This is a genomic window from Marinifilum sp., assembly GCF_965230805.1.
Classification (GTDB): domain Bacteria; phylum Bacteroidota; class Bacteroidia; order Bacteroidales; family Marinifilaceae; genus Marinifilum.
Window position 1 is genome coordinate 1211101 of sequence record NZ_OZ246019.1, and the last position, 57671, is coordinate 1268771.

Annotated in this window: 52 protein-coding genes, 4 tRNA genes and 2 other RNA genes (2 of these 58 only partly in view); 28 read left to right on the plus strand and 30 right to left on the minus strand. The window is 34.5% G+C overall.

What is annotated here, in order from left to right; genetic code table 11:
• The 3 genes in view from ACO05S_RS04675 to miaA are tightly spaced (at most 23 nt apart) and all read left to right on the plus strand, a layout consistent with a single transcriptional unit that may run on beyond the window.
• Window positions 1-97 carry the end of an acyl-CoA reductase gene (locus ACO05S_RS04675; protein WP_421920374.1) on the plus strand. Its footprint begins 986 nt before the window's first position, so the window shows 97 of its 1083 coding nt (coding positions 987-1083); its start codon lies off the left edge, out of view; the stop codon is at window positions 95-97.
• On the plus strand, window positions 87-656 hold the full coding sequence (locus ACO05S_RS04680) for an IS1096 element passenger TnpR family protein (protein ID WP_421920375.1): 570 nt from the start codon (window positions 87-89) through the stop codon (window positions 654-656). Before ACO05S_RS04675 ends, ACO05S_RS04680 begins: the two co-directional genes overlap by 11 nt.
• A 23-nt stretch (window positions 657-679) precedes the next feature.
• Window positions 680-1591: a tRNA (adenosine(37)-N6)-dimethylallyltransferase MiaA gene (gene miaA / locus ACO05S_RS04685; RefSeq protein ID WP_421920376.1), complete on the plus strand. Its 912-nt coding sequence runs from the start codon at window positions 680-682 to the stop codon at window positions 1589-1591.
• Between the two features lie 17 nt (window positions 1592-1608).
• Here miaA and ACO05S_RS04690 read toward each other — a convergent pair whose 3' ends face one another.
• The gene (locus ACO05S_RS04690; protein ID WP_421920377.1) at window positions 1609-2370 is read right to left on the minus strand and encodes a response regulator transcription factor; all 762 of its coding nucleotides are present in this window, start codon (window positions 2368-2370) and stop codon (window positions 1609-1611) included.
• Window positions 2371-2493: 123 nt separating this feature from the next.
• On the opposite strand from ACO05S_RS04690, the gene ACO05S_RS04695 reads away from it, so the two are divergent.
• From ACO05S_RS04695 to ACO05S_RS04705, 3 genes are all read left to right on the plus strand, one after another.
• A complete protein-coding gene (locus ACO05S_RS04695; RefSeq protein ID WP_421920378.1) occupies window positions 2494-3165 on the plus strand; it encodes a hypothetical protein in 672 nt (223 codons plus the stop codon).
• Between the two features lie 278 nt (window positions 3166-3443).
• Window positions 3444-4175 (plus strand): ThiF family adenylyltransferase, encoded by a 732-nt coding sequence (locus ACO05S_RS04700; RefSeq protein WP_421920379.1) that lies wholly within the window; start codon window positions 3444-3446, stop codon window positions 4173-4175.
• Window positions 4176-5157: 982 nt separating this feature from the next.
• Window positions 5158-6069: a S41 family peptidase gene (locus ACO05S_RS04705; protein ID WP_421920380.1), complete on the plus strand. Its 912-nt coding sequence runs from the start codon at window positions 5158-5160 to the stop codon at window positions 6067-6069.
• A gap of 29 nt (window positions 6070-6098) precedes the next feature.
• Here the strand turns inward: ACO05S_RS04705 and ACO05S_RS04710 are convergent, their stop codons facing one another.
• The 4 genes from ACO05S_RS04710 to ACO05S_RS04725 form a co-directional block, all read right to left on the minus strand.
• Window positions 6099-7115, minus strand: coding sequence for a glycosyltransferase (locus tag ACO05S_RS04710; RefSeq protein ID WP_421920381.1), 1017 nt, complete (start codon window positions 7113-7115; stop codon window positions 6099-6101).
• 1 nt (window position 7116) lies between these two features.
• Window positions 7117-7893 (minus strand): class I SAM-dependent methyltransferase, encoded by a 777-nt coding sequence (locus tag ACO05S_RS04715; RefSeq protein WP_421920382.1) that lies wholly within the window; start codon window positions 7891-7893, stop codon window positions 7117-7119.
• A gap of 77 nt (window positions 7894-7970) precedes the next feature.
• Window positions 7971-8918, minus strand: a complete 948-nt coding sequence (locus ACO05S_RS04720; protein ID WP_421920383.1) for a glycosyltransferase family 2 protein — start codon at window positions 8916-8918, stop codon at window positions 7971-7973.
• 9 nt (window positions 8919-8927) lie between these two features.
• The gene (locus ACO05S_RS04725; RefSeq protein WP_421920384.1) at window positions 8928-9485 is read right to left on the minus strand and encodes a DUF4199 domain-containing protein; all 558 of its coding nucleotides are present in this window, start codon (window positions 9483-9485) and stop codon (window positions 8928-8930) included.
• 274 nt (window positions 9486-9759) lie between these two features.
• Here ACO05S_RS04725 and ffs point away from each other — a divergent pair.
• The 7 genes from ffs to ACO05S_RS04760 all read left to right on the plus strand — a co-directional run bounded on the left by ffs (window position 9760) and on the right by ACO05S_RS04760 (window position 11912).
• An RNA gene (ffs, locus tag ACO05S_RS04730) (signal recognition particle sRNA small type) lies at window positions 9760-9858 on the plus strand.
• A gap of 30 nt (window positions 9859-9888) precedes the next feature.
• Window positions 9889-9962, plus strand: a tRNA-Thr gene (locus ACO05S_RS04735).
• A gap of 68 nt (window positions 9963-10030) precedes the next feature.
• Window positions 10031-10104, plus strand: a tRNA-Thr gene (locus ACO05S_RS04740).
• A 39-nt stretch (window positions 10105-10143) separates the two neighbouring features.
• Window positions 10144-10215 (plus strand) — tRNA-Thr (locus ACO05S_RS04745).
• Window positions 10216-10224: 9 nt separating this feature from the next.
• Window positions 10225-10298, plus strand: a tRNA-Thr gene (locus ACO05S_RS04750).
• A gap of 172 nt (window positions 10299-10470) precedes the next feature.
• Window positions 10471-11127, plus strand: coding sequence for a fructose-6-phosphate aldolase (fsa, locus tag ACO05S_RS04755; protein ID WP_421920385.1), 657 nt, complete (start codon window positions 10471-10473; stop codon window positions 11125-11127).
• A 173-nt stretch (window positions 11128-11300) separates the two neighbouring features.
• Window positions 11301-11912 carry an L-threonylcarbamoyladenylate synthase gene (locus tag ACO05S_RS04760; RefSeq protein ID WP_421920386.1) on the plus strand — a complete coding sequence of 204 codons (612 nt, stop codon included), beginning with the start codon at window positions 11301-11303 and terminating at the stop codon, window positions 11910-11912.
• A gap of 178 nt (window positions 11913-12090) precedes the next feature.
• On the opposite strand, the gene ACO05S_RS04765 is transcribed toward ACO05S_RS04760, so the two are convergent.
• A complete protein-coding gene (locus ACO05S_RS04765; protein ID WP_421920387.1) occupies window positions 12091-12366 on the minus strand; it encodes a hypothetical protein in 276 nt (91 codons plus the stop codon).
• A 371-nt stretch (window positions 12367-12737) separates the two neighbouring features.
• Here ACO05S_RS04765 and ACO05S_RS04770 point away from each other — a divergent pair, with 371 nt between their 5' ends.
• Window positions 12738-13451, plus strand: a complete 714-nt coding sequence (locus tag ACO05S_RS04770) for a hypothetical protein (protein WP_421920388.1) — start codon at window positions 12738-12740, stop codon at window positions 13449-13451.
• Window positions 13452-13492: 41 nt separating this feature from the next.
• Window positions 13493-13987 carry an SRPBCC family protein gene (locus tag ACO05S_RS04775; RefSeq protein WP_421920389.1) on the plus strand — a complete coding sequence of 165 codons (495 nt, stop codon included), beginning with the start codon at window positions 13493-13495 and terminating at the stop codon, window positions 13985-13987.
• On the opposite strand, the gene ACO05S_RS04780 is transcribed toward ACO05S_RS04775, so the two are convergent.
• The 4 genes from ACO05S_RS04780 to ACO05S_RS04795 form a co-directional block, all read right to left on the minus strand.
• Complete coding sequence (locus ACO05S_RS04780; RefSeq protein ID WP_421920390.1) at window positions 13944-15392, minus strand: TrkH family potassium uptake protein; 1449 nt, start codon at window positions 15390-15392, stop codon at window positions 13944-13946. The genes ACO05S_RS04775 and ACO05S_RS04780 overlap by 44 nt on opposite strands.
• 60 nt (window positions 15393-15452) lie before the next feature.
• Window positions 15453-16898 (minus strand): TrkH family potassium uptake protein, encoded by a 1446-nt coding sequence (locus ACO05S_RS04785; RefSeq protein WP_421920391.1) that lies wholly within the window; start codon window positions 16896-16898, stop codon window positions 15453-15455.
• A 77-nt stretch (window positions 16899-16975) separates the two neighbouring features.
• On the minus strand, window positions 16976-18316 hold the full coding sequence (gene trkA, locus ACO05S_RS04790; protein WP_421920392.1) for a Trk system potassium transporter TrkA: 1341 nt from the start codon (window positions 18314-18316) through the stop codon (window positions 16976-16978).
• A gap of 168 nt (window positions 18317-18484) precedes the next feature.
• Window positions 18485-20566 carry a ComEC/Rec2 family competence protein gene (locus ACO05S_RS04795; RefSeq protein ID WP_421920393.1) on the minus strand — a complete coding sequence of 694 codons (2082 nt, stop codon included), beginning with the start codon at window positions 20564-20566 and terminating at the stop codon, window positions 18485-18487.
• A gap of 353 nt (window positions 20567-20919) precedes the next feature.
• On the opposite strand from ACO05S_RS04795, the gene ACO05S_RS04800 reads away from it, so the two are divergent.
• On the plus strand, window positions 20920-21150 hold the full coding sequence (locus ACO05S_RS04800; RefSeq protein WP_421920394.1) for a hypothetical protein: 231 nt from the start codon (window positions 20920-20922) through the stop codon (window positions 21148-21150).
• Window positions 21151-21368: 218 nt separating this feature from the next.
• Here the strand turns inward: ACO05S_RS04800 and def are convergent, their stop codons facing one another.
• The 3 genes from def to ACO05S_RS04815 all read right to left on the minus strand — a co-directional run bounded on the left by def (window position 21369) and on the right by ACO05S_RS04815 (window position 23286).
• Window positions 21369-21923: a peptide deformylase gene (def, locus tag ACO05S_RS04805; protein ID WP_421920395.1), complete on the minus strand. Its 555-nt coding sequence runs from the start codon at window positions 21921-21923 to the stop codon at window positions 21369-21371.
• A 32-nt stretch (window positions 21924-21955) separates the two neighbouring features.
• Window positions 21956-22423 (minus strand): Holliday junction resolvase RuvX, encoded by a 468-nt coding sequence (ruvX, locus tag ACO05S_RS04810; RefSeq protein WP_421920396.1) that lies wholly within the window; start codon window positions 22421-22423, stop codon window positions 21956-21958.
• A gap of 92 nt (window positions 22424-22515) precedes the next feature.
• Complete coding sequence (locus ACO05S_RS04815; RefSeq protein ID WP_421920397.1) at window positions 22516-23286, minus strand: hypothetical protein; 771 nt, start codon at window positions 23284-23286, stop codon at window positions 22516-22518.
• Between the two features lie 158 nt (window positions 23287-23444).
• On the opposite strand from ACO05S_RS04815, the gene ACO05S_RS04820 reads away from it, so the two are divergent.
• Complete coding sequence (locus ACO05S_RS04820) at window positions 23445-24710, plus strand: LVIVD repeat-containing protein (RefSeq protein WP_421920398.1); 1266 nt, start codon at window positions 23445-23447, stop codon at window positions 24708-24710.
• Between the two features lie 225 nt (window positions 24711-24935).
• Here ACO05S_RS04820 and ppdK read toward each other — a convergent pair whose 3' ends face one another.
• From ppdK to rho, 7 genes are all read right to left on the minus strand, one after another.
• On the minus strand, window positions 24936-27650 hold the full coding sequence (gene ppdK, locus ACO05S_RS04825; RefSeq protein ID WP_421920399.1) for a pyruvate, phosphate dikinase: 2715 nt from the start codon (window positions 27648-27650) through the stop codon (window positions 24936-24938).
• Window positions 27651-27987: 337 nt separating this feature from the next.
• Entirely contained in the window at window positions 27988-29001 is a 1014-nt protein-coding gene (locus tag ACO05S_RS04830) for a dihydroorotate dehydrogenase-like protein (RefSeq protein ID WP_421920400.1), read from the minus strand.
• A gap of 374 nt (window positions 29002-29375) precedes the next feature.
• Complete coding sequence (locus ACO05S_RS04835; RefSeq protein ID WP_421920401.1) at window positions 29376-29699, minus strand: GNAT family N-acetyltransferase; 324 nt, start codon at window positions 29697-29699, stop codon at window positions 29376-29378.
• Window positions 29657-29791, minus strand: coding sequence for a hypothetical protein (locus ACO05S_RS04840; RefSeq protein WP_421920402.1), 135 nt, complete (start codon window positions 29789-29791; stop codon window positions 29657-29659). The genes ACO05S_RS04835 and ACO05S_RS04840 overlap by 43 nt, the downstream gene beginning before the upstream one ends.
• A gap of 271 nt (window positions 29792-30062) precedes the next feature.
• Window positions 30063-33617, minus strand: coding sequence for a pyruvate:ferredoxin (flavodoxin) oxidoreductase (gene nifJ / locus ACO05S_RS04845; protein ID WP_421920403.1), 3555 nt, complete (start codon window positions 33615-33617; stop codon window positions 30063-30065).
• A 60-nt stretch (window positions 33618-33677) separates the two neighbouring features.
• Window positions 33678-34865 (minus strand): ATP-binding protein, encoded by a 1188-nt coding sequence (locus tag ACO05S_RS04850; protein ID WP_421920404.1) that lies wholly within the window; start codon window positions 34863-34865, stop codon window positions 33678-33680.
• A 219-nt stretch (window positions 34866-35084) separates the two neighbouring features.
• The gene (gene rho, locus ACO05S_RS04855) at window positions 35085-36809 is read right to left on the minus strand and encodes a transcription termination factor Rho (RefSeq protein ID WP_421920405.1); all 1725 of its coding nucleotides are present in this window, start codon (window positions 36807-36809) and stop codon (window positions 35085-35087) included.
• Between the two features lie 307 nt (window positions 36810-37116).
• Between rho and ACO05S_RS04860 the strand changes: the two genes are divergently transcribed.
• Window positions 37117-37983: a sigma-70 family RNA polymerase sigma factor gene (locus ACO05S_RS04860; protein WP_171597202.1), complete on the plus strand. Its 867-nt coding sequence runs from the start codon at window positions 37117-37119 to the stop codon at window positions 37981-37983.
• 299 nt (window positions 37984-38282) lie between these two features.
• Window positions 38283-38933 carry a ribulose-phosphate 3-epimerase gene (rpe, locus tag ACO05S_RS04865; RefSeq protein ID WP_421920406.1) on the plus strand — a complete coding sequence of 217 codons (651 nt, stop codon included), beginning with the start codon at window positions 38283-38285 and terminating at the stop codon, window positions 38931-38933.
• A gap of 347 nt (window positions 38934-39280) precedes the next feature.
• Here rpe and ACO05S_RS04870 read toward each other — a convergent pair whose 3' ends face one another.
• Complete coding sequence (locus ACO05S_RS04870; RefSeq protein WP_421920407.1) at window positions 39281-40513, minus strand: NAD(P)-dependent oxidoreductase; 1233 nt, start codon at window positions 40511-40513, stop codon at window positions 39281-39283.
• Between the two features lie 253 nt (window positions 40514-40766).
• Here ACO05S_RS04870 and ssrA point away from each other — a divergent pair.
• From ssrA to ACO05S_RS04895, 5 genes are all read left to right on the plus strand, one after another.
• Window positions 40767-41170: a transfer-messenger RNA gene (ssrA, locus tag ACO05S_RS04875) on the plus strand.
• Between the two features lie 146 nt (window positions 41171-41316).
• Window positions 41317-42513: a tyrosine-type recombinase/integrase gene (locus ACO05S_RS04880; RefSeq protein ID WP_421920408.1), complete on the plus strand. Its 1197-nt coding sequence runs from the start codon at window positions 41317-41319 to the stop codon at window positions 42511-42513.
• Between the two features lie 171 nt (window positions 42514-42684).
• Window positions 42685-43137, plus strand: coding sequence for a 5' nucleotidase, NT5C type (locus tag ACO05S_RS04885; protein ID WP_421920409.1), 453 nt, complete (start codon window positions 42685-42687; stop codon window positions 43135-43137).
• A 50-nt stretch (window positions 43138-43187) separates the two neighbouring features.
• Entirely contained in the window at window positions 43188-43442 is a 255-nt protein-coding gene (locus ACO05S_RS04890; protein WP_421920410.1) for a hypothetical protein, read from the plus strand.
• Between the two features lie 20 nt (window positions 43443-43462).
• Complete coding sequence (locus tag ACO05S_RS04895; protein WP_421920411.1) at window positions 43463-44047, plus strand: GIY-YIG nuclease family protein; 585 nt, start codon at window positions 43463-43465, stop codon at window positions 44045-44047.
• On the opposite strand, the gene ACO05S_RS04900 is transcribed toward ACO05S_RS04895, so the two are convergent.
• The 8 genes from ACO05S_RS04900 to ACO05S_RS04935 all read right to left on the minus strand — a co-directional run bounded on the left by ACO05S_RS04900 (window position 44042) and on the right by ACO05S_RS04935 (window position 54838).
• Complete coding sequence (locus tag ACO05S_RS04900; RefSeq protein WP_421920412.1) at window positions 44042-47122, minus strand: type I restriction endonuclease subunit R; 3081 nt, start codon at window positions 47120-47122, stop codon at window positions 44042-44044. The two genes, ACO05S_RS04895 and ACO05S_RS04900, sit on opposite strands and share 6 nt — an antisense overlap.
• 7 nt (window positions 47123-47129) lie before the next feature.
• A complete protein-coding gene (locus ACO05S_RS04905; protein ID WP_421920413.1) occupies window positions 47130-47999 on the minus strand; it encodes a DUF3307 domain-containing protein in 870 nt (289 codons plus the stop codon).
• Window positions 47989-48684, minus strand: coding sequence for a hypothetical protein (locus ACO05S_RS04910; protein WP_421920414.1), 696 nt, complete (start codon window positions 48682-48684; stop codon window positions 47989-47991). The genes ACO05S_RS04905 and ACO05S_RS04910 overlap by 11 nt, the downstream gene beginning before the upstream one ends.
• Before the next feature lie 311 nt (window positions 48685-48995).
• Window positions 48996-49283 carry a hypothetical protein gene (locus tag ACO05S_RS04915; protein WP_421920415.1) on the minus strand — a complete coding sequence of 96 codons (288 nt, stop codon included), beginning with the start codon at window positions 49281-49283 and terminating at the stop codon, window positions 48996-48998.
• Between the two features lie 12 nt (window positions 49284-49295).
• A complete protein-coding gene (locus ACO05S_RS04920) occupies window positions 49296-50600 on the minus strand; it encodes a restriction endonuclease subunit S (RefSeq protein WP_421920416.1) in 1305 nt (434 codons plus the stop codon).
• Between the two features lie 3 nt (window positions 50601-50603).
• On the minus strand, window positions 50604-52346 hold the full coding sequence (locus ACO05S_RS04925; protein WP_421920417.1) for a DUF262 domain-containing protein: 1743 nt from the start codon (window positions 52344-52346) through the stop codon (window positions 50604-50606).
• 10 nt (window positions 52347-52356) lie between these two features.
• A complete protein-coding gene (locus ACO05S_RS04930) occupies window positions 52357-54555 on the minus strand; it encodes a type I restriction-modification system subunit M (RefSeq protein WP_421920418.1) in 2199 nt (732 codons plus the stop codon).
• The gene (locus ACO05S_RS04935) at window positions 54548-54838 is read right to left on the minus strand and encodes a helix-turn-helix domain-containing protein (protein ID WP_421920419.1); all 291 of its coding nucleotides are present in this window, start codon (window positions 54836-54838) and stop codon (window positions 54548-54550) included. Before ACO05S_RS04935 ends, ACO05S_RS04930 begins: the two co-directional genes overlap by 8 nt.
• Window positions 54839-55112: 274 nt before the next feature.
• Here ACO05S_RS04935 and ACO05S_RS04940 point away from each other — a divergent pair, with 274 nt between their 5' ends.
• The 4 genes from ACO05S_RS04940 to ACO05S_RS04955 all read left to right on the plus strand — a co-directional run bounded on the left by ACO05S_RS04940 (window position 55113) and on the right by ACO05S_RS04955 (window position 57384).
• Window positions 55113-55358 carry a hypothetical protein gene (locus ACO05S_RS04940; protein ID WP_421920420.1) on the plus strand — a complete coding sequence of 82 codons (246 nt, stop codon included), beginning with the start codon at window positions 55113-55115 and terminating at the stop codon, window positions 55356-55358.
• A gap of 369 nt (window positions 55359-55727) precedes the next feature.
• Entirely contained in the window at window positions 55728-56888 is a 1161-nt protein-coding gene (locus ACO05S_RS04945; protein ID WP_421920421.1) for a hypothetical protein, read from the plus strand.
• 15 nt (window positions 56889-56903) lie between these two features.
• A complete protein-coding gene (locus ACO05S_RS04950; protein WP_421920422.1) occupies window positions 56904-57065 on the plus strand; it encodes a hypothetical protein in 162 nt (53 codons plus the stop codon).
• 28 nt (window positions 57066-57093) lie between these two features.
• Entirely contained in the window at window positions 57094-57384 is a 291-nt protein-coding gene (locus ACO05S_RS04955) for a hypothetical protein (protein ID WP_421920423.1), read from the plus strand.
• A 3-nt stretch (window positions 57385-57387) separates the two neighbouring features.
• Here the strand turns inward: ACO05S_RS04955 and ACO05S_RS04960 are convergent, their stop codons facing one another.
• Window positions 57388-57671, minus strand: partial view of a hypothetical protein gene (locus ACO05S_RS04960; protein WP_421920424.1) — the 3' portion only. It continues 121 nt past the right edge of the window; the window shows 284 of its 405 coding nt (coding positions 122-405); its start codon lies beyond the right edge, outside the window; its stop codon occupies window positions 57388-57390.

Consider the following 57671-nt stretch of genomic DNA (forward strand, 5'->3'; position numbering starts at 1 on the left):
TTTTGGGAAAGCTCAGACACCTCAACTTTGGGAGTACGCGGATGATGTTGACACAATGCATTTCTTAACAAAAATAAAATTAGACCATGATATATAGATTTAAAATTACATCTTCAGAGGTAGAAGATTTTGAAAGGGAAATTGAAATTGGCGACGAACAAACCTATCTTGAATTTCATAATACACTTCAGAAATCGATAGGCTACGATAGTTCTCAAATGGCTTCATTTTATCAAATTGGAGCAGAAGGTGAAAGAGGCTTGGAAATTGCACTGTTCGAAATGAATACTGAAGAAGATGATGATATGAATGTAGTGGCAATGGATGTTGCTATGATTCGTGAATTTGTTTCTAAAGATCATCCAAATTTAATTTATGTATTTGATTTCTTTTCTGACAGATTTTTCAATATTAGTCTAGTCGAAAAAGGCATTTCCAAGTCTAATGCCAAATATCCATTGTGCATTGTAAGCAAAGGTGATGCCCCTGCCCAAATAATAATGGATGCAGAAAACTTTGAAGGATTGGATTTTTCTCAGCTTGATATTAGTCCAGAACCTCCTAAAACAAACGATGATTACCTTACTGATTTTGATGATGAATTTAAGGATGGTCCTGAATTCGAAAACCTCGACGATTACGAGGACATACTATAACATTTTCAATTAGCCTTGTTCCCATGTCCAAGACTTTGATTGTCATTCTTGGTCCAACCGGAGTTGGTAAAACCGATTTAAGCATCAGCATTGCCAAACATTACAAAACCGAAATCTCATCATCGGATAGCCGGCAGGTATATCGCGAAATGCGGATTGGTACTGCCGTGCCCGAACCCGAGCAATTAGCTGCAATAAAACATCATTTCATTCATACCCATTCAATACACGATTACTTTAGCTCCTGGGAGTGTGAGAAGCAAACTTTGCAACTTCTCGAAAAGCTATTTCTCGAAAAAGATCAAGTTCTTTTGGTTGGTGGAAGCATGATGTATATTGACGCTGTGTGCAACGGAATTGATGAAATTCCAAGCATTGATCCGGAACTAAGAAAAGTAGTTTTCGAAAAATATAAACAAGAAGGATTAGAATCGATGCGTATGCAATTAAAACAACTCGATCCGGTTTTTTACAATCAAGTTGATTTAAAGAATGCCAAAAGAGTGATTCATGCAGTAGAAATTTGCCTGATGGCAGGTAAACCATACTCCAAACTTAGAACCAACTCCCGAAAGGAAAGAAGTTTCGATATTGTGAAAATTGGTTTAAATAGAGATCGTGAGGAGTTGTACGATCGTATTAATCGTCGGGTTGATGTGATGATTAAAGAAGGATTAATTGCAGAAGCCAAATCGGTATTTGAATATCGTCAATATAACTCACTCAACACGGTTGGATACAAGGAATTATTTGAGCATTTCGAAGGAATAATCAGTTTAGAGAAAGCAATTGAACTAATAAAACGTAACTCTCGCAGGTATGCAAAAAGACAACTTTCGTGGTTTCGTAGAGATGAAGAAATCCATTGGTTTCATCCCGATCAGAAAAACGAAATTATTCAATTTCTGGAAGAAAGAATAAGCAATTCTAATTAATGTGCGAATTACTTGGTTTAAACAATCTTGTTGATGGTAGCAAAGTAAATAGCCTCCATTGTGGTTTTCACATTCAACTTTTTTACAATATTTCTTTTGTGAAATTTCACGGTATCCTCCGAAATAAAAAGCTTTGCAGCAATCTGACAGGCAGTGCATCCTTGCACCAACATTCTTAAAACATCTTTTTCTCTATCCGAAAGTAATTTTTGCTTTATCAATTCGAACTGCTTGCGCTTTTTATTGTAATTGTACCTCTCCCCTTTATCATGTAATACAATAAATATATTCCCAGGATTTTGGGAAACCGAGAGAGAAACCAGACACAAGGCAAACCAAATATTTCCTGTTTCGGTTAAAATTAAAGGAGTTAGTTTATGATTAATTAAAATCTCATTCCCGGTATCTTTTCTTTTTAATCTAAAATCGTAACATATATAACCTTTATCTCTTCTTTCCTCTGGCAAGTTGTAAAAGAAATCGAAGCCTTTCTCATTCATTTCCATTAACATCATTAAATCGTCCTGTGGAACAACCTTCGAATAAAACTGATATCCCATATTCAAAACCTCTTCCTGGTTGTAGCCAGAAAGAAACAACTGATCATCTGAAACATAGGTAAAATTCTGCCTATTATAATCGATGATATAGAATCCCAGGTTAATCAACTTTGAAACGGATTGAAGAGCCATTATGTACTGTTTTATGAGTAAGTAATTGTCCTCTCCCAAATATCCATCTCTCCTTACTGGTTCAAAAAACCTTTCTACTGTATCCATACGCTTCTTTTTGACAAAACAACATTTCCAATACACGAACCTAATCTAAAACTACACTTTTTGGTAGTTGAATCCAATTTACAGAACTCAAATCTTTGCAATTAACATTAATCTATAATTGATATGGATACATTATTATGCGACTTTGGGAACTACTCACTCTGGTTGGTTTCAGAGGAAAATTTGGTGAAAATAAGTAATTTTATAGTTAAAGTTAATCAAGAATTTCACCTCAAAACCAATACGATTAATTACTACGAACTAATCAAGACCATAACACTCGATTTAGAAAGCTATTCATCATCACACTTTTATGCCATAAAAAATAGAAACCATGAAATTATTGGCTCTATCAAAGCTCAAAAATGGGATGGAATTACAAAGCTTCCAATCGAAGAAGATTTTAAAATCGATTTAAAAGAAGTCCTTCAAAGTCTTCCTTTCACTCCTTCTGAAGTATGGCATATTGGCCGTTTTGCAATCGACCAGAAAAAAATTATCAGCGATCCTTATCTTCGAAAATTTAGAATTACCTATTTAAAAATGTTACTTGCAAATTCATTTCAACACATCAGTAAAAAACCTGATAATATTGCGATTGCAGAGTGCGATAAAAAGTTATTCGAAAAGTTAAAGTTAATGGGCATTCAATCAGCAGCACTAAAAGAATCAAAATATTATTTAGGCTCCGAAACACTTCCAATTCTAAACACCGGCATGGGGGTTAATCAATTTGTAAACGACAATAAAAATCTGTGCTTCGACCTTCACCATATGGATTTACACTCTGCTTAATTCAACACCTGTTACAGGTGTAATCATTCCAATAATTACTTTCTATTCACACTGCCAATTAAAAATCTATTTACTTACTATGAACCCAAGTTCGTTTAAAAATATCTTCTATAGCGATGACTTTTTTTAAAATGAGAATACTTTTGGTATAAATTTCCTCAAATCCAACACGAATAATCCCTTTATTCCTGTAAAGATTTGAGAACAGCCCTACTGAAAATCAGTACAAACTGCGACATTATTTTTATACGGATCCGGGTTTTTAATAAAAATTAACTATGTATCAAAGAAATCGAATTTATATAAGTAAAAGAGAACAAAGAAGTATTAAAAAGGTTAGAATTCTGATTGCTGGCGCTGGTTTAGGGAGCAATATTGCTGAATGTGCACTTCGATTAGGTTTCGAAAACATCACCATTTGCGATATGGATAAGGTTGAATTATCGAATTTAAATCGACAAAATTATACACTTGCCGATATTTATGAATCCAAAACCAAATCGATAAAATGCCGTTTGCAAAAAATAAATCCCAACGCAAATATCAATTGTTACAATGTTTATCTTACCAAAGAGAATTGCGATCAGTTTATAAAAAGCAGCGACATTGCCATCAATACAATTGATTTTAATTCTGATGCTCCCTTGGTATTCGACGAAATCTGCCTAAAATATAATGTTCCTATCTTGCATCCGTTTAACTTGGGTTGGACGGCCTGCACATTTGTTGTTACCAATAAAGAAAACACTTTAAAGAATATTGTACCCCACTATAAACATGCCGAAGTTCAAATTGTTGAGCACATTTTTAATAATGCACCTGACAACATGAATTTATCATGGCTGCAAGAAGCATTAGAAATGTATAAGGAGGAAAAAGGTAAAAGTTCACCTCCGCAATTGTCGCCTGCATCGTGGTTTATTGGTGGATTATGTACTAACATCATCTATAAAATAGCTACCAATAAGAGTCTTAAGACATTTCCTGATTTCTATTTAATCAACTCCTGATGTTATTAACAAAAATTGAAAACTACTCTTTTGTGTAGGTGTTTTGCATTCAATTCCAATCTATTTTTAAGATGTGTTCATTTCAGAATACACAAAAGGGTAAATTGTATGTAATGTATAGTGGTTCTTGAGTCGGATTTAAGAATAACTATGTTGTAATTTCGGAACGATCATTCCACGCGGAATGGTCGTTCCTAAATTCAGAATGATGACTCCTCAGCAAAGATAAAAAGGTTGCCCGCATTGCATTGAAAAAGCAAACTCAACTGCTTGAGAAATTGGGATTACTTGAAAGGTCTTAAAGAGAGAGTAATTTTAATGGTACAAAACTGCATAAACTCAAAAATACTATTACAGATGTGTTTTAAACTTTGTGCCATTGTTTACACCTAAAAACATATCATTAAATATACCGGTTGCCGAAAAGGTTTTAGAGTAGGCGAAATATTAAATTCTAATAGTAAATGATCATCCAAAAAACTTCCCAGATGGTCATTTATTATATTATCTTACCTCAATAATTTAGTATGAAACTTAAAACACTTTAATTTGCTATTTATTCTCAACTCAGATATATGCGCAAGAAATACATTCATCCTACATTTCCAGAAATGGAATAATATCTGATATAAATTTTTTAAAAAAGAAAACTGCTAACACTCACCCTAAATTATTAGATATTTCCAATTACAACTTATGGAGTAATAGATGCGATAACACTTCAAGTAATCTACCAGACAGTTTATCACGAATTGAAAGTTATATCTTAATATCCAGGTTACTTTCAGAGATAAATGACACTCACAGCAGAGTAAATTTCCCATATGATGAAAGGAAAAAATACATGTTAGACGGTGGTTTAACAATGCCTTTCAGTGTTAGTGTGAATAATAACAAATTGTATTTCAATAGGTATTTCGGCAATACAATAAGCGATAGATTAGAGGGTATTGAAATTTTGTCCATTAATTCTAAAAACTCGATGAAACTATTGAGGGATATCAGGGATATTGTTGGAGTTAAGGGAAGAGAATGTGGTGATAAATCTGTGGAAAAATTATTCGCTATGAGTTTTTGGGCATTATATAGTGAAACAATTAAATATGAAATACAGATCCCAAATTCTAGTCAACCTATTTCAATAAATGCTGTTACCAGTGATGAATATTTTAAACTAAGAAACAAAAAATATCCTCCTAAACAAGAGCAATTGTATAAACTAAAATTAACTAAGAACAATCAGGTAGCCGAAATAACAATCAGATCTTTTTATGGCGATAAAAACTATATATCTTTTCTTAAGAAATCATTTGACACAATCAAAAAAGAGAACTACAAAACATTAATAATTGATGTTAGAAATAATCCTGGCGGAAGAAGTCGTGCCGTAGATAGTTTAATGAATTACCTTACTAGTAAACCTTATTCTCAATATTCAGCAATTCGCACAAGAATTAACATCCACACAAAAGAAATTTTCAAAAATCGTCAACCTAATTTTTTTGAACAAATAGAATACCTAAAAAAAGACACTTTACATGTTACCAATTCTGATCAATTAATTCATTATCCCGATATGAATAAACAAAAATATACTGGAAAGCTATTTGTAAGAATCAATGGACGAACCAATAGCGCTGCTGCAACATTCTCAGGTATTATAAAAGATTCTAAATTAGGAATAGTTGTTGGAAGCACATCAGGAGAACACATTAAATACTTTGGTGATTTTTTTACATTCAAACTTCCCAAAACAGATTTCACATTTTACGTATCATCTAAAGAGCTTACTCAATTTGGTGGTTCTTTTCAAAATCAAGGTGTTACTCCAGATATTTTTCTTGATGAAAATGTAAACACAATAGATTATATATCTGGAAATCAGATTTGGTAATAAAAAATAGATTGACTCTTATTTAGACTTTATTTTTCTTCATAAAACCCTTTCCCAAACACCCCGAACTCATCTTTACCCAAAATTTTGTGTTTCCAAACAGCATCTAAAAATCCTATTCCATATGCAAAAAGCTGAATAAAACTAGCTACCAAGGCTTTAATGCTAATTTTAAAAGATTTGGTTTTGGTTAATGCATCGGCAAGTACAAGAAATGCATACAGTAATATTGGAAAGGCGAATACTCTGTGGGCAACAATTCCCAATAGCAAAGAACCAATTGATCCTAAAACAAAAAGTGACGGAAATAAAAAGAATATCTTAAATGTTTCAGGATAATGTTTTGATATGATATAACGAGTTTTGCCAAATCCGAACACCTGTTTGTAGAACTTCTTAAACGAAATTCTTCTTTTATGGAATACGTATGCATCTCTAACCAATCGGGTTTCGAAGCCTCTTTTAATTACTTCTATTGCAAAAACCATATCTTCTCCAGGATGCATTGTCGTTACCGGAAATCCACCTGTATTTTTATAAACAGCTTTGGAGAATCCAAGATTAAAACTTCTGGGATGAAATTTATGCACCTGTTTCTTCCCTCCTCTAATTCCTCCGGTGGTAAAAAAGGAAGTCATTGCATACGAAATTGCTTTCTGAAAATCAGAGAAATCATCCATTGCACCATCCGGACCACCATAACAATCAACAAAATTCTCAGTTAATTCCTTATGGATTGTTTGCATGTAATGAGGTGGTAGAATACAATCCGAATCAAAAAACAAGAAGTAATTCCCTTTTGCTTTGGCCAAACCATAATTTCGTCCAATACTCGGGCCTAGATTTTCTTTGTAATAATATGATATCTTTATTCTATCGTGGTATGACTCACAAAGCTCTTCTGATTTTATAGAAGAACCATCTTCTACTACAACCAACTCAAATTCTTTATAAGTCTGATTAGCCAGACTGTCCAGCAATTCTTTCATTTCATCCGGGCGATTATAAACCGGAACTATTATGGAAAATTGAATATCAGAGTTCATTCTATAGTTTTTGATTGAAGTAGAAAATCTCATTCATCGGTAAGCGATATTTTTCTGCCAACTCTTTAGGAAACTGATTGGAATACTTGGATTGGGAAACTTTAAATCCGGCAATGCACAAACGATCAGCATAATCCAAACCATACAATCGAACATGATCTTTCTGGCGATACAGTCGTTCTCGCTCGTTAGGATCTGTAACATTCGGATCCTCTTCTGTCTTGGGATTGTTGGTGTCCATTGGCACTTGCAAAATTGCAAAACCGCCCGGCTTTAGAATGCGATTAAACTCTTTCAGCGCCTTGGCATCATCATCAACATGTTCGAGCACATGATTGCAAATCACAACATCAAATTTTTTATCCGCAAAAGGGATATTTTGCACATCAAAATGCACATCGGCAATAGGAGATTCGAGATCACCAGTTGTATAATCCAAGTTCGGCAATGCTTTAAACCGTTTATAAAAACACTGCTCTGGTGCAATATGTAATACCTTAATATTTTTATTGAAGAAATCGGTCTCATTTTTAAGATAAAGCCACATTAGCCTATGTCGTTCCAATGATAAACATTTTGGACACAAACAATTGTCTCTACCCGTTGACTTGGTGTATCCGTAAGGTAGAAATCTGCGAAACTTTCCTCCGCAAACCGGACATTCTACCTTATTGCCTATCAAAAATACTGCAACTACTCTATTAATCAGCAAACTTAAGCGTATTAAAAACGGTCGCGGAAGTATTTGCAGTAAAAATCTTATAACTCCTTTTATCATGAGTTGCTCGCTATTTTTATCGACAGTATTGAATGAGAATTAATTCATAATTCAATATTCATAACTTATAATTGTATTTAGATTTCTTTTTCGATTTGATAAGTATTTCTTTCCGAAGAACTGCGACTAACCAATTCTGCAATAAAGCCTGTAAGGAAAAGTTGAGTACCAATAACCATGGTAGCCAAGGCAATATAAAAATACGGACTATCGGTTACCAAAGGAGGCATTTCTCCTTTGCTCATGCTGTATATTTTTTGAAAGCCTATCCATGTCGAAGCAAAAAAACCTAGTAAAAACATTAATGTTCCCAGCAAACCAAAAAAGTGCATGGGTTTTTTACCGAATTTACTAATGAAGCTTATAGAAAGCAGATCTAAAAATCCATTAATGAATCGGCTTAATCCAAACTTGGTTATCCCATATTTTCTTTCCTGATGCTGCACTACTTTTTCGGTAATCTTAACAAAGCCAGCTTCTTTGGCAAGTATTGGAATATATCTGTGCATTTCACCATACACCTCGATGCTCTTGATTACCTTTCCTTTGTAGGCTTTTAGTCCACAATTAAAATCGTGTAATTTTATGCCCGACATGGCACGAGCGGTTCTATTGAAAAACTTACTGGGGATGGTTTTGGAAATTGGATCGTATCTTTTTCGTTTCCATCCCGACACCAAGTCGAAACCATCCTCTTTAATCATTCGGTACAATTCGGGTATTTCATCAGGTGAATCCTGTAAGTCGGCATCCATGGTAATTACAACGTCTCCATTAGTTACTTCGAATCCACTATACAAAGCAGCAGATTTTCCATAATTGCGTCGGAACTTTATTCCTTTAATTGCGGAATACTCTTTTTGCAGTTTTTTGATTACCTCCCAAGAAGTATCATTACTTCCGTCATCAACCAAAATAATTTCGTGAGTAAAATTATTTTGAGTCATTACCTTATCAATCCATGCCACCAATTCAGGAAGCGATTCTTCCTCGTTAAATAATGGAACTACAACTGAAATATCCATACCCTATATTTATTGATTTTTTGAATCGTTAAATTTATCAACTGGTCTGTTATTAAACAAATTTCTCTTTTGCCTGAAAAAGAAAGCCACAATTAATGAAAAGAACACACCTGCCAATACCTTACCAAACCACTGGCTCATGGCAAAAATCTCCGGAGTTATTTTGCTGTACAACGACATTAATAATTCCACCTGATCGTCGTCATAACCAATCTCAACCAATCCTTTTTCGGTAAAAGTTATTGCCTCCTGCAATATCTCACCATCAAAATAACTAGTAAGTATATAGATATAAAATGCATAAAATGACGAGGCAACTGCAATCATCAAACCCCCCGCAACAAATGCCCGTCCGTAAGAAATAACACCAAACAACACTTCATCGCGATACTTTCTTACTCCAATGTAAATTCCCAAAATAATAAGAGCTCTGTTAATAAATAAAAGGGTAGGGTTGTAATTGATGGAAACTCCTTTCCAGTAAAATGTTAATGATGCCAAAATCAATACAGCACCTACTAAGGCTCCGAACAGAAAAGAATGTTTAAATAAAGTTCTATAGTACATCTTAATTCAATTGTGATTTATCGAACACAAAGATATCCGTTTTTACGTTAATGCATCTCTTAAAAAAGCTTAATTAAAGTGAGTGCGACATTAAATTAATACAATCGGAAATTGCTTTTTTTACTGTAAAAAAAGAAAACTGAAAAGAAAATGACTTTTTTTTGAAAAATTATTACTCTGAAAATAAAACGCTTGCCGCATTCCAAGGAGAGATTAAAGGAAGAAGTTTAATATTTTATTTGTGGGGAAACAAGTTTTTTCTACTTTTGTCGTCGGGTAAGCACTATGCGACCAGCTCCTACTGAATCCCCCCAGGGTCGGAAGGCAGCAAGGGTAGGTGGTTGTAGCGGTGCGACATAGTTGTTTACCCACTTTTTTTATGCCTTTTAGGTTTAAAAAAAATGCCGATGTAGCTCAGCTGGCTAGAGCAGCTGATTTGTAATCAGCAGGTCGTGGGTTCGAGTCCCTCCACCGGCTCATCAACTCACTAAAAGAAAGTTTAACAGCTTTCTTTCGTTCTTTAAAATATTTTGCAAGTAACAATTGCCGATGTAGCTCAGCTGGCTAGAGCAGCTGATTTGTAATCAGCAGGTCGTGGGTTCGAGTCCCTCCACCGGCTCTAATAACTTATGCAATGCTAAGTTTAAATTGTTACTTTGCCGTTGTAGCTCAGGGGTAGAGCGCTTCCTTGGTAAGGAAGAGGTCACGAGTTCAAATCTCGTCAATGGCTCTAAAATTTGCCGATGTAGCTCAGCTGGCTAGAGCAGCTGATTTGTAATCAGCAGGTCGTGGGTTCGAGTCCCTCCATCGGCTCTTTTTTTATTTTATCCCACCAACTTTATTTTCGAATCTCTCTGATGCGAATTTATTTTAGCGTCTTATTATTTTATCATTAGTATTGGTTTAAAACGAGATTCCACTTTGCTCTTCAATAGAATTTAGTGTATTTTCGTTTTCAACTTAAAAACAAACAAAAAATCGTAAAATGAAGTTTTTTATTGACACAGCTAATCTTGATCAGATTAAGGAAGCACAGAATTTAGGAGTTCTTGACGGTGTAACTACCAACCCATCTCTTATGGCTAAAGAGGGAATTAAAGGGGACGAAAACATCAAACAACACTATGTTGACATTTGCGATATAGTTGATGGTGATGTTAGTGCAGAGGTTATTGCTACCGATTATGAAGGTATGATTTTGGAAGGTGAAGCATTGGCTGCATTACACCCACAAATTGTTGTTAAAGTTCCTTGCACCAAGGATGGTATCAAAGCGGTGAAGTACTTAAGCACAAAAGGCATTAGAACCAACTGTACTTTAATTTTCTCGGTAGGCCAAGCTTTATTAGCAGCAAAAGCAGGCGCAACTTATGTTTCTCCTTTTGTTGGCAGACTCGATGACATTTCGACTGATGGAATAGAACTGATTCGCCAGATTGCAGATATGAATAGCTATTACGGATTCGAGACTCAGGTTCTTGCAGCCTCAATTCGCCATACCATGCATATTATACAGTGTGTTGAAGCCGGTGCTGATGTTGCAACTTGTCCTTTAAATGCAATTACAGGTTTATTAAAACACCCTCTTACCGATAAAGGTTTAGAACAATTTTTAGCTGATTATAACAAATTAAACGGCTAGCCCAAATTAAATAAGATCTTAAGAAAGGAATGTGAAAGCATTCCTTTTTTTATTAATCAGTAACATATGAATATGATGTATTATGGACTGAAAATAAATAAGCCAGTATCTAATCATCAATTAAGTAGAAACTTCTATCTTTAGCTCCCGAGATAACTCATAACCACTACATAATGCTTATAAAATTGTACCCTGATAATCCCAACCATAGGGAATTTCGGAAAATTGCTGATGTTCTTCAAAATGGTGGAATAATTATTTATCCCACCGATACTGTTTATGCTATTGGATGTGATATCACAAATAATAAGGCCATACAGCGGATTGCTAAATTAAAAGGAATCAATGCTGAAAAAGGAAATTTCTCACTTATTTGCAATAGTCTAAGTAATTTATCGGAGTATGCCAGAGTTGATAATTCTGCTTTTAAAGTAATGAAAAAGAATCTGCCAGGAGCTTTTACTTTTATTCTTCCGGCCAGCAACAATGTACCAAAACTATTTAAGAGCAAGAAAAAAACGGTTGGCATAAGAGTACCTGATCATTATATACCATTGCGAATAGTTGAGGAGTTAGGTAATCCTATCATGACTACTTCGATTCATGATCCCGATGAAGTGATAGAATACACAACTGATCCTGAATTAATCGAAGAAAAATACAAAAAGGATGTTGATTTAATTATTGATGGTGGCTATGGAAACAATACGGCTTCTACAATAATTGATTGCACAAACGGAGAGTTTGAAATAATTAGGCCTGGAATAGGTAAATTAATTTTTTAAAAGAGGCTAACCAAAAAGTAATTTTCTGCATTTCATTTGAAATTAAAATTTACCCCAACTCTAAATTGAGCCTGGATTTCACCAAGCTTCCCGTAGTAAATTTATGGGTGTAAAGTTGTTGAATACATTGAAAACTTAGTTTGTGGACAACCTCTTTTTGTTCTAAATCAATGGAAACTTAAGCTACGTATCCGGCTGATTTTAGCAAACTTACCCTCAATACAATATGACCTTCCGGTCTATTTCCTGTAAATTCCGGCACAAATCCGGCCTTCTCAAGTTCCTTTTTTACCAAACGTATCATATCAGGATTTGCATTGGTGAAATGATGCGTTGCTACCATATTCCCCTTATTAAATATGGCTTCAAATTTCTTTAGAATTCTAGCAGATTCCTTCTTAAATTTCTCCATCTCCTTTTCGATAAGATGGTTGTATTCCGAAATGTTCTTCATAAGTTCAATTAAAGTTATTTAAAAGCATATATAATTTAACTATTAAGTACAACAAAAGCATTTACGACAAGTGTTGTAAAATGTTCTATTTTGACGATTAATAATTTCATTTCTTAGATTAAAAAACAAAATGTATTTTTTTATACAACTGTTATAATTAAACCTGCACATCTTATTACTGCTCTATCCTTCTGTATAATCTAAGTTCTTCGTAAAATTAGTGTTCTCCGAATCGTTTATCTCTAAACCGCACCACAACAATCAATTGCCATTTTGAACCTTTCTGGCATTTAAATGTTATCAATTTATGAAACTAAAAATAATTGCATCAGCTGAATAAAGATGCATGGCAATATGAAAAGTAAGAAAGAATGAAAAATCTGTTATTAATAATTCTGACTTTAAGTCTTTCCAGTTTTACCAGCAACACCAATGAAAGAACTTATGAAGGTGTTGCAAAGGATAAAAAGTCAAAACAAATTATCTACAAAGAAGTTCATGAAGAACTATTTAAAGAGGGTAAACATATTGGTACAATAACCTGGTTTGTTTGCAAAAACAATATTGAGTTTGCAAAAAGAGAACTGGATTTTAGTAAATCTTTTCAAAAGCCATCTTACAAGTTAATCGATAATAGAAACGGATTGATTGAAGAGGTGACGCACAAAGGAGGTAATCATTTTGATATCCGTTATCGAAAAAACACCAATAGTAAATTAAAAAAGAAAAACATTTACGTTCCCGAACCAGCCGTTGTTGATGGAGGTTTTAATTATTTCATAAAGAACAATTGGGATCGAATAATATCTGAAGAACATATTAATTTTAATTTTCTTTCGGCTGCGTTTCAAAATTATTTTAACTTTATAATACACAGAGCAAAAGAAAAAGAAAAAGCGGACAACATTATTGTACTTAAAATGGAAAGTAAAAGAACGCTACTTAAACTTATAATGAACCCTATTTATATAGCCTATGATGCAAACACCAAACGAATTTGTCATTACGAAGGGATATCTAACATAAGAGATGCCAATGGAAGCAGTTACAAAGCAATACTCCAATATCCCAAGCTAGGACCTTAACTTTTACCTTATTTATTCGCAACCTTAAAACAATTTATATCATGTCATATTATCAGTTTTACAAAGAGCAATTATTGCAAGCAAGTATCGATGAAATCTGGAATTTTATTTCCAGACCAGCAAACCTGAAAGAAATTACACCAGATTATATGGGATTTAATATCCTATCAGAGAATTTACCTGATCAAATGTATGCCGGTATGATTATCAGTTATCAAGTGAATCCATTCCCATGGTATTCAACGAAATGGGTAACCGAAATCACTCAAGTTAAAGAGTTGGAATTTTTTATTGACGAGCAGAGAATTGGACCTTACAATTTATGGCATCATCAACACATTTTAGAACAATCAGAAGAAGGTGTGCTTATGAAGGATATTATCACTTATCAACCTCCAATGGCTTTTCTTGGATCAATTGCCAACGAGTTAATCATCAAGAAAACTATAAATCAAATATTTAATTACCGACAAAAAGTACTGGATTTAAAGTTTAATGCTTCCAAAAAGATGGAGAAAACAGAACTAGAACTGTAAATAGCTCCAATCTTCCAAGCATCATTAAAAATGCCAAGAACCACTTTGCCAATTTGGGAAGGTGGTGGAAGTTTTCCATTGGCCCCACTTCACCAAAACCTGGCCCTATATTTCCTAATGTAGTTGCTACAGCACTAAAGGCTGAATAAATATCCGAAGTCCAAAAAGACATCAAGACTGCCGACATCATAAAAATCAATATATAAAACACAAAGAAGGCAAGAATATTGGTAACCGTTTTCTGGTCGACAACCTTTTTATTGTATCTAATTGGAATTACTGCATTTGGATGCACCAGCCTTTTTAGTTCGTAGAAACTGTTTTTAAACAAGAGTAAAATACGAACTACTTTTACCCCTCCACCTGTTGAACCTGCTGATCCTCCAACAAAAAACAATACAAAAATTAACATGCCTAAAAATGGTGACCACAATAAGTAATCAGCTGTAGCATAGCCCGTTGTTGTAATAATTGATACAACGCTAAACAATGCTTCACGAAATGCCTGCTCACCAGTTATATTTCCTGCTGCAATTAAGCCCATAGTGATTACAAATGTAAAACACAGAACAACCAAAGTATAGAACCTAAATTCCTCATCTTTGAATACTCTTGTAAATCGCCCTGTTATCATTGCGTAGGATAGTGTAAAATTGGTTCCTGCCACAAACATGAAGAAGATAATCGTATACTGAATGTACGGAGAAGTATAAAAGCCTACACTAGCCTGTTTGGTGGAGTATCCACCCGTAGCCATAGTGGTTAAGGAATGATTTATGGCATCAAAGAAACTCATTCCACCAGCATATAACATGATTGTTTCAACAGCCGTAAATAGTATATACAAACCCCATAAATTTCGTGCAGTTTCTTTAATTCTTGGTGTCAATTTATCAGGGGCAGGTCCAGGAACTTCAGCAACAAATAATTCGCGCCCTCCAATTCCTAATGTAGGTAAAATGGCAAGGAACATCACAATAATTCCCATACCTCCCATCCACTGGGTTAGCGAACGCCAGAAAAGGATACCATGCGGCAAGTCTTCAATATTATTTAAAATGGATGATCCGGTGGTTGTAAATCCCGACATGGTTTCGAAAAAAGCATCGGTCACCGATGGGATTGTCCCACTAAACAAATAAGGCAAACAGCCAAATATCGAAAAAACCACCCATACCAAACTTACAATTATATAACCTTCCCTTTTTCCCAAGTCTTTCTTTACTCCTTTAGAGATGAGATAACTGAAGACACCTACAACAAATGTTATGAGTCCAGCATTCATAAAAGCTGCCGAGTCATCTTCCTGGTAGATTAACGAAACCAAAAGTGAAAGAAAAAGAAAGAAACTTTCGCCAACCAAAAGCTTCCCCAATATATTGAAGATTATTTTAAATTTAACCACAGATTTAAGCTTGAAGTCTTGCCCAAAGATAAGCGACTATTACTTGTTTAAAAAATTTACTTATTGATTCTTCCAAAAAGCAGGTACAAATATAATCAATAAGGTAAATAACTCTAAACGTCCTAGCAACATTAGGAACGACAGTACCCATTTTGCCATATCCGGAAGCATAAGAAAATTGTCGACAGGACCAACTTTTCCCAAACCAGGACCAATACCTCCCATGGTAGTAGCTACTGCTCCCATTGCTGTTATAAAATCCAAACCTAAAAATGCCAGAATGATGGTACCGATAAAGAAGATAACAAAATACAATACTACAAAAGCTTGAATTTTAAATATTACATCTTTACCAATAACCTCATGACTATAGCGAACTGGTATTACTGCCGCAGGATGAATCAACCTCTTGAATTCCAAAAAGCTATTTTTAAACAATAGCAAATGACGAAGAATTTTAACCCCTCCCGATGTAGAACCCACACATGCACCGGTAAACATCAAACCAAAAATTAGCATCCATAAATATGAAGGCCATTCAGAATAATTTGCGCTGACAAAACCAGTACTTGTAATAATGGATACTACCTGAAAAAGTGCCTCGCGAAATGAATGTTCAAAAGGAGCATGATTATTTAGGATTAAGCAGAATGTAATAATTGCAGTTACAATCAGAATTAATATCAAATAAAACTTGAATTCCTGATTTTGTACAATTTTTTTATAATTGCCCTTTATTGCAAAGTAATGAAGTGTAAAATTCACTCCTGCCAAAAACATGAAAACAATAATCACATACTGAATGTAAGGCGAGTAGCTCATAATACTGTCATTTCTTGTAGAAAAACCTCCAGAAGCCAAAGTTCCAAATGAATGACAAATTGCATCAAATAAACCCATACCTCCTAACAGTAGGAATACAATCTCCAAAGCAATTAAAAGCATATATATGCCCCACAGTCTTTTTGCTGTCTCCTTAATTCTTGGATGAAGTTTATCCACCGTTACTCCGGCTGCTTCAGCATTAAACATTGCCATTCCTCCAAATCCAAAAACAGGCAGAATAGCAAGCGATAATACCAAAATTCCCATTCCTCCAAGCAGGTGCGTAAGTGATCTCCAAAATAAAATACCATGAGGCAGTGCTTCGATATCAGTAATTACTGAGGCTCCGGTAGTAGTAAAGCCTGATATTGTTTCAAAAAAGGCATTGGTATAAGAAGGCACATATGAGCCAATGTAATAGGGCAAAGCACCAAATATCGAAAAAAACACCCATACCAAACTTACAACTAAAAACGCCTCTCGCCGGTGTATTTCCTTTTTATGATTTTTGGTCATCAGAAAAAGGAGGCCTCCAACCAATAGTGTGATTAAGCCAGAAGATAGGAAGCTCATTACATCTCCTTCTCCATAAAAAAAAGCCAATAATGCACATAGAACCATAAAACCTGATTCTATGACAGCCAAAACCGACATTAAATAAAAAACATACTTAAAATTCATAACATCAAGAAAAACCCATCCTTAAAGAAGATGAGTTGTTAACTAAAAAAGAGCTTAATACAAGCTCTTTTAATATTTTATTTAAATAGTTTCTCTACTTTTTTAATTGCTGATGGTAGTGTAAACACAACAACTTTATCATTTGCCTGGATCTGGGTGTCTCCTGTAGCAATAATGCTAACATCATCTCGAATTACACCTCCAATGTTGGCATCTTCGGGAAAGTCAAGATCTTTCAACAACCCCTTTGTTATTTTTGATCCTTCTTTCGCAGTCAGTTCCATAACCTCTGCTTCCGATACAGTAAGCCATTTACAGTGTTGAACATCAGCATCCATGGTAAAACGATAAATATAGCTTGCTGCCAGTAACTTTTTATTAATCATTGTACCAACCCCAATATTATCCGCCAAATCAATATAATCGATATTCTCAACTTCGGCAATGGTTCTTCGTACTCCCATTTTTTTAGCCAACAAACATGCAAGAATATTGGTTTCCGAATTACCTGTTACTGCAACAAATGCATCCATTTTATGGATTCCTTCTTCTTTTAGCAACTCCTTATCCCGGCCATCACCATTAATCACAAGAGTATCTTGTAAACTATCAGCCAGCTTTAAGCTCTTCTCTTTATCAATTTCAAGAAGTTTAAGGTTCATTTTTCGGCCAAGTTCGGCAGCTGTTTTTTGTCCAATTCTACTCCCCCCAAGAATCATTGCATTTTTCATTTCATACTTTGGCTTTCCTGCTAAAAGCATTACTTTCTCGATACTTTCAGGCTTGCTAACAACAAATACCAGATCACCCCTGGAAAACCGGTTGTGACCTCTTGGAATAATCGTTGTATCCTCGCGCTTTATTGCCACAGCACGAAAGTCTAAATCGCCGGTTATTTGATCAACCTCGGCCATGGTTTTATCCATAATAATAGACTTACTGCTGATTTTTATTCCATATAATAATAGCTTACCACCCGAGAATTCGTACATCTGTCTTGTACCTGAACGAGACAGGTAACTAATTACCTCTTTGGCCGCTAGTTTTTCAGGATAAATCAGTTCATCAATACCTAAACTCTGAAGGTATTCTTTGTTTTCGGGAATTAAATATTCTTGATTATCAATACGTGCGATTGTTTTTATCGCTCCTAATTTTTTAGCAAGAATTGTGGAGGTAATGTTGGTGGTTTCAGATTGTGTAACTGCTATAAACAAATCAGCCTTTTTAACACTTGCCTCCCTTAAATCTTTTAAAGAAGAACAAGAACCTACAATGGTTAATAAGTCAAGATGAGAGTCAACCTCTTTTAATTTATCCTCATCCTGATCAAGCAAGATAATATCGTGATCCTGATGGCTCAACATCTTCGCCAAATGAGTTCCAACAGCTCCGGCTCCGGCTATAACAATCTTCATATCTTTATTCCGTTATCTATATCGTTTGGAAAATTCGTCGGCAAATTAACACATTATCAATCAAATTTGATAGCAAATCATTAAAAAATATTAAAAAGCCAAGCTCTCTAAATTACCAAATCGGAATATAATATCAAAGACATTAATTAAACACTATTTTTTTGTAGATCAACGGTATCTTTGCGAAGATAAATCCAGAACAAAAGCTCCGGTATCCTTCACTACAAAGAAATTAGCAATTTTATTAAGCCTTGCCTCATGCAATCGTTGCAGATCTTTCCGGTAGGTTGATCCATCAATAACTACAATTGAATTTGTATGACATTTTGTTAATATATTATTTATTTTCAAGCCTGATTTCCTTACCAAAAGAATATCTGGTTCGAGTTCTTCCAATAGTTCTTCACTATGATTTTCTTTTCCATCCAATATTAAGATTGATTTTCCTGCGAATAATCTAAAATCGATTTCAGGAATCGTATCGCTTTGTATTTTCTGAATTCGATTTCTTAATTGATAATTTCCAGTTAAATAATTTCGCTTGTTTTCATTCATGCCATCATCCTGAAGATACAAGACACTATTTCCCGACCTAAATGCAATTAATGAATTTTGCCCTGCATTAAAAACAACAATTTCTTGCGATGGCGTTTTTATTAATGAATAAACCCTTGGCAACTGAAAAGCAATCATTAAAAACAGAAATACAAATACAGCAGACTTTCTTTTCACAAGCGTTACAAAAATTAGAGCAATAATAATGGAATATAAAATAAGTACTTCGTAAGTACTAAAACTACAATTCTGAATTACTGCCCCCGGTATTTTTTGAATGCCAATAATGATTTGATTTAATACTTCTACCAATTTTTGAAGTATCCACCCCAAAAGGTTCGACAACAGCTCAATTTGCGACAGAATAAGCAGAAGGGCTGAAAGGTAAATTAAAATCCCTGCCAAGGTAATAACTACATATCCTGACAACAAAAAATAAGTTGGAAACTGGTTGAAATAATAAATGGTTAACGGAAAAGTTGCAATTTGAGCTGATAAAGCAACAGTTGTTAATTGCCAAAATTTATCGAGTATTGGATTTTTGATATATAATAGCTTATCGAATCGAGCTTGAAAAAATACAATTCCTGCAACCGCCACATAAGAAAACTGAAAGCCGAGTGTAAACAGCAAATACGGATCGTAAAGTAAAAGGCAGAAGGCTGATGCTGCCAATGAGTTAAACACTCCCCCTTTTCGCCTGATTGCTACTCCGATAATTATGAAACTGAACATGCAAGCTGCCCTCATAACCGATGGCGATAAACCTGTAAGCAATGCATAAAACCACAGTGCCGATAACAACAACAAACTCCGAATTAAAATACCATATCTTACTCTTGACAAAAAACCTAAAATAAAATTCATGATCAAATAAATGATCCCTACATGAAGCCCCGAAACTGCTAACACGTGCATAGCTCCCGCATCGGCCCAGGCACTTCGAACTTCCGGATCGAGACTGGCTTTGTAGCCCAATGTAAGTGCGGCCAAAATATCGAAGCTCTCTTCCCTAATTCCATTGTCGCGATAAATTTGCAACAAATCGTCCCGCCAATGCAAAGCCATAACTCTTAAATTTCTTTTGCTCTCTTCTGATAGTTTGATCCAATCGCTTTTCTTTACATATGAAGAATATAAAACGTGTTTTGTTTTTAAGTATCCTGCAAAATCAAACTCATAAGGATTGCCTGCATTTTTAACTTTAGCCAGTTTTGATTTCAACAACAAATAGTCTCCAGCTCTTAATTGTTTAACCAAACTATCCTTTTGAAAATATAAAATTGCTTTGGCAGTTTGATCTTTATGCTCTTTTTCGGATACAGAAGCCCGGATTTTAGCAAGACATGAAAAAGTATTGCTTTTCTCAACAGGATCTTCAAGAAGCTCCAACTTATAAATTTGGCCTGAATCCTGATTCCTTAATCTCATTTCTTCTTGAATGGTATTCAATCGATAGGCGCCTGCACAAATCAATAAAACAGAAATTATCAACCCAAATACAGATCGCAACTCGTATGACTTTCTTAATTTGGAAATTGAAACAAACAATAGCATTAAAAGAAAGGATACAACAAGCAACATCTGAATCAAAGCCTGTGGTACATCAAAAGACTCTGCCAATAAAATTCCTATAATTAAAGGAAGTAGTAAACGCAAAAAAGGATGCTGTCGCAGTAACTCTTTATAATCCATCAAAACAAATTTTACAGACCAAGGAATTTAACAAATTATTTCATACAAAAAAATCCTTACCAACAAAGCAATGACTAATCCTATATCTAAATCAAAAGCCTCTGTTTGTAACTGTAATATCAGTATTAGCATTTAATTTGTATTTCCCGTTAATCTGGCACTTCAATCTGCCATTGGGAAGTTCAAAGTTATCATCGGCGAACTTAATTCTGCTATTGGCACTGTTCGAGTGAGCAAATGCACACTACTACCTACCATTGAGCGCCTATTTCCTGCTAAATGTGTGCTTCGACCTAAGGATAGTGTCGAGAGACTAGCCAAATGCATTGCACTTGTTAACAATGATCGTGCAGATGGCAGGTAGAACGATGCAGATGGCGGGTAGAACGGCTCCAACAGCAGGTAGAAAGATGCAGTTAACAGAACGAACGGCTCCAACGGCAGGTAGAACGGCGCAGTTGACAGAACGAAGAACTACAATGGCAAATAGAACAGCGCAGATGATAGAACGAACGATAACATTGGCAGGTAGAACAATGCAGAAGGTAACCCGAACGATTACATTGGTGGGTAGAACAAGATAAAGACTCTCTATAACAAACTGAGTCTTCTAAGGTTTCTGAATTGTTATATACAAGGCAATGCTTCTGCAAACTTTAAATTCACAGGTTTGGAGAATAAGTTTAAAACCTCTTATTCCATTTCTAAAACAAGAATTTATATTTGTACCCTATCATACCATTAGCTTGAGTTAAGCTTTACACTGCATCATTTAAACTTAAGTTTTAAATAATCAAGAACCTTATTTGGGAAGTGTAAATTTATACTTTGCTTTAAATTTGCCTTTCGATATTCCGGCAAGTTTTCCTCGTAAAAGTCTTTTCTTAATTGGGGCACAATGATCGGTAAACATGATTCCTTCCAAATGATCGTACTCGTGCTGAATTACTCTTGCCGCATAACCCGAATATTCTTCTTCATGAAACTCCCAGTTCTCGTCGTAATATTCAATTTTAATCGACTCCGGCCTTTCAACATCCTCATTCAGTCCCGGAATGCTTAAGCACCCTTCCGACATCATCCATTCTTCACCGGTACGTTCAGTAATTTTTGCATTAATAAACATTTTCTTGAATCCCTCCAGCTCAGGCTCTTCTTCGGCAAACGAGGAGCAATCAATAACAAACATACGAATCGATCGCCCTACTTGTGGAGCAGCAAGACCAACTCCATCAGCAAAATACATGGTTTGCCACATATCAGCTTTAAATTTCTCAAGTTCAGGATAATCTTTATCTATATCTTTGGCAACCTTTCTTAATACAGGGTGACCATAAATTGTAATCGGTAATATCATGTTTTTATAATCTTATTTGCTTTTATAACAATCTAAAACATGTTTCGTTTGGTTTCCATGTAAGATTGCAGAATTATTGTAGCACTCACTTTGTCAATCATGGCTTTGTCCTGTCGCTGTTTCTTTTTTAAACCACCATCAATCATGGTCTGAAAAGCTATTTTTGATGTAAAGCGCTCATCCACCATTTCTATGGGAATATTTGGAAATTTCTTCTTCAGTTTTCCTAAAAACGGCTTCAGATATTTCATCGATTCACTATCCTCGTTGTTCAACTGCTTGGGATATCCTACTACAAAAAGTTCAACCTCTTCATTGCCAATGTATTTTTCCAGATAATCCAGTACATCTTTAGCAGCAACAGTATCCAATCCGTTTGCAATTATTTGCATAGGATCGGTAACAGCCAAGCCAACTCGTTTTCTTCCGTAATCAATTGCTAAAATTCGTGCCAATTCTTCTATTTGTAATGATTTTGCTTGCAAAGATATAAAATACATTCAGACTTTACATTCGCTCAGGGCTTTAAGGAAAGCAAAAAAAAAGAATCTGAGAAAATCAGATTCTTTAAATCAAAAAATACATTATCATTTTAAAAAATGATTCCCAAATGAATGCTTAATCGGTTAAACTCCTCCGATAAAGTTTCATCATCCATTGTGTAATTGTTATACCATTCCAATTTATTTTTCTGATATCTGTAACCAATTCCCAAACTATATTTCAGATTGCTTCTTCCATTTATAACCATCCCAATTCCAGGATTTATTAACCAGCCTCCTTTATGATCCATTTCTTCTTCAATGTCATAAAGGAAGGTATTATCCACTCGCTTATCCACGGCAAAAGAGTATCCCGATTGACAAAACAAAAATGTGTTCAGCCCATTAATTTTATGATGATACCTAAAATCGGCAACCAATGGCACTTGCGTTTCTTCGAAAGCTTCGAATCCCACTCCAACACCAAATGAAAATCCATTTTTAAACAAATAATTTACTGATGTAAGTAAACTAAACGGAGCCTCGTGTTTATTTCCCTTACTACCTATCAACACCCCCAATCGAGTATCCAGGAATATTCCTCCATCCTTAATTTTAATACTATCTTTTTTGAATATTTGCCGTTTATACTCATAACTGATCTCTGCAATATCTTCCATATCAAATTTCCAGAAATTTTTATCCAGAGTTTTTAATTCTAAAAATTTTCCTGGTACTTGCCTTACTATAGTGCCTTTCAGAACATTCCCATTGGTAAGATGAACTACATCAATTCTTTTTTGAGCATGAACTGTTAAAGCAAACGTAACACAGACAAACAGCAGTAAGATTGGCTTTAATAAAAGTGCTAAAATCCTCATAATTCTTCGTATTGTTTTTCTTTTGATGTTTTCATATTTAATTGGTTGCGTTGAAGGCTGATTTTTAATTCTAATCTCCCTACACGCAACCTCAGCTGCACATCTGCATCTAAAGGATAGTTTTTAGAATTTAAAATAATTAGCTAAACACAATTACCATGAAAACAAATATCAGAACATCATTTGTACTTTTTTTAAGTCTTCTCCTGTTCTCTTGCGATGATGATATAAAACATGAATACACCATTAACGAACCCATATACATGAGCACAGCAGAATTTAAAAGTGCTGTTAAATCCGAGGTTTCCAGAAATATGGAAGAAACCGGAAAAATCTATTTTTATGGAGACTACATTTTGGTGAACGAGAAATTTAAGGGAATCCACATTATAAATAATACAGATCCTTCAAATCCGGTTTCCGAAAAGTTTATTACCATCCCAGGTAATATCGATATGGCTGTAAAAGACAATATGCTTTACGCTGATTCCTATACCGATTTGGTAGTAATCGATATCAGCGATATGAATAATATATCGGAAACAAAACGTTTTGATGATGTTTTTTACTATAGCCTACCTCCTACAAATAACAATTATCGGTATAGCGATATTGATCCTGATAAAGGAATTGTAGTTGGATGGGAAGTAAAACGAACTAGCGAGAAATACCAAGAACCACGATTTTATCCTATATATAAATACATGGCAAACTCCTTTGCTGATTCTTCATCTAAAAACAGTGGCAGCAATATCGGAAAAGCAGGTTCAATGGCTCGATTTATGATTATAGCCAATACACTTTATACATTAAAATCATCCAACGCATTAAATATTTATGACATTTCAAATCCTAACGAAGCGACTTTAAATGGGAATCTGCATCTTGGCTGGGGAATTGAAACCATCTTTGCTCACAACAATCATCTTTTCTTTGGAGCCCAACAAGGCATGTACATTTATGATATCAGCAATCCATTTGCCCCTAAATATGTTTCGGAATATTCGCATTTTATGAGTTGCGATCCGGTGGTAGTTGATGATGAATACGCATACATTACGCTTCGCTCAGGTAATTGGTGTGGTCAAAATAACAGTCAGCTGGATGTTGTAGATATTACAAATCTTAATGCTCCAAGTTTGTTAAAGTCTTACAATATGGAAAATCCTTATGGATTAGGCATTGATGGCGATTTGCTTTTTGTTTGCGATGGTAGTGCAGGATTAAAAATTTACGATAAATCAGATCCTTTATCAATTGCAACAAATCACTTAACTACATTTACCGAAATCACACCATACGATGTTATTCCTCTTGGCGAGATTTTGGTGGTAATATCACCGGAAGGATTACATCAATACGATTACTCGGATATCAACAATATTCAATTGCTAAGCTCCATTGTGATACAAAGCAAAGATTAACAACTTATATACCTGGGTTCGTCTAAAAATATTGTCACAGTTTACACTGATTTTGAGTAGAAATTATCTTAACGTGAGTTTGCTCGTTGGAATAATGGATTCCGATACAGCCTCACAGGTTATTTTTTATTGAGCATTCTGATTCCTAAGCATAAATGAAAATAAACAAAAAAGGCTACCTGAATCAGGTAGCCTTCTGTATTTAAACGATATCAAGATATCGGATTATCTCAAGTTAGCTTGAGCAGCTGCTAAGCGTGCAATAGGCACACGGAATGGAGAACATGAAACGTAATCCAATCCTGTTCTGTGACAGAACTCAACTGATGATGGTTCACCACCGTGCTCACCACAGATACCTAATTTAAGTTCAGGACGAGCAGCGCGACCTTTTTGAGAACCCATTTCAACCAACTGACCAACACCAGTTTGATCAAGAGCCTGGAATGGATCTTGTTTCAAGATACCTTTCTCGATATAGATTGGTAAGAATTTACCAGCATCATCACGTGAGTACCCGAAAGTCATCTGAGTTAAGTCGTTAGTACCGAATGAGAAGAATTCTGCAACTTCAGCCACTTCGTTAGCAGTTAAAGCAGCACGAGGAATTTCGATCATGGTACCTACCATGTAATCAACTTTCATTCCTTTTTCTTCGAATACTACTTCAGCAGTTGAACGGATAATTTCTTCCTGCATTTTCAACTCTTTGATGGTACCGATCAATGGAACCATGATTTCCGGTTTTGGATCAAGACCTTCTTTCTTCAAGTCACAAGCAGCTTCGATAATAGCGCGAGCTTGCATTTCAGTGATCTCTGGATAAGTGTTACCCAAACGACAACCTCTGTGACCTAACATTGGGTTGAATTCGTGAAGAGACTCAACTTTTTCAGTTACTTCTTTTACATCAATACCTAATTTTTCAGCCATTTCTTTCTGAGAAGCAGCGTCATTTGGCGTGAACTCGTGCAATGGTGGATCCAGCAAACGAATAGTTACTCCGAATCCGTCCATAGCTTTCAAAATTCCGTAGAAGTCTTCACGCTGGATAGGCAATAATTTTTTCAATGCTTCTTTACGACCTTCAACATCTTCAGCAAGGATCATTTCACGCATCTTCCAGATACGATCACCTTCGAAGAACATGTGCTCAGTACGACAAAGACCAATACCTTTAGCACCAAAGTTACGAGCAGTTTCAGCATCAGCCGGAGTATCAGCGTTGGTTCTAACATACATACGAGTGTTAGCTTCAGCCAAATCCATTACTTTACCAAAATCACCATCTAAAGAAGGGTTGATCGTAGCCACTTCACCTTCGTAAACAACACCGGTAGAACCATTCAATGAGATGAAATCACCTTCTTTGTAATCAACACCGTTAATGGTCATTGTTTTACCAGAAACCACTAAACCAGAAGCAGAAGAAATACAACATTTACCCATACCACGAGCAACTACAGCTGCATGAGAAGTCATACCACCACGCTCAGTTAAGATACCAACAGCAGCGTTCATACCTTTCAAGTCTTCAGGAGAAGTCTCACGACGTACCAAGATTACTTTCTTACCATCTTCAGCCCAAGCTTCAGCATCCTCAGCCGAGAATACGATCTGACCTGTAGCAGCACCTGGAGAAGCTGGCAAACCTTTAGAAAGTTCTTTTGCAGACGCAAGAGCAGCAGTATCAAATACCGGGTGCAATAACTCATCTAATTTGTTTGGCTCCTGACGCAATAAAGCAGTCTTCGCATCGAAGTAACCTTGCTCCATCATATCAACAGCAATCTTAACCATAGCAGCAGCAGTACGCTTACCGTTACGAGTTTGCAACATCCAAAGTTTACCATCCTGAATGGTGAACTCCATATCTTGCATATCTTTATAGTGATCTTCTAATTTTTGCTGTACTTCGTCAAGTTCTTTGTAGATCTCTGGCATAGATTCTTCCAAAGATGGAAAGTTAGCTTTACGATCTTCTTCAGAAGTACCGTTACGCTCAGCCCATCTTTGAGAACCGATCAAAGTAATTTCCTGTGGAGTACGAACACCTGCAACAACGTCTTCACCCTGTGCGTTGATCAAGTACTCACCATTGAACAAGTCTTCACCTGTTGCAGCATCACGAGAAAAACATACACCTGTAGCAGAAGTTTCACCCATGTTACCATATACCATAGCCTGAACGTTTACAGCTGTACCCCACTCTTCAGGAATTTGCTCCATACGACGGTATAGGATAGCACGCTCAGTGTTCCATGAATCAAATACAGCACAAACAGCACCCCAAAGCTGATCCCAAGGATTGGTTGGGAAATCTTTTCCTGCTTTTTCTCTAACAACAGCTTTAAAATCTTCTACAACACCTTTAAGGTCTTCTACCGACATTTCGTTATCAGCGCTATAACCTTTAGCATCTTTTACTTTGTCAAGAACTTGTTCGAAAGGACAATGCTCACCAGCTTCAGCTTCAACGCCCATTACTACATCACCATACATCTGGATGAAACGACGATATGAATCGTAAGCAAAGTGCTCATTACCTGATTTCTCAGCGATTAACTTCACAGTTTCGTCGTTCATACCTAAGTTCAATACGGTATTCATCATACCTGGCATCGATACACGAGCACCTGAACGAACAGATAACAACAACGGGAACGCTTCACCTTTTGAGTCAAACTTAGCGTTCATTGCTTTTTCAGTTTCAGCAACAGCTGCCTCAACATGATCTTTAATCATTTCTACAACAGCGTCTTTTCCTTGCTTGTTGTATTCAGTACAAACTTCGGTAGTGATCGTGAAACCTGCTGGCACAGGAACACCGATAAGGTTCATTTCTGCAAGGTTAGCACCTTTACCTCCAAGCAGGTTTTTCATGTCTGCTTTACCTTCGGCTTTACCGTCACCAAAAGTATAAACGTACTTAGTACTCATAATTATCGCTTTTTAGTTTTAAACGTTAAAGTCCCAAACAACAGGATCTTTAACCACAATTATATTATTAGCTTTATATTAATTTAAAACAACAAAATTACAGGGATTATGCATGATATTTATCATACAAAATACGAACACAAAAGTAGCTTTCTTTTTTTAATTTTAAAAATATAAAACATTCATTTAAGATGCTTTTCGCTAGATTTTTTTATAGCCCGTACAGTTTTCTTTTTCAAACGTTTGCAGAGTGATAAACTTTAATTTCGTCTACTATTAATCCCGTAAAAAAGCCCTTCTTCCGAAAGGCTTTATGTTCATTTGTATTTTCTTATATTTATCTCATGGGATTCTTATTAACTACCTCCTCCGGATGCAAAAGAAAATCAAGATATTGAGCTCTGTAATACACATCCGAAGCTTTTAGTTCCTTATCTGATAATGTACCTCTAAAGTCTTGAATGGATTTGTATCCTTTTTTCTTCATCCAATCTTCGATCTCATAAAGAACCTTTCCGATAATACTTGGTGTATTTTTGTACAGTGAACTAACCATCTGAATAACATTTGCTCCACTTAATAGCATTTGCAAAACATCTTCATATCCATAAATGCCATTTGCTCCACACAAATCACCTTTAACTTTACCATGAGTTAGTCCAATATATCTTAATCCAAGTTTATAATCACCTGGATTACTCAGGTTAAAGTTTGTGACATGTGCCTCAGATTGGACATCAATTTCAGGTTGAAAAAGACGATTAAAAAGAATAAATCCCGAAGCTCCTGCTTTATCTAACCTCTTAACAAAATTTAAGATATTTGTGTAGTACGGGCTTAATTTTATCGAAAAAGGAATCGTTAATCTCTCTTTTAATGTTTTTACGATCTGAATTTTTTCATTCTCCATTTGCTCGGCCGTTTTGTCATCATCAATTGGCATTTGATAAAAATTTAGCTCTAAAGCATCAACTCCTACATTTTCCAATTCTTTTGCATATTCAAACCAAGTTACATCGTACAAACAATTCAAGCTAGCGATAACAGGAATATCAACATTTTCTTTAACCGCTTTTAGTTTGAGAAGGTGAGCTTTTGGCCCCGCATGTTCCAATGCAGGAAACAGTGAGGTCATTTCAGCATTACGATGTGCATACTCGTCTAATTCATCAGAAAGCTGAGCACGTTCTATAATGATTTGCTCTTCGAACAAAGATTTGTAAACAATTGCAGCGGCTCCTGCTTCTTCAAGATCTTTTGCTCCTTCTACAGTAGCTGAAAGAGTGCAAGCTCCAACTATAATGGGATTTTTAAGGTTTAATCCCATGAATTCAACATTTAAATTTGCCATATGATTTTGGATTAAAATTTTATTGGGTATGACTAAATTTAAGAAATGAACTTCATAATTTCAACTCTATTTTAACTTTCTAAGAACAAAGCATCACAAAAAACATCATATACTCCTTTAAATCCCAGACTTGCAGGTCTGATATTTATTTTCAAATAAGGAAAGGCAGAATCGTAAGATCCACTAACTTACGATTCTGCCTTTCTGATCCTGAGTTATGATTAAGGATCACTACGCATATAACAATTATCACATACATTTGTTTTACGAGTAAATAACTCGATGTGGAAATAAGTTAGAAGAATAATCTGTTTAAACTGTCCATTTTCCGACACTATAATCGTTTTTCAATTCTGTTAGAATTATTATCATAACTATATTAACGGAAGGATCATTTCATATTGACTACCGCATGCTTCCAGTCCAAAACTGTTTAAAAATTGTTTCGTTGCTTCATCTTTCCTGATCGTATTAATCACTTTTACCGAAGTACAAGGGATGAGCTCTAATAGTGCCTTAAATAATTCTGTTGCAACACCTTTCCTTCTTTCTTTTGCGTATACTGCCAACTGGGTGATATCGCCTGAGTTAAGCTCAGAAATACCATATCCTATTAACTTCCCATTCTTATAGACACCAATTGCGTTAAAATGGCTTATCCCACGATAAATTGAATCGAAAGAGTTTTGCCATTCCACATTTTCGGAGCATTATAATCTGCAAATGCCTCAGCAAATGATTGATATCTAATTTTAAAGTCGATATTTTCAAGGATTTTAACTACTTCCATGCTGATTCTTTTAGTGCGTTTATACAAGTTTTAACAAGATTCTTTTTGATTAGTGTATCATTGTTACTAATAGATTTGTAACCTGTACTAGCGTACTCAATATATTTCACCGGAATTGTGAAAATGGTTAAAGCTGCTTTATGTAATAGGGTTAGAAAAAAGGAAATTATTTTTTTGAAAGAATACCAGTTTTATTATGAAATACTTGTATTTAGAAACAAAGAAAGGGGCTCAATTTGAGCCCCTCATGATAATATTAGATCAAAAAACCTTATACCAGTTCTTTTTCTTCTTCAGAATAATCTAATGAAGCCTGACGCTTGTAAGCTTTATATCTCCACTTCGCATTCTCTTCAGCAGCTACGAATAACTCCTTAGCTTCTTCCGGGAATGATTTCTGTAGAGAAGTATAACGTACCTCTCCTAATAAGAAATCCTGGAAGTTTTCCCACTTAGGCTCTTTTGAATCAAGAACAAATGGGTTCTTACCTTCAGCTTCTAACATAGGATTATTGCGATACAAATGCCAGTATCCAGCTTCAACAGCTTTTTTCTCCTCCGCTTGAGATTTACCCATAGATGCTTTCAATCCATGAGAAATACATGGTGAGTAAGCAATGATCAATGATGGCCCCGGATAAGCTTCAGCTTCTTTCAATGCTTTGTAGTATTGAGCTTGATTTGCACCCATTGCTACTTGAGCTACATAAACATATCCGTAAGACATTGCAATCATACCAAGGTCTTTCTTTCTGATTCGTTTACCAGCAGCAGCAAATTTAGCTACAGCACCAACTGGAGTAGATTTAGATGCTTGTCCGCCAGTGTTAGAGTATATCTCGGTATCCATAACCAAAACATTTACATCTTCACCAGAAGCCAATACATGATCCAAACCTCCAAATCCTATATCATATGCCCAACCGTCACCTCCGAAGATCCAGATAGACTTCTTAACCAGGTATTGTTTTAAATTTAAGATTTCTTTAGCAACCTCATGAGTTTCGTTAGTCAAAGCAGCCTCAACTTTTGGAGAAGCTAGTTCTGAAGCATCAGCATTGTCTTTCCCTTCTAACCACTCAGCAAATGCAGCTTTTGTTGCATCATTAACAGCATCCATGTTCTCTTCCATGCGCTGAGCTATACGAGCACGCATTTTGTTAACACCTTCTGCCATACCATAACCATACTCTGCATTATCTTCGAATAGAGAGTTCGCCCAAGCCGGACCTTTACCGCTCTTGTCGTTCTTACAGTATGGAGTAGATGGAGCAGAACCACCGTAGATAGAAGAACAACCAGTAGCATTAGCTACAATCATTCTCTCACCGTACAATTGAGTAATCAATTTGATGTATGGAGTTTCACCACAACCTGCACAAGCTCCAGAAAATTCGAATAATGGCTGAGCGAACTGTGAGTTCTTCACATTGTTTTTTGGAAGGATTTCTTTGTATCCAACCTTTTCATCCATGTAGTGCCATCTCTCTTTTTCAGCATCCTGAGTTTCAAGATGCTTCATTTCAAGAGCCTTAGCCTTAGGAGCTGGACAAACGTCAACACAGTTACCACAACCTGTACAATCTAGAGGAGCAACCTGAATGCGGAAACTTAATCCTTTAAGATCTTTACCTGTTGCAGGCTTAACAGCTGTGCCAGCTGGGGCTGCAGCCAATTCTTCTTCTGTCAACAAAAATGGACGGATAGCAGCGTGAGGACAAACATAAGCACACTGGTTACACTGAATACAAGTTTCTTCTTTCCACTCAGGCACGCTTACTGCGATACCACGCTTTTCATATTTAGTAGTACCAGCAGGGAAAGTTCCATCTTCTCTACCTTGGAATGCAGAAACCGGAAGATCATCCCCAGTTTGAGCGTTCATTGGATCACAAACATTAGCTACGAACTCAGGACGACCAGTTGAATCAGTCTTGAATCCTTCAACATCGATGTTTTTCCATTCAGCAGGAACCTCAACTTCAATTACATTTTCGCCACCAGCATCAACAGCTGAGAAGTTCATATTAACAACTTTTTCCCCTTTGTTACCATATGATTTCACAATTGCTTTCTTCATTTCTTCCACTGCCAATTCGAATGGAATTACACCAGTAATTTTGAAGAATGCAGCCTGCATTATCGTGTTGGTTCGTGTTCCAAGACCTAAATCTTCACCTAATTTTGTACCATTGATAATGTAAAATTTAATGTCATTCTCTGCAAGATACTTCTTCATATGATCAGGCAAGTGCTTCTTCGTTTCTTCTACATCATAAATAGAATTCAACAAGAATGAACCACCTTTTTTCAATCCTTTCAGTACATCATATAAGTATACGTATGCAGGTACGTGACATGCTACAAAGTCCGGAGTAGTTACTAAGTAAGTAGAACGAATTGGATCATCACCAAAACGAAGGTGAGAAGCAGTAAAACCTCCTGATTTTTTAGAATCGTAAGCAAAATAAGCTTGACAATATTTATCAGTTGATCCTCCAATAATCTTGATTGAGTTCTTGTTAGCACCAACTGTACCATCAGAACCTAATCCGTAAAATTTAGCTTCAAACAATGATTCAGAGTTTACTTTTAATTCATCTTCCAAAGGAAGAGACTTAAATGTAACATCATCAACAATACCTAAAGTGAATTGATTTTTTGGTTCATTCATTGCTAAGTTTTTATAAATAGCAATAATTTGAGATGGAGTAACATCTTTTGAACCTAATCCGTAACGGCCACCAACTACAACCGGAGCATTTTCTTTTCCGTAGAATACTTCTCTTACATCAAGATACATTGGATCTCCGTTAGCACCTGGCTCTTTGGTTCTATCAAGAACACAAATCCTCTTAACAGATTCCGGAACTACACTTAAGAAATGTTTCGCTGAAAATGGACGATATAGGTGTACACCAACCATACCTACTTTCTCTCCATTTGCAATCTTGTAATCGATAACCTCTTTAATCGTTTCTGTTACAGATCCCATAGCGATAACGATATTTTCTGCATCATCAGCACCATAGTATACAAATGGCTTGTATTCTCTTCCAGTTAACTTGGTAATTTCGTTCATATAACCTTCTACAATTTCAGGTACTTTTTCGTAGAATGGGTTTGCAGCCTCCCGTGACTGGAAGTAGATATCTGGATTTTGAGCAGTACCTCTGGTTACTGGAGATTCTGGATTCAAAGCACGGTTACGGAAATCCTGAAGAGCTTCCATATCTACCAATTCTCTCATATCATCGGCGTCAACAGCCTCAACTTTTTGAATTTCGTGCGAAGTACGGAATCCATCGAAGAAGTTGATGAAAGGAACGCGAGACTTAATTGCAGTAAGATGAGCCACTGCAGAAAGATCCATAACTTCCTGTACAGAACCTGATGCCAACATAGCAAAACCAGTTTGTCTTGCAGAATAAACATCTGAGTGATCACCAAAAATAGAAAGTGCCTGAGCAGCCAATGCACGAGCACTTACGTGGAATACACATGGTAATAACTCACCAGAGATCTTGTACATGTTTGGAATCATCAATAACAATCCCTGAGATGCAGTATAAGTAGTTGTTAATGCACCAGCTTGCAAAGAACCATGAACTGCACCTGCAGCACCAGCTTCTGATTGCATTTCAACTAGACGAACAGTTTCGCCAAAAATGTTTTTACGTCCTTGAGCAGCCCACTCATCAACATTCTCAGCCATAGGCGAAGAAGGTGTGATTGGGTAAATACAAGACACCTCACTAAACATGTATGCTACGTGAGCGGCAGCAGCATTACCGTCGCAGGTAATGAATTTTTTTTCTCTTGCCATTTTACTCCTCCAATTAATTTTAATTAATGGTAGTTTAATTTATTTCTGTTATTTAATTCTCTAATATAAAAAACCGAATAACCATAAAGGAATTATATTTCCTTTACCGCGTTCGATCATGTCAGCAGCTTCAAGTAAATTTTCTGTTCTAATGTTAGTATCAGATTCATTCGAATTACCAGTAATTTTAAAATTGTATTTGTCATTCACTAAAAAGTGACCCATATCCGTACTTGTAAAAAGTCTTGTTGGTGCAACCTGATTGTAGAAAAAAGTTTCCCGCAAATTGTCCTGATCCACATTCTCAGGAGAAATAGCATATAGCAAATTGGTATTGTGTAAATATACCTTGTTAGGCTTTTTAGATGAATCTTTATAGCTATCCTTCGAGTTAAGCAAACAAATTAATCTTGCATTTTTCAAATATCGCAGGTAGTTCATAATGGTCGCTCTTGAAGTTTCAACATCATTTGCCAATTTGCTAACATTTGGCTGAAATGGAACATTACTCGAAATGATATAAAGAAGCTTTTTTAGCTTTGGTAAATATTTTAACTCTATCTGGTTCAAATACGTTATATCAAACTCCAACATCAGGTTGATAATTTTTAATAAATTATCAATGAAACTTTTCTCTTCCTGATAACATGGATAATATCCACAACGTAAATAATCATTAAAAAAAGCCAGAGGTCTTACTTTCTCTAGAATTTCGTCTACAATCTCCTCATGATTCTCTATAATATCTTCTAAAGAATAGCTCTTAAATCTGTTTCCTGTTTCATGATTTAAAAATTCTCGGAATGATAATCCATTAAGGTAATACACATTCACCAAACCTTTAAGCTCTTCATTAGTTTTGACTCTTAAAATGGAAGAAGCTGTAAAAATAATTTTTAAATCATCATATTGTTCGTAACAAGTTCTTAAGTCTTTTGCCCAATCAGGATATTTATGAATCTGATCTAACAACAACAACTTACCACCTTTTTTATAAAATTCATCAACAAAAGAAACCAGCCCCCTTTCTGTAAAGAAGAGGTTGTTCATGTTAATATAAAGGCATGATTTATCATTTGCACAATTTTCTCGAACATAGTCTAGCAAGAAGGTAGTTTTACCTACACCTCTGGCACCTTTCACTGCAATTAATCGCTGCGACCAATCAATTTGATCAGCTAATTCGCGACGAATGTTGCTCTTTTTGTTTTTCAACAAACTATTATGAGTCTGCAATAAGGTGTTCATACTTTTTTTGAAATTTACAAAGCAAATTTATAGAATAAAACCTATTTTTTTGCTATCTCGAGATTACAAAAGCATCTATTTTTTGCAATTTATACTTGTTTAAAATAACATCCCTTACAACAGTCTTATGTGACTCAAAATACTTTAAATCATAAAAGTAATGACACAAAAAAGAGGTAGTAATTATTACCACCTCTTCATATAAATTAAATTCTCTGATTACTTATCATTCATCGAAATCAAGAACTCTTCGTTTGAACGTGTTTTTCTCATTCGGTCACTAATAAACTGCATGGCTTCCACCGAGTTCATATCGGTTAAGAAGTTTCGAAGTACCCAGATTCGGTTTAACTGACCTTCTTCCAACAGCAAATCTTCACGACGGGTACTAGACGCAGTAATGTCAACAGCAGGGTAAATACGCTTATTCGATAACTTACGATCTAATTGAAGTTCCATATTTCCAGTCCCTTTAAATTCTTCAAAGATCACTTCGTCCATTTTAGAACCAGTTTCTGTCAGTGCTGTTGCTAATATGGTAAGCGATCCACCATTTTCAATATTACGAGCTGCACCAAAGAAACGCTTGGGTTTGTGAAGAGCATTTGCATCAACACCACCTGAAAGAACTTTTCCTGATGCTGGAGATACAGTATTATAAGCACGAGCTAAACGTGTAATCGAGTCAAGAAGGATTACCACATCGTGACCGCACTCCACCATACGTTTTGCTTTTTCCAAAACAATGTTTGCCACTCGTACATGACGTTCTGCTGGTTCATCAAATGTAGATGAAATCACCTCAGCATTTACGCTTCTAGCCATATCTGTAACCTCTTCCGGACGCTCATCAATCAACAAAATAATCATATAAGCTTCAGGATTGTTTGCAGCTATTGCATTGGCAACTTCTTTTAACAAGACGGTTTTACCCGTTTTTGGCTGTGCCACAATCAAGCCCCTTTGTCCTTTACCAATCGGGGCAAACATATCAACCACCCTTGTGGATAATGAATTTGACGATCCACCTGTCAAGTTAAATTTTTCATCAGGGAATAGTGGTGTCAAATGATCAAATGGTACACGATCACGAATCACCTCAGGCAAACGACCATTTATCTTTTCAACCTTAATTAAAGGAAAGTACTTTTCACCTTCTTTTGGAGGGCGGATAGATCCATTAACAGTATCACCAGTTTTTAAGCCAAACAGCTTAATTTGAGACTGAGATACATAAATATCATCAGGAGAATTTAAATAATTATAGTCCGAAGAACGTAAGAATCCATAACCATCAGGCATAATTTCTAATACCCCGGAACTATTAATAATTCCATCAAACTCGAAAAGCTTTTCTTTTTCTCTCTTTTCAAATCTCTTTCTATTCTGACTTTTATCTTGGCGATCCTGACGTTCCGATCTTTCCTGACGTTCAGTTTTTTCAGTGTTATCAGCTCTCTCGCCTCTATCCTGCATATCCGGCTTTGCTTTCTCTTCAGCAACAGGAGCTTTTGTTTGAATAGCTTTTACTTCCTCTTTTTTTTCACCCTGCTCTTTCACAGATTCACTTGCCTTTACAGCAGTTTTTCTAGGACGTCTCGGTTTTGGAGCAGTTTCCTCAGCCTTCTTTTCTTCTGAATCAATTTGCGAGGCAGCTTCCTTCACCACCTCTTTCACTGGTTGTTCAGTTTTTCTTCTTCTACGCAAATTAATTTTAGGCTGATCTTCATCTTTATTTACTTCAGTTTCAGCTTTCTTAATTCTCTTGCGAGGTGTTTTCTTTTCTATTGATTTCATTTCAGAAGCTACAATTGCCTGCTGATCAAGAATCTTATAAATTAAATCTTGCTTTTTAAAGGATTCAACTTTCTTAATTTTAAGTTCTTTAGCGATTTCTCGCAACTCAGGCACAAGCTTCTTGTTTAATTCAAGAATATCGTACATATAAATTTTGTTAATATTTTTTGGGTAATGTTTCTAGATAGAATTGTATTTGATCAATACAGAACCTGATCTTTCGACCTCTAAATGAGAAGAATCAATCGTAATTCAAGTGCAATATTAAACAAATACTTATAATTCACAAAAAAATAATTGAGTAATTGTTTAGAATAATGAAAATACATATGATTTTATCTGGCTTATTCCCGTTTTAAATAAGCCTTTATCGATTTCATTTTTTAAATCATTTTGCTATATTTAAATATTAATGGAAGAGGAAACTCTCTCATTTAATACCATAAAATCCACTATGAGACAGCTAAAAATTACCAAACAAGTAACAAACAGAGAAACTCCGTCCCTTGACAAGTATCTTCATGAAATTGGAAAAGTCGATCTAATTTCGGCCGAGGAAGAAGTACAACTTGCAAGGAAAATAAAAAAAGGAGATAAAAAGGCTCTGGATCGGCTTATTAAGTGTAATCTGCGTTTTGTTGTATCGGTTTCGAAGCAATATCAAAACCAAGGTCTTAGTTTACCAGATTTAATTAATGAAGGAAACTTAGGACTTATTAAGGCTGCCCAAAGGTTTGATGAAACCAGAGGGTTTAAATTTATTTCTTACGCAGTTTGGTGGATACGGCAATCTATTTTGCAAGCCTTGGCTGAGCAAGCAAGAATTGTTCGTTTACCATTAAACAAAATTGGTTCGATAAATAAAATTAACAAAACATTCTCTCAATTAGAACAAGAATATCAGCGTGAACCTTCGGCTGAAGAAATTGCCAACATTTTGGAAATGAGCCCAAAAGATGTAAAAGAAGCTCTCAAAGCTTCCGGAAGGCATGTTTCTATGGATGCTCCCATAAATCCAGATGAAGAAAACACCTTATATGACATCCTATTAAGTAATGATGAAATTAGTCCTGATAAAGCATTAATAAGAGACTCTTTAAGAAAGGAAATCGAAAGATCTTTATCAACACTCTCGAAACGAGAGGCGGCTATCATTCGTTTGTATTTTGGATTAAATGGAAAACCTCCCTATTCGTTGGAAGAAATTGGAAAAGAATTTGGCTTAACCAGAGAGCGAGTGAGACAAATTAAAGAAAAGGCTATCAAAAGAATGAAGTCAACTTTCAGAAGTAAAATCTTAAAAACTTATTTAGGAGAGTAAATCCATTTCTTGTATTTAAAACACTGAAAGGGTAAGGGAAAATTTTCGGCATTTTTCTCTTATCCTTTTTTGTTAACTCGCTTTCGGTTAAAAATAGAGCCATCTTTCTTCAAGAGTTCCATTAAAACCCTTTGAAATGGCCTTCCATATCAAAGCCTTATTCTTCAAAACTCTTTGGTATTCTTTCACCACTTTTAAAACAAATATTGAACAAATTGGACTTTAGGTGGCGGATATTTTTAATCAAACTCGGGTTATTATATCTTTGCGCTAAATAAAATTAAATCTTAAACAAACAAATGCAAACAATTATTTCACCATCCTTATTAGCAGCGGATTTTACGAACTTGAAAGCCGATATTGAAATGATTAATAGAAGTGAAGCTGATTGGTTTCACCTGGATATCATGGACGGCGTTTTCGTTCCTAATATCTCTTATGGATTACCTGTAGTTCAACAAATTAACAGAATTGCTGAAAAACCATTAGATGTTCATTTAATGATTATTGAACCTGACAAATATGTTGAGGCTTTTCAGAAGGCTGGTGCTGATTATTTGACCGTTCATTATGAAGCTTGTACACACTTACACCGAACAGTTCAGAACATTAAACAACATGATATGAAAGCAGGTGTTTCTTTAAATCCACACACTCCTGTTTCTGTGCTTGAAGACATTATTAATGATCTTGATTTGGTATTATTAATGAGTGTAAATCCTGGATTTGGAGGACAAAGTTTTATTGAGAACACCTACAAAAAAGTAACTCAGCTTAAAAAACTGATTGAAGAGCAAAATACCAATACCATAATTGAAATTGACGGAGGTGTTAACCTAAACACAGGAAAAAAATTACTAGATGCAGGAGCCAATGCTTTGGTAGCAGGCAGTTTTGTATTTGGAGCCGATAATCCAACAAAAACCATTTCGAATTTAAAGAATTTATAAAATACAATAAGTTAGTTTTTAGTATCTTCAAAGACATTCTTCCATAGGTTCACTAATAACCTGAGTTCGACTAAAAATATTGTCACAGTTTGCACTGATTTTGAGTAGAAATTTTCTCAAATTACCGAAGGAATATCGGGATGTTGCGAGCAGATTTGAGGAAATTTATGCCAACAGCAGTTAAATTCTTTGAAAAGTCATCTTCACCCAATCTTACTTTCTGTGCGAATAGTTTTAGTCGAATTCTGGCTTATAGATAGAGTTTGATATATAGGCTCCCAATAGAACCCGAAAAAACGATATCTCAAATTAGATGCAGAAAAAATTGCTTTTGGCTTACCTTATTTTTATAAAGTTACCGCATTTTTGCCTTCTAAATAATCTTGCAAGTAGGCAAAGTGTCTCGTTAGTTTTCCGTCCTTGGCTATGGTAGCCCTTTCCAATATTCCATTAGGATCATCCCCAAATAAAGCTTCATAAACATTTTCAGTCAAAGCTTCTCCGAAATCAACGGAAGAGTCACGAGGTAATTCTCCTGGTAAATTATCAACGGCCATTACCGTTACATTTCTTCTGTCGACAAAAGGAATGGTTTCTTCTTCATTAAATCGATCGTAACCATAAAATGATGATGCAATGGTAGATGATCTTAAAGTTGATGGAAGTGGACCATCAATATCACAGCTCACATCAGCTATTACTGATATTCTAAAATCATCTTCCTTATAATCTTGTGGAGTTAAAAATTTGGGTGCTTTTGGATCCCAATAATGACAGGCTATATACAAATCACTTACCTTCGAAAACTTTTTAAAGATGGAACGATACATTTCCGGTTTTTTAATAAAGTGTTGCATATCAAATTCCGACCCGTCAATTCTCTCCGCATACTGATTGGGATCAATTCTGCACACAACAGGTTCATCAAACTCCTTACTTAAAAACTCATCTGCATTTACTTCCCTTAGGTTTAAAACTCGTATGGTCTGCATTGCTCCCATAGCAACCCTTCCTCCACCTGTAATCAAAATTTTAATCGGCTTAAGAGTAATCTTTTTTAAATGATTGTACATATCATTCATATCCAGGCAGGTTCTTGCCGGTGGCAAATCAAAGAAATCGGTTCTCATACCTCTCGCTCTAAGTGCTTTATAAGCACCAACAACACCAGCCCAATGACCAAAAGCCACCAGACGGTTTCCAGCTATATCAGTAAGATATTCATAATCAATCAGAGTAATATTTCTTTCGATAACCTGTTGCAACAGCTTTCTGTTATGTGCTTGTTTTTTTGCTGTGTGAGAGAAAAACAAATAGGTTTTATGCGGAATTAAAGTTGGAATATTTACTTCTTTCACACCAATCAAAATATCACATCCCCGAAGGTCCTCGGTAAGAAAATAACCGTGTTCACGATATTCGGCATCGGTAAAACATCTAATATCACTTGGCTGAATAAAAATGCTAACATTAGAAAATCTGTCCAAAATTTTTAAACCAGTATCAGGAGGAATGGCCACTCTTCTGTCTGGTGGATTTTTTGTCTCTCGAAGTACCCCTACTCGAATTTGATTTTTCATAAGCTAATTTTTATATGTGATCAATCTTAAGGTTCTTAATTTGTAATAGCCAAACAAAAACGATGCACGCATATTAAATTTAGTAAACATTTAGCAGATTTCAGAATATTCCTTCATTTTCAAACAAACTTACCAACTACTGATTTTTAAGCGCATATGTTCATTATGTAACAATAACTTGATGTATTAATTGTATTTCTTTAGCAATATATTTAGTAGCTAAAGGTTTTTTGCTAATTTTGCATGAATTCTAGGGGCTGACGTGGTTTTGACAGCATGTAGAATTGATATGTAAGCATGTCGAGCGTTGTGACTCCAGCTCGTAAATATCGGATCTCACACTTTTTAATTGGCGAAAACAATTACGCTCTTGCTGCTTAATCGAATCATAGTAGATTGAAGCTTAATTGCGGCACAAGGATGCTGCGACGAGACATCCCGCTTATGGTTCCACCTTGTTCCGGTAAGTATATGGGATGCTGGCAATTCGAGGTTAGCAAACTTCATACTTCGAGTAGTTTGCGAAATTTAGAAGATAAGCTAAGGTGTCGGGTGTGCTTTCCCTATCCTTGGTCGAAAACTAATAAATCACTAAGCATGTAGAAATCCTATTGGTCGCATGTTTGGACCAGGGTTCGATTCCCTGCAGCTCCACTCACAAATGAAACAAGTTGAAACCTTCTATTTCAATTTGTTTCATTTTCAGTTATTTAGAGAAATTCTTTTATATTTCCTTCCCCTCTATAATTCCATTGTTTTTCATTTTTGTTTCACAATTGTTTTACACACAAAAATTGAAAAATATGAATGCTACTCTTAAATTAATCCTTCGTAAAGATTTCAAAAGAAAAGATGGTTCAAATTCTATCTTCCTACGCCTGACAATAAATCGAAAATCCAGATACTACCCAATTGGTATTAGTGCACAAGAAGGAGATCTACTAAAAGACAAATTCCAATTTAAAACATCAATTAAAGATTCTGCCATAAATAACATGAAGCTAAACCAAACCATGGTAAAAGCTCAACAAATACTTAACGACTTTATAAGATTCGAAAAAACACCGACCTTCACAGAGTTTAGTCTCAAATTTAAATCAAATTACAACTCAAAAGATTTTTACGACTTTGCACTAAACTATATCAATACGAATAAAAACCTATCGAAAGAAGCTGTGCGAACTTATAAATCTCAAATAACGAAACTGAAAAAATATCATATTGGTAAAATTTCATTAAGTGAGATTAACAACCTTGATTTCATTAGGGATTACGAAAACTATATGATTGATGAACTCAAAAATAAAACCAACACCATTTATAAATCGCTGGCTTTTATCAGAACAATATTAAATGAGGCCATAAAACACTCAATAGTTCAAGATTCTGTTTTTGCAAAAATTAAATTAAAGAAGGTTTCTGGTAACAGAGAATTTTTAAGTTTTACTGAAATAAATAGCTTAGAAAAACTATTACACTCAAAGAAACTGAGCCCTGCAAGAAAAGAAGTGCTAAAATATTTCTTATTCAGTTGTTATACCGGATTAAGATACACTGACATTAAAAATCTAACTCATGGAGATATTTTTGAATATCCCTTCTACAATATTGAAACCAAGAAATCTATTAATAGAAAAATGATCACCCTGGAAATGCACAAAACTAAACGTTTGGTCAATATTCCACTTATTCCACAAGCTCAAGCTCTTATAAAAAACAAAGATAAGTATCCTTACTGTAAGGTATTTAAAGTCTTATCTAATCAAAAAACAAATCAAAATCTGAAAGAGATTATGAAATTAGCTGAAATAAGAAAAAAAGGAGGAATTTCATTTCATTGTGCGAGACACTCCTTTGCAACTAATGCAATAGCAGCCAACATGTCTCTCCCATATGTCAGTCAACTATTAGGCCACTCCGAAACCAAAACAACTGGAATCTATGTGAAAATTTTAAAAGATGTACTCTTTGATGAGACTGATAAGTTAGCTAATATGTAATATTAAAACTTTTTTACATCAAAAATTACTGAACTTTCAGCCTGATATAAGCTACTCACCTGTATACCTGCTCTTTAATTCAGGCTAAAGGTAGTACAAATGAAGTCTAAACTTTTTTCCTAAGAAGAAATAAAATAGCTAGATTCAATTAGTAATTTAATTATTTCACCTATGAAAAACACAATCATTTATATTGACATGGACGATGTCCTTTGTGACTTTATGGGAGCTTACCATGAGCATATTCAAAATTGTCCCGAAATGAAATTCCCACAAGCCCAGGTTGATTTTTTTCGGAACCTTAAGCCTATAAAAGGAGCTATAGAAGCATTTGACAAACTTTCGGAACTACAAAACTACACTGTTTACATTTTGAGTGCTCCATCAGAAATGAATCCTCTATCATATATGGAGAAAAGAATTTGGGTAGAGAATCACCTTGGTTATAACGCTGTAGAAAAATTAATACTTTCTCCCAACAAGGCTCTATTAAAAGGAGATTATTTGATTGACGATTATACTGAAGGAAAAGGTCAAGATCAGTTCGAAGGAAAGTTACTAAATTTTGGATCCAATAAATTCCCTAACTGGAATTCGATTCTGAATTACTTTAGCATAGAATAAATTAAGGGGAAACAAATATTTCTTTCTAATCACATTTAAATAAAGCTTATATGACATCAACAGAATTATTAAATACAGGTATTTTCTATAATTTTGCTAAAAAACACACTGAAGAAGATTATAGTTTTGAAAAAGATATTCTGCAACTTATAGGTTCTTATCAAGCTTTTTTATCTGAAGCTGCAATCATCGGATCTAACTTTTACTGCAATAGTATTCAATTAGGACAAAATCATATTCTCGCGAAAGAATTGTCATTTAACGAAATTAAAAGCTTCATAAACCATAACATTGAATTGTACTAACTCTTTAGTGAATAAAACGAATGGTAACTACTGGAAAAACAATTGATAGGGTCAGTGAAACTAATTGGCTTATTTACGTTTTAGAATTAGAAGGTTCCAGATATTATATTGGCATAAGTATAGACGTTGAATCCAGATTCCAACAGCATAAAACACAAGGAAAAAACAGTGCAGGATGGTGTAAAAAACACAAACCTATTCAAATTATTGAAATCGTTAATACACATACAAAAAGAATGAAAGAGGCTACTCTTTTAGAAGATATTATAACTTTAAGATATATCGAAAAATATGGAGCTTCTTCAGTTAGAGGAGGACGATATACTGGTGGTGAAAATGCCATTGTTCGCTCGTCACGAAGACACATTTCAAATGGATCCATATCTATACTTCATACACTTGTTTTAGATTATAAAATCAAAATAAATGAACTTGAAGAACTTATGATATACGACTTCGTAAACCAATTCTCCAATAAAGATGAAATCGAAACTTTGCTTAAAATTGCCAAGACGAATCACAAAAGCAAATTTCAAATTCTAAAAGAAATACATTCACTAGCCAAAACTAAAACAAGCCGCTTTCAGCCAATATGTACATTATAACTTATCTTGCAAGCGTTGATTGCTTTTAACCTCACTCCAAAGCATTTCAAAAATAAACTCCTGATAACGATTTCTAAAATCTTCATCTCCCATAAACTTCTTATATAAACCGGTATTGGTAAACATCAGTTTTTGAATAAGTGCTTTAATCTGATAATCTGCTTCATCCTTTGCGTTAGTTTTATCAGAATTGGCAATAGTTTTTAATGCTTCAGCATTCTCTTTTAATTTATTGGGAATATTTTGCGATAAGATTTCAGAAGCTTCATCTCTGTTATCCCCAAAGTCTTCTAAATCTCTGGCAAAACGCTCATTAAATTGTCTTACAATATTTTCAAGGGTATCATATTCTGTTACCGCCGATCCTCCACCAATGGTAACTGGAATTGGATTAACCTCACCTGGCTCATTCACCAGTGGAATTGCTACATTTCGTTGATGACAAGTATTGCTATAACTTGCCATGTCAATTACTTCTAAAATGTTTTCGTCGGGAGCATCATCTTCAATTTTTAGAAATGGAATAAGGTGCTTTAAAACTAGCCACAGCATTTCCCAATAACCTTTATTAAAATCCAAAAGTTTCGCTAAATAACTGTATGTCCGGACAAAAGATTTCGCCATACTTTTAAAATCAATTTGCTCATCTTTTACCAAATCTTCATAGAAATTAGATACTATTTCATCTATAATCCCATCTAACCTTTCTCTATGAACATTCTTATCATTATTGGTATGATATAGATTAAAAAATAACTTAAGCTGTTCTTCTTCATAAATTTGAAAGTCATCCAGATCATCCTGAAGGTCATTTAGCTTATGTGAATCTGTCTCCTGACTTAAAATAGTTGTGGTATAGTATGGTTCAAAAGCTAATTTAACATCCTCTATCTCATTGAAAAAATCTAAAACAAAGGTATCCTTTTTAGATGGTTTATAGGCCCGATTTAACCTTGACAAAGTTTGTACTGCCTGTACATCAGCTAACTGTTTGTCTACATACATAGTATGCAATAGCGGTTGATCAAATCCAGTTTGATATTTATTAGCAACAATCAAAAATCGATAGTCTTGCTTATCAAATTGCTCTGGAATATCATTAACCCCATCTGGGAATGCATTCATTTTTTCTTCTGTCAGCTCTTCCCCTGTTTTATAATGTTTTTTCTTACCCGAAAAAGCAACAATCGACTTATATGGGCTATTCAATTCTTTCAAATACACATCAAAAGCATCTTTATACTTCATAGCTGATTCAATGGATTTACATACGACCATTGCTTTGGCTTTATTAGATATTTGAAAATACACATGCTTATTAAAATGATCGATCATTGTACGAGCTTTTTCCTGAATTGCGAGCTCATGTCCCTCTACATAAGAACGGATTAATTTATTAGCCCTCTTTGTATCAAACTCTTCATCTCCTGATGCATTCTCATTTTCCTTTATCTTGTAATAAGATTTATAAGTGGTATAATTACCAAGAACATCTATAATAAATTCCTCCTCAATCGCCTGTTTCATAGAATATGTATGAAATGGCAGAAACTTATCATGATGATCCCCATATTCGTCAACATACGGTGTTTTTTCTCCAAAAGTCTCCAATGTTTTATTTTTCGGTGTTGCTGTAAAAGCAAAATAACTTGCATTTTTAAGCATCTTTCGACTTTCAACAAGAAAATTTAATAGATCTTCAGTATCAATTTTTCCCTCTTCATCGGTTGGGAGATCTTGAAATTTTTCATTGGCAAATACAGCATTCATACTTGCTGCAGCCTGACCACTTTGACTTGAGTGTGCTTCATCAATAATAATTGCGACTTTCTTTGCGGCCATATCCTGAATTGCTTTTAATACAAATGGAAAGGTTTGGACAGTACAGGTTATTATTTTCTTGTTATTAGCAAGAGCAAGTCGCATATGCGTTGTTTTACTATACGAATCTTCACTCGGATCAAGAGCCTTAATATCTTTTGCTTTTCCAGTAATTGCCTCCACAATTCTTTTTACTTGTGCAAAAGCTTTTATATTAGTCCTAATTTGATCATCAAGAACTGTTCTATCAGTAACTACTAAAACACTATCAAATAACGGTGTGACATTATCCTTATCAAAAAGTCCTATTAATTGATGAGCCAACCAAGTTATTGAGTTTGACTTACCAGAACCAGCTGAATGCTGAACAAGATAACGCTGACCAACACCTTTGCTTTTAGCGTCAGCCAAAACCTTTCGAACAACTTTTAATTGATGATACCTAGGGAAGATCTGCACTTTTTCTTTTGAAAGATAAATAGAAAATTTCTCAACAATATTTGACAAACTATTCTTTGTTAAGATATCTTCCCACATATATGCAGTCTTAATTCCATTTGGATTATTAGGATTTCCAGCACCAAAAGGAGGATATGGGCTTCCATCATTGAGACCTTTATTGAAAGGAAAGAAAATTGTTTTAGATCCATTTAGGGTACCAGTCATATAAACTTGAGTAGTATCCATTGCAAAATGAACCATACACCTACCAGGATTAAAAATCTTATCTTTTGGACTTCGAGTATTCATATATTGCTTAATCGCATCTTTTACAGCCTGATGCGTAAAAGCATTTTTCAACTCCATAGTCAGCAATGGTAATCCATTCAAAAAAATTGTAAGGTCTATTCTATTTGAATGGTCCTTGGTATAAATCAATTCTTGAGTTACCGAAAATATATTCGTATCAAATTTTTCTTTATCCTTTGCATTATAGTTTGAATTAGGTAAAGGATAAGACAGAGCAATTGTTTTATCTTTGAAGGAAACACCTTTTCTCAAAACCTCAATGATACCCTTTTTCTTAACTCTAGCATCCAATTGAGAAAGAAACTTACGTTCTCCTCGTTCTCGAATATAGGCCATGTATTCACTTTGAGTCTTCTCTATAAAAGCAAACAATTGCTCCCTGTTCAAAGCAAATTCGGAATCGAAATCGGAAGAATAACTCTCTACAAACCCATGATCTTTTACAAGATGATTCACTATAAGTTTTTGAAAGCCTTTTTCTGAGGTATCTGTATGACTGTGCATGCCAAGTTTATTTTATCAAATACTTAATTACTATTCCTGTAAAAATGGAAAGCATGAAACTTAGAAATGTTCCTATGATGATATATTCTGTTTTTTTCTGGTCATTGCCATCTTTTAAATCACCAAAGCGAAGCACTGATTTTGCAGCTAGCATAAATCCTATTGCCGCAAATTGATTTATGAGAACAAAGGTTAGAATCATTATACGTTCAACTATGCCAATCCATTTTCCAGCATTTTCCAGTCCTTGGGTCCCATTTGTAGTTTGTGCTTGACCTTGAGAAGGATTGTTTGGTCCATTTGCGGACTGTGTTTGAGTTCCAGATGAATTATTTTGGCCATTGGTCGGTTGAGTTCGATTCCCTCCAACACTATTATTCGGTCCATTTAATTCTTGGTTCCACTTCTGTGTCATTTTACCAATCACAACAGAAGTCGGTATGGATATCGCAGTATAACCTAAAAGAATATACCATAATTTCTCCCCTTTTATCAAGTCACAAATCTCTTCACATAAGGGTATAGCTTGCCCTGAAACAATTAACCAAGCAATAATAATTGTCGAAAAATGAATAAGCTGATCTATAACAAATAGATAACCTGGTCCAGGATAGGATCCTCCGTTAACTATTTTATTAACTTCTCCCTTTATTCCATCAGTTACTAAATGAATTGCAGTTATAATTAGAATAGGAATCAACCAACTTTGGTCCCAAATTAGGCACCAGGCAAAAATTCCAGTAATTAAAGTGTGTAAATACAAATATTTAGACTTAAACCCTTTATTTTCTTTCTCTTCAGCCCAAGATGTTGGTTGAAAAACAAAATCAGAAAGCAGATGGGCCAGGACTAGGCGGACGAGAATGCTATAATCCATTTTGTGTATTTTTAAATTGTTGCTGAATAATTTTTTGTGAACGTTGAATAAAAGCGTCCATTGCTTTCATGTTACCCTGGACCATTAATCGTTTACGAACAGCCGGTTGGGTGATATTAAAGTATCCTGCTTGTTGGTCCTGTGTTTCATCATATAGAAGGTACCTAAAAACACTCTCAGCAGTTTTTGCACTCCAATTATTAATCGTATTGTCTGCAAATAAACAATTAACTCTTAATTCATTATTAATTTCATCCCAAGGAGTTTTAATACTAAGTTCCTGTGATTCCTTTCCCATTTTATCAAGTTCCATTCCTGATAATTCAAATGCTTCGCCTTGTGATTCTACAACACGGCTATTTTGCATTCGCATGGTGCCAATACCAATTGATATACGTGCATCGCTTTTAACGTCGATGGTACCTTTCATTGAAACCTTTGCGGCAAATAAGCTCCTTAGACGAGCTCGTAATATCAATGCCACCTTAAGTGCAAGTTCAGGCTCATGTATTAAAATCTGGAAACTATCACCACGATAGAATTCAAAATACCCTCCTTTAGTTAAATATCTATTCTTAATTTCTTCAAAACAACGAGGTAACTCCTCCAAGACCAGTTCAAGATCACCATTTTGAAGTTTACGTGACCGAATTAAATCACCAGTAAGTACAGCAACTGTTTTCATCTTATCAAGATTAATAATTTAAGTAATCTTATGAAATATAACCTCTATGGGTTATAATACACGAATATAACCTTTATGGGTTATAATTCCAACAATAGAAGGGTTATAATTAAATTGTAAAGTAAGAAGAGTAATATTTGAAGGATTACAAGTACGTAGATTTCTAGCAAACAATCTTTACTAATGGTAAACTGTACTTATATAACCCATATGGGTTATAATACATCAATATAACCTCTATGGGTTATATTATTAGGAACAGAAGTATCAGGTCAAGGATTAAAACCATTAAATACAAAAAGATCGAAGACTTACTCCTTAAGATACTCACAAACACCTGCCGCAATTAAAATTGCACAAGCAGGAGAATATTTTCTCCCACTAATGTAATCTCTTGCAATAATTGTATTTATTGCACTTTCTTTCTTTGCAAACTCAAACAGTTCACTTAATAGTAAAAACTCCTTGTTTCCTGTTTTCTCCCTTACGTATTCAACTCTATCATTAGAAATACAGATAGAATCATATTTAGCTTTACCAGTTATACTAAATGCTTCATTGAGTTTGCTCAACTGTTCAACAAATAAGTCGTAAGTCATAATAACATTGTGTTAATTCACCTTTTGCATTCTTTCTTCAACCAATAAATCACAATCTAAATATTTCATTTTTGAAATATCTCTTAAATCTATTTTACCGGTAACAGCCTCACTAATTAAATTCTGTTGGTATTCCCTAATCAAATTGATTTCTTTTTCAGCTTGAGAAATAACGTGATCAATTTTTGAAACTTCAGCCTCTATAAAACTTACAATCTCTATTTGTTCTATTTCATCCGGAATGATTACAGGAAAGTTTAAAAACATTGGTAAACGCAATGAATCAACTGTTGTACTAACTGAAGTCTTAAAAACCTCCTTTTTTAAATTTTCTGAAATATAAAAAAACAAAAAACGTCCTAACACTTCCTTAAAATTACTGATACGATATACACGTTGATGGTAGTCAAATTTTCCTGTAGCATAATGAAATACCCTTGCTACACCAACACCATCTCCTGCAGTTAAAATTGCCTCTCCATCAAAACTATAAGAGTTAATTTTTTCAACATTATCCGAACGAACATAGAAGGGGTAAATCCCATCATCTACTTTATCGACCGTATCCTTTCCTCCTGTTTTTATTTTTGCTAAATACTTCAATTTCTTTATTTTCCAATGCTTAGGAATATCTCCCAACCATTCTATACCAGATTCAGTCATTTCAACATTAGGATCGAGTCCTTTTATGACAGCCTGATTAATGATAGTTGTTTTTCTCTCCTTTAATAAAGAAATTGTTCTTTTCTTTAATGCAATAAAATTTGATATTTCATTTGTCTTTTGATCAAGAAAAGAAGCTATTATACTCTGCTCTTTAATTGGTGGGTTAGGCAATTTAATCTGTCCTAGCTCATCAAAATAAAGCCTTAGCCGCATATCCATAATGCCTTTAGAGTGTCTTTTTAACTCATACCTAATTACAGTACTTCTAAAAATATAATTATAATAATCTGGATTTAAATCAAATCTCTTCCTAAGAACATCATATGCAGGACTTGTAACACCATCATATTTGGATATTCCAATTGCCCCCATCCATGCCAATAACTTATTTACAATTATATCATTCTTCTTTACTATCCAGTAATTATCAGTTGTACTTGCTTTATTTCCTTTTTGCTCAAGCTCTCTCCTTGGTCTAACTCCAATATCTGTATAAACTGATAATAGTTCTTCATTATTATTTTTTGGGGCAGGATTACAAATCAACTTAAAAAGATTTTTTGTTCTTTGAACATTCCAATGAGAAGGAATATTCCCCAACCATAAAATTTCCGAATCCTTATAATTGTTATATGCTTTATACTTTGTCATATTCTAAAAAGTAAGTTCCTTTTTCAATTTTTTTGTCAACATGTCCCAACGCTCATCCACAAACTCTGGAAAATCATTGAAATCCAATTTTTCAGGAATCAACTGTTTTTTTAAATCTGCACCATTTTTTGCCCATTCTGTTAAAGATTTATCACTTTTAGAGATGTTTTGACTACTATCAAGCATCTGTAGATTAACAATCCCATTATACATATCTGAATCAGCAAAATATTCCTTATTTTCTTCTGTGACCTCAATTCCATGCTTTTTAAGATCTCTTTTCCTAAACCAACTCTTCGGATGAATATGATCTTTATGGAAATCTCCATTCCTATAATCTAAGTTTGGATATAACAACGCAAGAATTGGGAATGCATACCTATCTTCATATTGTGTCCAAAGCAATCCTTCTATAAATTCGTCATCAACCGTAATACTCTTTCTAGTTTTTGATAATTTTTTTGCAATCTCTTTAATGGGAAATAAGTCCGTTTCTTTTTTTATTGCCTTTAGGATTACATCTCTTATGGTTTTCAATACACTATCGGCCTGACCTCCAAAAATTCTATGTAACAAAACAGCATGAAACCATTTCCGGACAACCTTTCGATCTTCTTCATAAGCCACTTTTTTACTAAACTTCTTAACCTTACCAGATTTATACAAATAATAAATTATCGGCAGAACTGCATTCTTTGAGGTTAATGTTCTTTCAACATAGCCAAAATCACTAATTAATTGAAAAGCCTCTACAATGGTTTTCCTTATGGATTTCCAGTTTTGTTCAAACTCAATAGCATTCTTAACAGAAAAATTGGTAACTCTAAATTTAATATCCTCGCTAAAAAGTAATAGGTAGGTTCTAAGGACGAGATCTTTATCAATATCAAACTCATAAGAATTCCAAATTTCATTAATAAGATTATTGATTTCTAGCCTTGCATCAATTTCTTTACAACCAGCAATTAGAGTTGACATTATTAAATCCGAATAATTTAACACTTCACCTCCACTATTAATTCGGACAAAAATATTTAGGGCTTTTTCGTAATCCTGCTCCGATTCCAAATAGTAATTTATCAAGGGATTTACATGCACCACATCATGCAACTTAGATAAAGTCTCACTTATGAATTCATTATCATCCCAACCTTTTTCTTTTAAAAACTTATTTAATTTAAATGTACCTTGTAAGGAAAGAATTTTTTCTACTGGGAACCAATTACCATTGTCTAATATGTTTGTATCTTCTTGCGATAAGAATCTAAAATTATATAACCGACCATCATCCGATTGATCATCATCTCCATTAGAGTATAGCTCATCTATGTTTAAAAATAACTTACGTGTTGGTACAGCATACTCATTATCTCTCCAAACAACGCGAGGTTTTTTATATGCATAGGTTCCCTTTAAACCAATGTAAATCGCTGTTAATCGCTGCTGTCCATCAAGTATTGCTTCAAAATCAGGAAGAATATCTGTATTTATCTCTTCACAATGCGTTTTATACCTTTCACGATAATTTTTAAGAACTGTATAGTATCTATGATTAATTTTGTTCTCACCTTCCACTTTCCATAACAGTAGAGAGCCAATAGGATAGTCTCTCATTAAAGAGTCAAATAACATTTCTATCTTATTGTGACTCCATACAAATTCACGTTGAATCGCAGGTAATAATAATTTATTAGAATCAATTTTTTGAATTGCTGAAAAAATTGTTGTTGGGGGTTGAAATGCCATGTTACACAGGTTAGTTAATTATTTTCTTTAATAAGCCTTCACTTTCCTTCTCTACTTCTTTCAATTCTTTTGTTATAATATCTAATCCTCTTAATGGTTGATATTTATAAAAGTACTTAGTAAACGAAATTTCGTAGCCTATTACAGTTTTTGAATGATCAATCCAAGCATCTGTTACATGAGGAAAAACTTCTCGCTCAAAATAATCTTCTATATCTTCTAATAGTGGAACATTTTCACTATCCCTAAGGTCAGTATCTGGTTCAAAAATAAGATTTCCACTCTTTTCTTTCCTTTTTATTACTTTAGCTGCATCTTCATTTTTCCAGGAAATAGCATTAATAATCTGTTTTTTTGCTGCATTATCTAATTTAAGAGCCAACTTCTTTATAGCCTTGTCTATAATCCCTTTAAATAAATTAAAGTCATCACTTTGCTCACTTCCTATTTCATTCATTAGTAATCTAGCAGACTCCATTATAGAACGTTGCATTTTCCATAACTTAACATCAAACAGTTTCTTCTTTTGAGCTGGTTTAATTTTGATTTCTTCCTTTTCAAAATATTTCTCAATTGCTTTTCTATGTTGATTTAAATTAGAATATACATCATCTCCATAGTTCTTATAAATGTATTCCATTTCATCTCTAATTGCATCAGCGAACCTTAAACTTGTAACAGATTCTTCAGTAAATTTTGCAGATAAGCGCAAAGGCCTATCAACAGTTATCTTCTGATATCCAAAATCTGAATTTTGAAAAATCTTGGATTGTTCCGTTTCCTTAAAATCCAGATAAATTTTTGTTATCTCTGCAATATGATCTTTCGTCAATTCATTTGATTTAGCTCCCAGAGATTTTTTCATTTTCTGATAGATTTCACCAGCATCAATCAATTGTACTTTTCCTTTCCTATAGTCTTCCTTTCGATTATTTAAAAAGAAAATATATGTAGTAATACCTGTATTATAGAACATATTTTTAGGTAATCCCACAATACAATCAAGATAATCGTTTTCAATTATCCATTTACGAATATTACTTTCTCCACCACCTGCATCACCTGTAAATAGCGCTGATCCATTATGTACCGTAGCAATCCGAGATCCAAGCTTACTATGCTTTTTCATTTTATAAACCATATTGGCCAAGAATAACAATTGCCCATCACTACTTCGTGGAACACCATGACTAAAGCGTGGATCAATAATTTTCTTCTTTTCACCTACAATCGAATCCATATCATTTACCCAGGATTTCCCATACGGAGGATTTGAAAGCATAAAATCAAACTCTAGTCCTCTAAATCCATCATTCGAAAGAGTAGATCCATAAGCAATATTATTTGTTTCCTCACCTTTAATCAACATATCGGAAGTACAAATTGCAAATGTTTCTGGATTAACTTCCTGACCATGTAGTTTAAACTTACATTTGTTATCTGTAATACGAAGAGCAAAATTTTCTGATTCTGTTAGCATACCACCGCTACCACAAGCAGGATCGTAAATCGAATAACGAGCACCTTCCGGTAATTTACCTTTTAATGGCTCAAACACAATATGCGTCATTAGTCTAATAATTTCACGTGGTGTAAAGTGCTCTCCAGCTTCTTCGTTGTTTTCTTCATTAAATTTTCGAATTAATTCTTCGAACACATAGCCCATACCCAAATTGGAAAGTCCAGGTAATTTTTCACCTTTAGAATTAACATTATCATTAGGGCTAAGATTGATTTCTTTTGATACTAATTTCTCTATTAAGCTAAAGGTAATACCAGCTTCATGCATTGTTTCCAGCTGATTTCTTATTTTAAATTTGCTGATAATTTCCTGTACATTATCACTGAAACCATCCAGGTATTCCAACAAGTTAGAATCTATTCGATCCGGATCGGACATCAATGAAACATATTTAAATTTTGCATTCTCTTCACAATTTTTTCCCATTGTAAAACGAGAAGTATTATAAAAAGGATAATTCGAATAATCAGTTAATGATGATTTATTATCAATACCTTCCTTCTCAAGAAATTCATTGGTTTCAAGCACCTTATCTTTTGTTTCTTCCAAAAGCACATCTAATCTTCTCAATACTGTGAAAGGAAGAATTATATCTCTATACTTTCCACGTACAAATACATCTCTTAATACATCATCTGCAATTCCCCAGATGAAACTTACTAACTTATTATGGGATTTGTTATTCATCTAATATTTTTTTAGTCTTCTCAATAGCTTCGAACAAATATGGTTGACTTCTGAAATCATGTAATATTTTTTCAGAAATATATTTGATTTGTAATTGTTTAAAATCAACTCCTAGTGCGTTAGCCCAAGGTTTTATCATTGATATTGCAATAGGCCGTTCTCCCAACTCCATCTTCGATAAAGTGCTAGTGTCTACATCAACAGCATGTGCTACTTTTCGTTGAGGAATACCTTTCCCCTCTCGCTGTGCTTTTAAATAAGCTCCAAATCCTACATTCTTCATTGGTTAAATATTTCTAGACAGTTTTGTCAAAAGTAGAGAAAAACTAATCAAGTCTAACTGAATTAAACAACTATTTTTCCCTATTCTCAACTTTAATTCATAATGAATTATTACTCATATTATCGAGTAATATTTACTGAATAAATAATATCAGTAATATTATGAATTTACATTCAACATTGATTAGCTTTATACTATGATGTGCTCATTGAACACTCCATGTAATTAAAAAAACCATTCTTTTGGATTAGACTTACTCCTAAATTTTACATTCATGAAATCCAACCAAATCCTACGACGCGACAACACTCTAACCGAAGAGGTAAAAGCAATTAAAACAACCAACTTTAATGGCATTGAATTCTCGTATGAAGAAGTTTATTACCTGGATTACGATGTTGATGAAAATACCGGGATGATTAACAAGGAGAAATTGGCAAAATTCTATAAAAGCTCACAAGTACAACAAAACACAAAAGCCATGAAATCGGCTTATGAAGTAGCTAAAAGAAAAGCTTAACATTTCTTGTATTACAAATTCATCAAATATTACTCGATAATATAAGTAATACCGACAATAACATTAATATCGAAAACATCAGTAATTTCAGGCATTGTAAATATATCCATATTGGAAATAATTCAATTTTAAATATCTTTACATTAGAAAATAGATAAGAAATAATATTGCGTTACTGAAGTTTCTCTGTAGATAAAACGACCAATTTTAAAGAACAAGAGAGATGGACGGGTGAACGCACCAGGATATGGTGTGTTCTCTTGTTTCGTTGTACTTGTTCAAGGTGCTTGGTCGTACCTATCTACGGTATAATGGAATAGAGGACATGCCTCTTTTTATTTTTGGTGGCGTACGTAAAGGCCACCACCTATGAAATTAAACCCTGCAAGAAGCCACGAAAAGCTATCTCACTTATCAGAAGAACAAATAGAAGAACTCTGTCTACGATATGAAACTGGTGAAACAAACAAAAGCTTAATCAAAGAGTATAATATTGACATTTATGTTTCTGGATTAAATAAGCTTTTACCTTTAAAAATTACAAAAGAAAAATGCATTTACTGTAAGAAACCATTATGGGCACAAAGATGCAAACCTAATTCTTATGCCAACGTTGCCTTTTGTTACGAATGTGGTCATAATAACACAAGGTATTGTACTTGCGACAATTGCACCGAAACCAAGAGATTACAACAAGAAAAAAGAGTTCAAAATATCTTTAATTTAATTAAAAACAGGTTTGGAAGTGGTGAAAACAAGCGTTCTATTACCGAATTAAGCGATACAGAATTAATTTATTTATCATGTTTTGTAAGGTCTGCAGATACTGAAAGTAGCTATAATAATATCAGCTTTCACAACAGCTCATTTAAGTTATCTCCAAATCGTTTTTTCGATAATGAAATTATTCATTTTCTTATTGATGCTTCATTAATATTTATGGTATCCCTACCACAGCATTATAACGAAATAATTAAAACAGATTCAGATCTGGATAAATTGGAATTATTTGCTTGTCATTATTCACTAAATATCAACGACCAACAACTAAATAAAGATGAAATTTTCAAATCATTTTACTATCCAAAACAGAATAATGTTTCAGAAGAAACTCTGAGGAAAATATGGATAAATATTGCAAAACATGAATGCCTGGAGTACGTAATTACCATGGTTGAAGATATCAATATTAATTATTGGTTCACAGTAAAACATCTTGAGCACATTGAAGAAATTCTGTGTAATTTTTCAGTAAGTCAATTTTACTGCATGTATTATAGTTGTTTAAAATCAGCAACCTATAATCAAATTAAGAACCACTGGAGTAACCGAGAAACGTTACACAAAAGTGTAGTTTTTGCATTAAACCAGGCTGAAAGTGCAATTAATAACGGTTGGGAAATCCGGAAATACAATAGAAATACAGAACGCTCCACATTTAGTGATATTTTCTTTAACTTATTCTTGAAAATTGACAAATCCGGATTTTACGAATGCCCTACAACTTATCAAATTACAGACCAGTATTAGATTAATATGACCATCATGATAACCAAACAGGAATACGAAAATGCATTGGAAAGAATTGAAGAATTACTTCCATTAATAAATGAAGAAATGCCACTTTCACATCCTTTAGTAGTAGAAATGGATAAGGCCTGTGACATTGTTGTTGAATATGAAGAAATTCATTTTCCGATTGAATAGAATTGTACAATAAAACAAACAACTGAAAATGAAAAAAGGAAAAGATTATATTTTGATTCCTGAAATTCCCAATGAGGATCAGGAACCATTTCAGAAATGGCTTTGGGGAAAGACCAGACCTATAATTGAAGAAGAGGGGATTAACTCTATGAATTGCTGTTATAAATTAGACTATGAGAGGTGGAAATCATTTCACAAAACTCAAGAATATGGTTCTAAGAATATTCTCTGTGATGGTGCAAATACCTCCTCTCATGTAAAAGGGGATAATACTGACAAGGAAATTAATAACGGAGATTCAATTGAAGAAGTAAAGTAGTATTTAAAGCTGCGAGAGCTCTCTTGTATCAACAAAATCAACCATCTCTAACATGCTCTGCAAAGACTCAAATGATGTAATATTTAATGTTTTTCTGTATAATACTCCATCATCGATAAAACCTGCAGCCGATTCTGAAAGTAAAAAACTATTATTTTCCCTCTTTTGATAAAGATCTACTTCAATAATTTGAAGATAAGATCCTTTGTAAAAGAAGGAATCATCAGACCTTTCAAAGAATATTACCAACTCGTAATCGCTATCTGGATTTAAATCTTTTAATATTC

Excerpts from the sequence above, each read along its gene's own strand:
- ACO05S_RS04680 (WP_421920375.1), top strand. The coding sequence starts at position 87 with ATGATATATAGATTTAAAATTACATCTTCAGAGGTAGAAGATTTTGAA.
- miaA (WP_421920376.1), top strand. The coding sequence starts at position 680 with ATGTCCAAGACTTTGATTGTCATTCTTGGTCCAACCGGAGTTGGTAAA.
- ACO05S_RS04690 (WP_421920377.1), bottom strand. The coding sequence starts at position 2,370 with ATGGATACAGTAGAAAGGTTTTTTGAACCAGTAAGGAGAGATGGATAT.
- ACO05S_RS04695 (WP_421920378.1), top strand. The coding sequence starts at position 2,494 with ATGGATACATTATTATGCGACTTTGGGAACTACTCACTCTGGTTGGTT.
- ACO05S_RS04700 (WP_421920379.1), top strand. The coding sequence starts at position 3,444 with ATGTATCAAAGAAATCGAATTTATATAAGTAAAAGAGAACAAAGAAGT.
- ACO05S_RS04705 (WP_421920380.1), top strand. The coding sequence starts at position 5,158 with ATGAAACTATTGAGGGATATCAGGGATATTGTTGGAGTTAAGGGAAGA.
- ACO05S_RS04710 (WP_421920381.1), bottom strand. The coding sequence starts at position 7,115 with ATGAACTCTGATATTCAATTTTCCATAATAGTTCCGGTTTATAATCGC.
- ACO05S_RS04715 (WP_421920382.1), bottom strand. The coding sequence starts at position 7,893 with ATGATAAAAGGAGTTATAAGATTTTTACTGCAAATACTTCCGCGACCG.
- ACO05S_RS04720 (WP_421920383.1), bottom strand. The coding sequence starts at position 8,918 with ATGGATATTTCAGTTGTAGTTCCATTATTTAACGAGGAAGAATCGCTT.
- ACO05S_RS04725 (WP_421920384.1), bottom strand. The coding sequence starts at position 9,485 with ATGTACTATAGAACTTTATTTAAACATTCTTTTCTGTTCGGAGCCTTA.
- fsa (WP_421920385.1), top strand. The coding sequence starts at position 10,471 with ATGAAGTTTTTTATTGACACAGCTAATCTTGATCAGATTAAGGAAGCA.
- ACO05S_RS04760 (WP_421920386.1), top strand. The coding sequence starts at position 11,301 with ATGCTTATAAAATTGTACCCTGATAATCCCAACCATAGGGAATTTCGG.
- ACO05S_RS04765 (WP_421920387.1), bottom strand. The coding sequence starts at position 12,366 with ATGAAGAACATTTCGGAATACAACCATCTTATCGAAAAGGAGATGGAG.
- ACO05S_RS04770 (WP_421920388.1), top strand. The coding sequence starts at position 12,738 with ATGAAAAATCTGTTATTAATAATTCTGACTTTAAGTCTTTCCAGTTTT.
- ACO05S_RS04775 (WP_421920389.1), top strand. The coding sequence starts at position 13,493 with ATGTCATATTATCAGTTTTACAAAGAGCAATTATTGCAAGCAAGTATC.
- ACO05S_RS04785 (WP_421920391.1), bottom strand. The coding sequence starts at position 16,898 with ATGAATTTTAAGTATGTTTTTTATTTAATGTCGGTTTTGGCTGTCATA.
- trkA (WP_421920392.1), bottom strand. The coding sequence starts at position 18,316 with ATGAAGATTGTTATAGCCGGAGCCGGAGCTGTTGGAACTCATTTGGCG.
- ACO05S_RS04795 (WP_421920393.1), bottom strand. The coding sequence starts at position 20,566 with ATGGATTATAAAGAGTTACTGCGACAGCATCCTTTTTTGCGTTTACTA.
- ACO05S_RS04800 (WP_421920394.1), top strand. The coding sequence starts at position 20,920 with ATGGCAGGTAGAACGATGCAGATGGCGGGTAGAACGGCTCCAACAGCA.
- def (WP_421920395.1), bottom strand. The coding sequence starts at position 21,923 with ATGATATTACCGATTACAATTTATGGTCACCCTGTATTAAGAAAGGTT.
- ruvX (WP_421920396.1), bottom strand. The coding sequence starts at position 22,423 with ATGTATTTTATATCTTTGCAAGCAAAATCATTACAAATAGAAGAATTG.
- ACO05S_RS04815 (WP_421920397.1), bottom strand. The coding sequence starts at position 23,286 with ATGAGGATTTTAGCACTTTTATTAAAGCCAATCTTACTGCTGTTTGTC.
- ACO05S_RS04820 (WP_421920398.1), top strand. The coding sequence starts at position 23,445 with ATGAAAACAAATATCAGAACATCATTTGTACTTTTTTTAAGTCTTCTC.
- ppdK (WP_421920399.1), bottom strand. The coding sequence starts at position 27,650 with ATGAGTACTAAGTACGTTTATACTTTTGGTGACGGTAAAGCCGAAGGT.
- ACO05S_RS04830 (WP_421920400.1), bottom strand. The coding sequence starts at position 29,001 with ATGGCAAATTTAAATGTTGAATTCATGGGATTAAACCTTAAAAATCCC.
- ACO05S_RS04840 (WP_421920402.1), bottom strand. The coding sequence starts at position 29,791 with ATGGAAGTAGTTAAAATCCTTGAAAATATCGACTTTAAAATTAGATAT.
- nifJ (WP_421920403.1), bottom strand. The coding sequence starts at position 33,617 with ATGGCAAGAGAAAAAAAATTCATTACCTGCGACGGTAATGCTGCTGCC.
- ACO05S_RS04850 (WP_421920404.1), bottom strand. The coding sequence starts at position 34,865 with ATGAACACCTTATTGCAGACTCATAATAGTTTGTTGAAAAACAAAAAG.
- rho (WP_421920405.1), bottom strand. The coding sequence starts at position 36,809 with ATGTACGATATTCTTGAATTAAACAAGAAGCTTGTGCCTGAGTTGCGA.
- ACO05S_RS04860 (WP_171597202.1), top strand. The coding sequence starts at position 37,117 with ATGAGACAGCTAAAAATTACCAAACAAGTAACAAACAGAGAAACTCCG.
- rpe (WP_421920406.1), top strand. The coding sequence starts at position 38,283 with ATGCAAACAATTATTTCACCATCCTTATTAGCAGCGGATTTTACGAAC.
- ACO05S_RS04870 (WP_421920407.1), bottom strand. The coding sequence starts at position 40,513 with ATGAAAAATCAAATTCGAGTAGGGGTACTTCGAGAGACAAAAAATCCA.
- ACO05S_RS04880 (WP_421920408.1), top strand. The coding sequence starts at position 41,317 with ATGAATGCTACTCTTAAATTAATCCTTCGTAAAGATTTCAAAAGAAAA.
- ACO05S_RS04885 (WP_421920409.1), top strand. The coding sequence starts at position 42,685 with ATGAAAAACACAATCATTTATATTGACATGGACGATGTCCTTTGTGAC.
- ACO05S_RS04890 (WP_421920410.1), top strand. The coding sequence starts at position 43,188 with ATGACATCAACAGAATTATTAAATACAGGTATTTTCTATAATTTTGCT.
- ACO05S_RS04895 (WP_421920411.1), top strand. The coding sequence starts at position 43,463 with ATGGTAACTACTGGAAAAACAATTGATAGGGTCAGTGAAACTAATTGG.
- ACO05S_RS04900 (WP_421920412.1), bottom strand. The coding sequence starts at position 47,122 with ATGCACAGTCATACAGATACCTCAGAAAAAGGCTTTCAAAAACTTATA.
- ACO05S_RS04905 (WP_421920413.1), bottom strand. The coding sequence starts at position 47,999 with ATGGATTATAGCATTCTCGTCCGCCTAGTCCTGGCCCATCTGCTTTCT.
- ACO05S_RS04910 (WP_421920414.1), bottom strand. The coding sequence starts at position 48,684 with ATGAAAACAGTTGCTGTACTTACTGGTGATTTAATTCGGTCACGTAAA.
- ACO05S_RS04915 (WP_421920415.1), bottom strand. The coding sequence starts at position 49,283 with ATGACTTACGACTTATTTGTTGAACAGTTGAGCAAACTCAATGAAGCA.
- ACO05S_RS04920 (WP_421920416.1), bottom strand. The coding sequence starts at position 50,600 with ATGACAAAGTATAAAGCATATAACAATTATAAGGATTCGGAAATTTTA.
- ACO05S_RS04925 (WP_421920417.1), bottom strand. The coding sequence starts at position 52,346 with ATGGCATTTCAACCCCCAACAACAATTTTTTCAGCAATTCAAAAAATT.
- ACO05S_RS04930 (WP_421920418.1), bottom strand. The coding sequence starts at position 54,555 with ATGAATAACAAATCCCATAATAAGTTAGTAAGTTTCATCTGGGGAATT.
- ACO05S_RS04935 (WP_421920419.1), bottom strand. The coding sequence starts at position 54,838 with ATGAAGAATGTAGGATTTGGAGCTTATTTAAAAGCACAGCGAGAGGGG.
- ACO05S_RS04940 (WP_421920420.1), top strand. The coding sequence starts at position 55,113 with ATGAAATCCAACCAAATCCTACGACGCGACAACACTCTAACCGAAGAG.
- ACO05S_RS04945 (WP_421920421.1), top strand. The coding sequence starts at position 55,728 with ATGAAATTAAACCCTGCAAGAAGCCACGAAAAGCTATCTCACTTATCA.
- ACO05S_RS04950 (WP_421920422.1), top strand. The coding sequence starts at position 56,904 with ATGATAACCAAACAGGAATACGAAAATGCATTGGAAAGAATTGAAGAA.
- ACO05S_RS04955 (WP_421920423.1), top strand. The coding sequence starts at position 57,094 with ATGAAAAAAGGAAAAGATTATATTTTGATTCCTGAAATTCCCAATGAG.